This window comes from Tepidanaerobacter syntrophicus (assembly GCF_001485475.2).
Lineage (GTDB): Bacteria > Bacillota > Thermosediminibacteria > Thermosediminibacterales > Tepidanaerobacteraceae > Tepidanaerobacter > Tepidanaerobacter syntrophicus.
Genome location: NZ_DF976995.1, coordinates 57,672 through 115,342 on the forward strand (window position 1 = coordinate 57,672; position 57,671 = coordinate 115,342).

The window sequence follows — 57,671 nt, forward strand, 5'->3', positions numbered from 1 at the left end:
GGTGAAGGGTTCTTTAGTGTCCAGACTCCTGAAGGTATAAGATATACCAGAGACGGCAGCTTTACTACAGATACGAACAATTTTCTTATAACAAAAGAAGGCTATTATGTTTTAGGCCAAAACGGGCTCATTGAGCTAAATGGCGAAAGCGATATTATCATAAACCGCCAGGGAGAAATATTTGCAGATGGTGAGATAGTAGACAGACTTCAAATAGTAGATTTTGAAGATAAGGGAAACCTTGAAAAACAGGGAGACAATTTGTATATGGCAAACGCTCAAGACATAGCATCTGTTGCTGAAGTAATTCAAGGAGCCCTGGAAAGCTCAAATGTTAATACTATTTCAGAGATGGTTGACTTAATTACTACTTCAAGGGCCTATGAAGCCAGTCAAAAGGTAATAACTACACATGATGAACTTTTAGGAAAGGCAGTAAATGATATAGCTGCAATATAATCTTTATCTTTTAGGGCCGGACTGAATATTCAGAGGCCCTCCACTGCCGACCGACTGAAGCAGTGAGATTTATTAAGGAGGGACAGCCTATGATGCGCGCACTTTGGAGCGCAAGTTCTGGAATGCAGGCACAACAGCTCAATATGGATGTTACATCAAATAATCTGGCTAATGTAAATACCGCCGGATTTAAAAAAAGCCGTGCCGAGTTTAAAGACTTAATGTATGAGACATTAAAACAGCCGGATGTATACCAGCAAGGTTTAGGGACGCCGGTGGGACTTCAGGTAGGCCTTGGAGTAAAACCGTCGGCGACGGGAAGGGACTTTAGTGAAGGCAATATTCAACCTACAGGCAATACCTTTGATGTGGCGATAGAAGGTCAAGGGTTTTTTATGGTGGAAAAGCCTGATGAGAAGTTGGCTTTTACTAGAGATGGCTCCTTTAAGCTTTCATTAGACGGCACTGATCGAAATCTGGTAACATCAGAAGGCTATTATGTTTTAGGCCCTGATGAGGACTACATAACAATTCCGGAAGAATACACTGACGTTACTATCTCGTCAGATGGTCTTATAACAGGCCAAAACGAAGATGGGACAATAGAAGAGCTGGGCCAGATAGGCATTGTAAAATTCTTAAACCCTGAAGGCCTTCTGGCTATTGGAGATAATCTTTATGAGGCAACAGCGGCTTCAGGTGATTATATACCTAAAGAAGATCCGACAGATGCAGGTTATGGTACCCTTGCTCAAGGCTTTTTAGAAATGTCGAATGTTCAAGTAGTAGAAGAAATGGTAAATCTCATCATTGCCCAGAGAGCCTATGAAGTAAATACAAAAGCTGTTCAAGCATCTGACGAGATGCTCAGCCAAGCAAATAATCTAAAGAGATAGAGGAGTAGTACAAAGTGGACATATTACCGATTAACACACTGAATCCTGAAGCTGAATCCTTTGTTTCAAACATTGATAAGTTAAAAGATAAAAAAAGTGATGATGAGGACCTTAAAGAAGTTTGCCAACAGTTTGAGTCTATATTTTTAAACTACCTGCTAAAATCAATGCGAGATACAGTGCCTGATGGGGGCATGTTCAAGAAGGGAATAGCTTTTGATATTGTCCAATCTATGCACGATAGCGCTTTAAGCGAAGAAATCGCTAAAAGCGGAGGAATAGGTCTTGCAGAACAATTATATGCTCAGCTTTCAAAATACGAATAATTGATATAACATTTTTAAACAAAAGGACGAACTTTAGGGTTCGTCCTTGATAGTATTGTGTAATTTGTTTGAAAGGATGATAGAGATGCTGGATATTGATGAAGTAAAAAAGATTATACCCCACAGATATCCATTCTTGCTGATAGACGGGATATTAGAGTTAGAAGCAGGAAAAAGAGCTGTGGGAATTAAAAATGTATCGGCAAATGAAGAATTTTTTCAAGGCCATTTTCCGCAAAAAGCTGTAATGCCGGGAGTTCTCATTGTGGAAGCCCTTGCTCAGGTAGGAGCATGTGCCATTTTAAGCCTTGAGGAAAACAAGGGGAAAGTAGCGCTTTTTGCAGGAATCGACAAAATGAGATTCAAACGCCAAGTAAAGCCTGGCGATCAGTTAAGATTAGAGGTGGAACTTACAAAAATAAAAGGTTCCGTTGGAAAAGGTTCAGCAAAAGCAACAGTAGATGGTGAAATAGCAGCTTGTGGAGAACTTATGTTTGCAATAAGCAAATAAAATCTTATAGGAGGCGAATAAATTGCAGTTTTACTTGATAAGCGGTTTAATTTTTGCGTTTCTTGTAGCAATTTTTGCTCTCTGGAATTCTGCCCAGGTAGTTATTCGGTTTCCGCTTCTTGGAGAATTTGCCACATCTCAGGCTTTGGTTATAATAGGTTCCGCAATGCTGGGAGCGCTTATTATAATGGTAGTAGGCCTTGTAAGAAGCTTTAAAATGGGTCAGAAGATAAAGAAACAGGATAGATTAATAAGGGATTACGAAGAAATTATAGACAACTTGAAGAGACAACTTGAAGAAAAACAATCTCAAAAAGATCAGGGCAATAAATAGATATAATCAGGTATTGGCTAGATTCGAAGGTGCTTAAAAATGAAAAAACTTCTAGTGTATATAAAGCCTTACTGGAAATTAGCGATTCTAGGACCGTTTGCGATGTTTGTTGAGGTTGCATGTGATTTAATGCAGCCAAACCTTATGTCTCAAATAGTGGACGAAGGCATAAAAACAGGAAATTTGGATTTTGTCATTAAAACCGGTTTACATATGGTGTTAATAGCGATTATTGGCATAGCCGGCGGCATAGGTTGTTCTTTTTTTGCAGGCATAGTATCTCAAAGCTTTGGAGCGGATTTGAGAGAAGATCTATATCGAAGAGTGGAGAATTTTTCGTTTAAAAATATTGACGAATTTACTACAGGTTCACTTATAACCAGACTTACAAACGATGTGGTTCAGCTTCAGACTGCAGTTCTTGTAATGATGCGAATGATGGTGAGAACTCCACTGCTGCTGGTAGGCAGTTTTATTATGGCAGTTAGAATAAATGCAAGACTTGCTCTAATACTTATAGTTTGCCTGCCGATATTGCTGATTCTAGGGTACCTGCTGATAAAAAAAGCTATGCCGTTTTTTACTAAAGTACAGCAAGCCCTTGACAAGGTAAATACGATTTTGCAGGAAAATCTAGCCGGAATCAGAGTTGTCAAAGCCTTTGTAAGGGGAGAATATGAAAAGCAAAAATTTAATAAAGCAAATGATAATTTGACAAGACTAAATATAATGGCATCTAGGATGGTTGGCCTTACAATGCCGCTGATGTTTCTCGTGATGAATATGTGTATTGCGGCTGCTTTGTGGTTTGGCGGAATGAATGTAAATATTGGAACAATGCAGACAGGGGAAGTTATAGCTTTTATAAACTACCTGACACAAATACTTTTTTCGCTGCTTAGAGTGGGCTTTATGCTGATTTTCTTCTCAAGAGCGAAAGTATCGGCAGACCGTGTCATAGAAATACTTTCTACAACTCCAGAAATTGTAAGCGGTTCCTGCGATTCCCCTGTAGAAAAAGGAAAAGTTGAATTTAAAGATGTTTATTTTTCATACAGCGAAAAACAAGAGCCGGTTCTTAAAGATATAAATTTTACAGCTCTTCCCGGCCAAACGATTGCAATAATTGGCACTACCGGCTCAGGCAAAACAACTCTTGTAAATCTTATTCCACGCTTTTACGATGTTACAAGCGGCAGCGTATTGGTAGATGATATAGATGTTAGAGAGAGAAATCTTAAAGTATTGCGCAGCGCTATAGGCATCGTTCCTCAAAACCCCCTGCTTTTTTCAGGAACAATAATAGAGAATATTAAATGGGGAAAAGAAGATGCTACGGAAGAAGAAGTAATAGCGGCAGCAAAAGCTGCCCAGGCCCATGATTTTATAATGAGTTTTCCCGAAAATTACAATACCGTTTTAGGACAAAGAGGAGTAAATCTGTCCGGTGGCCAAAAACAGCGTCTTACAATTGCTCGAGCCCTGCTTAGAAAACCTGCCATCCTTATACTGGACGACAGCACAAGCGCCGTCGATGTTACAACAGAGACTCGAATACAAAAAGCTTTAAAAGAATGGATGAAAGACAAAACATGTTTTATCATAACCTCCAGGATAAGTTCGGCCATATCAGCTGATGACATATTAGTCATGGAAGAGGGCCAGATTATTGGAAGAGGGACGCATTCTGAGTTAATAGAGTCATGCGCCATTTATCAAGAAATTTATCATTCTCAAATGGACAAGCTTATAGAGGGTACAGCCGAGGGGGCGATATAAATGGTGCGACAAGGCGGTTTCGGCAGCCCCGGACGCCGCCATCGGCGGTACACGTCAACTGGCGATTCTACAATTAAAGATTCTAGAAAAACATTACAAAGGCTATGGTCCTACCTTGGCCGCCAAAAACTAGGGCTAATTACAGTTTTTTTGATGGTGCTTGCAAGCTCGGCGTTAAACCTTGCATCGCCGTATCTTTTAGGTCGAGGCATTGATGCAATGAACTTAGGAAAAGAAAAAGTGGATTTTGCAAGTCTTAAAGTCACAGTGTTTTTGCTAATTGGTGCATATTTATTAGGGACCCTGACAACTGCCGTGCAAACATATATAATGGCGTCAGTTGCCCAAAACACTGTAAGGGATTTAAGAAGAGATCTATTTGCTAAAATACAGACACTTCCTATACGCTTTTTTGACACCAGATCCCGCGGCGAAATAATGAGCAGGTCTACTAATGATATAGATAATATAAACCAAATTTTAAACCAAAGCATTATTCAGATATTCTCAAGCATACTTATGGTTGCAGGCTCTCTTTTTATGATGTTTTGGATAAGCCCGCTTCTTACATTTCTAAATTTGATAATTGCACCTGTTGGATTTTTACTAACAAGAAAAATAGCCGCTTTTACCCATCAACAATTTGAATTGCAGCAGGAAGCCTTAGGTGACTTAAATGGTTACATCGAAGAGACAGTAACCGGCCAAAAGGTTATAAAGGCCTTTGGCCGTGAACAAAATGTGATTGAAAGCTTTAGAGAAATTAATAAACGCTACAGATCAGCCGCTGTACGAGCCCAAATTTTGTCAGGAATAGTTCCGCCTTTAATGAATACCATGGGAAACTTAAGTTTTGCAACAGTGGCAGGCGTCGGCGGCTGGCTGGCTTTAAGGGGTATAGTAAGTGTTGGGAATATCGCAAGTCTTTTAAACTACTCAAAACAGCTTAATCGCCCCCTAAACGAGATAGCAGATCAATTTAATATGATACAATCTGCTGTGGCCGGCGCAGAACGAGTTTTTGAAATAATGGATGAATCATCAGAGACAGACGATCCCCTAGAAATATACGCCCCTGAAAACTGGGAAGGAAATGTAGTTTTCGATGATATAACATTTGGATATGAAAAAGATAAACCTGTCCTAAAAAATATAACAATACAAGCTCTGCCGGGACAAACTGTTGCACTTGTTGGCCCTACCGGAGCAGGCAAAACTACTGTGGTTAACTTGCTGATGAGATTTTATGATCCGGATTCTGGAAAAATTTGCGTAGACAACTACAACATTAGGCAAGTAAAAAAGGACAATATCCGAAAGGCTTCCAGCATGGTATTACAAGATACGCATTTATTTTCAGATACAGTAATGGAAAATATTCGTTATGGCCGCTTAGATGCCACAGATGAAGAAGTAATAAAGGCTGCCCAGATTGCAGGCGCACATTCCTTTATATCTCATTTACCTCAAGGATATAATACTCTCTTATCAAGGGATGGTGGAAATCTAAGCCAAGGACAAAGACAAATGTTAGCTATTGCGCGGGCCGCTCTTGCTAATCCCACAATTTTAATATTAGATGAAGCCACAAGTAACGTAGATACAAGAACTGAAATCAAAATTCAAAAAGCTATGAAAATTCTTATGGAAGGACGCACGAGTTTTGTAATCGCTCATAGACTCAGCACTATTCGCGATGCTGATGAAATAGTTGTAATTAATGAGGGAAGAATAGTGGAAAGGGGCACTCATGAGCAGCTAATAGAAAAGAAAGGCTTCTATTACGGCCTGTGTAAAAGCCAGCAGCACGGATACCAAATTTAAAGTTATTGTGAAATCCGGTGCTTGCAAATACATAGACAAGTGTGTTAATATGATGATACAAATTAATATTTTAGCGATGAATGAGCAAAGTAGCAGTTTTAGGTCACAGTTTCAAGAGAGCAATCCGGACGGTGGAAGGGTGCGTGCCAAAACAAGCAAATTACACTCAGGAGTTTTTTTAGCTACGCTGCAGATAATGAGGCATTTACAGTTACGGCTGAATGCGAATTAAGGTGGTACCGCGAGCTTCCTCGTCCTTAAAAGACTTGGAAGCTTTTTAATTAGACAAAATTAGGAGGAAAATTGCAACATGGAAAATGCATACGATATTTTAAAAGAGAGAGGATTTATTGAGCAAGCGACACATGAAGAAGAAATTCGCGAACTTTTGGAGCGTGAGAAAGTAGTTTTTTATGTAGGTTTTGATCCTACTGCCGACAGCTTACATGTAGGTCACCTGCTCCCGATGATGGCAATGGCTCATATGCAAAGGGCCGGACATACCCCTATAGCTTTGCTGGGAGGGGGCACTGCTATGGTGGGAGATCCATCAGGGAGAACCGATATGAGGAAAATGCTTACAAGAGAGCAAATAGATTATAATGCAAGCAGATTTAAAGAGCAGTTTAAAAGACTTTTGGATTTTTCTGATAACAAGGCTTATATGCTGAACAATGCAGATTGGCTGCTTGAGCTTAAATATATAGATTTTTTACGGGAAATCGGCAGCCACTTTTCGGTGAACAGAATGCTTGCAGCTGAGTGTTACAAGCAGAGACTGGAGAGCGGACTGACGTTTTTGGAATTTAATTATATGGTTATGCAGTCCTATGATTTTCTCTATTTATATAGAAATTATGGGTGCAAGCTGCAAATGGGCGGAAATGATCAGTGGTCTAATATTATCAGCGGAGCAGATCTTATTCGTAGGGTGGAGGGTGGTTCTGCTTATGGGATGACCTTTACACTTCTTACAACAAGCGAAGGCATAAAAATGGGCAAAACTCAGGCAGGCGCCCTATGGCTTGACCCTGAAAAGGTTTCGCCTTATGATTTCTACCAGTATTGGCGAAATGTAGATGATAGGGATGTGGAGAAATGCCTTAAACTTTTGACATTCCTCCCAATGGAAGAAATTAAGCGCCTAAGCTCCTTAGAGGGCGCAGAAATAAATAAAGCAAAGGAAGTTTTGGCTTTTGAGATAACGAGCATGATCCATGGGAAAGAAGAAGCAGAAAAAGCACAAGAAGCGGCTAGGGCTCTTTTTAAAGACGGGACCGATACATCAGCAGTTCCTTATACAGAAATAGATTCTCAAAAATTTGCAGAAGGCATGGATATAACAGAGCTTTTACTACTTACCGGCCTTGTTTCGTCAAAAAGCGAAGGGAGAAGGTTGATTCAGCAGGGAGGTATTTATATAGGAGAGAGCAGGGTTGATGATATAGGTTTAAAAATTACCATGAAAGATTTCGATTCAGATAAAACTTTATTGCTTCGAAAAGGTAAAAAAGTCTATCATATTGTAAAACTGATTTAAGGGAATTAGATTTTACAGAGGGAGGAATTTAGAATAGAACCGGTCGTATACTGGGGATTTTTCCTTTGGGATGATGTTAAGATGCATTTAGCAGTCAGCGAAAAAGGTCTGTGCTATATATTGTGGCCTAATAAGCAGTTTAAAATATTAGAAGAATGGACCACAAAATATTTTTCCAAAAGCACATTAATTTATAACCAGAGAAAAATAGAACCTTACAAAGCCCAAATTGAAGAATATTTTAAAGGCCAGCGGCGCGTTTTCGATATTCCACTGGATCTTAAAGGTACAGATTTTCAAATTTCGGTATGGGAGGCTTTGCTTAATATACCTTACGGAACAACTAAGACCTATTCTCAAGTAGCAGCGGAAATAGGCCGTCCTAAAGCAACTAGAGCAGTAGGAGGCGCTATTGGCGCAAATCCTGTGTCGATAGTTGTTCCCTGCCACCGGGTTATTGGCAAAGATGGGTCACTTACCGGTTTTGGAGGTGGATTGGAGATAAAGAAAAAGCTTTTAAAACTTGAAGGAATAAGTAGTAATAAGCATTAATTTAAATTGGCTGTAATAAATTAAAACAATACTTTACAGAAAGACGTGTGACTATGACTATTACTTTAGGAGAATTTTTATCAGAGCTAACCTCGAATTTTCCATTAGCCATTACTGTGTTGTTAACGTTGGGAACCATCTTAGTTAATGGATGGACAGATGCTCCGAATGCTATAGCTACTTGCATATCAACCAGATCCATGAAACCTCAGTCTGCTATTATCATGGCTGCAATTTTTAATTTTTTTGGGGCATTATTTATGACAATGGTAAATGCAAAAGTTGCTGAAACGATATACAATATGGTAGATTTTAGAGGAGATGCTCATGAAGCTTTAATCGCTTTGTGTGCGGCCCTGTTTGCAATTGTTATATGGGCTACAACAGCATCCTGGTTTGGTATACCGACTAGTGAAAGCCATGCATTGATAGCAGGAATCAGCGGTGCAGCAATAGCTTTACAAGGAGGAATAAGCGGTATCAATCCTCATGAATGGGTCAAAGTTATATACGGTTTAGCTCTTTCGATGTTTTTGGGTTTTTTTTCCGGGTGGGTAACTGTCAAATTAATAGAAGTTATTTTTAGAAGAGTTGACCGCAGGAAAACTTATAATTTGTTTAGATATGCTCAAATTGTAAGTGCTGCCGGTATGGCATTTATGCATGGCGCTCAAGATGGCCAAAAATTTATGAGTGTATTCATGCTAGGTGTATTTCTTGCGCGCGGCCAGGCTTATACTACCGAATTTGTTATTCCTATATGGCTTATAGCCCTGTGTTCCATTGTAATGGCTTTAGGCACATCTATCGGAGGCATGCGTATAATCAAGTCCGTAGGAATGGAAATGGTAAAATTCGAACTATATCAAGGATTTTCCGCAGATCTTGCAGGAGTGTTTTGCCTTTTAGTAGCTTCCGTATTTGGACTTCCCGTAAGTACAACACATACAAAAACTACTGCCATAATAGGCGTAGGAGCCGAAGAAAGAATGTCGTCGGTTAACTGGGGAGTTGTCAAAGAAATGGTGCGCGCCTGGGTACTAACTTTTCCGGGATGCGGTCTTATTAGCTATATACTAGCCTTGATATTCATAAATATTTTCTAAAATAAAAGATAAGGAAGGCAATAGTATGAGAAAAGATAATTATTATTATGAGACCTTTCAAAAGCTTGTTGACTACTCGTGCCAAGCTGCTGAATTACTACATAAAATTGTGACGGACTATAATACAAAAGAACTGGACAATAAAATTAAGGAGATGCATGCCATAGAACATACGGCAGATGGCGCAAGACATGAAATGATGCAGAACTTATTAAAGGAATTCATAACCCCAATTGAAAGGGAAGATATTGTAACACTTGCAGACTATATTGATACAGTTACAGATACTATAGAAGATGTGTTGTTGAGACTTTATATGTATAATATCCAAGAAATTACAGAATATGCTCAAGACATGACACAGATTATCATAAAGTGCTGCGATTTACTAAGATCTGCTTTTGAAGAGTTTCCGAATTTTAGAAAATCTAAGAAACTGCATGAGCTAATCGTAAGAATAAATGAACTGGAAGAAGAAGGAGACGCCCTCTATACTAAAGCGATAAGAGCTCTGTACCTCAGCGATGTAAGTTGCAAAGAAATAGTAGGATGGGATAATACATATCATTATCTTGAAAAATGCTGTGATGCATGTGAAAACGTGGCAGAGGTAATAGAAGATGTTATTATGAAAAATACTTAAACTATTTTGCAAGGAATCTTCCAAGCAAAGTCAAATATTTGTGATATCAATGTTATTGGAGGACTGGCCCAAAGCGATGTTATACTGCACTTACTGGCAGATATATATGGCGTAAAAGTGCGTAAACTTAATTATCTTGAAGAAGCTACATCCATAGGCGCGGCAGTTGCGGCCGGTGTTGGAAGCGGCCTATTAGAAGATTTTAGTGAAGTTAATAAATTCATCAGGATAAAAGAAGAAATAATGCCTAATATGGCAAACCATGGCGAATATGAAAAAGTTAAAAAAGTATTCGATAAAAGCTATTATGCTTTATTGGATATATATGAGGAATTAAGCAAAATATAGAAAGGGACATTAATATGAACTTAACAGTAAATGAATTGGCAAGCATGATCGATCATACATTGCTAAAACCTAATATTTCAAACAAGGATTTGTTTCAGCTTTGCCAAGATGCTATGAAATACAGCTTCAAAACAGTTGCTATAAACAATGCGGCAATTCCGTTTTGCAAAAAGACATTAGAAGGAAGCGGCGTTTTGTGCGATGCTGCCGTTGGATTTCCCCTGGGACAGTCTACTATCGAAACGAAGGTCTTTGAAACTATAGATGCTATCGAAAAAGGCGCAGGCGAAGTTGATTATGTAGTCAACATTTTAGAGATAAAAAACGACAATTGGAAGTATGTCGAAGAAGAAATGCAAAGAATCGTAGAAGCCTGCAATGAGAAAAAAATAGTTTCAAAGGTAATCTTTGAAAACTGCTATCTGACTGATGATGAAAAGAAAAAACTTTGTGAAGTTGCTTTAAAAGTAAAGCCGACATTTATAAAGACTTCTACAGGCTTTGGCACCGGCGGCGCTACTCTTGAAGACGTTAAGTTGATGAAAGCCTGCGTTAAAGACGAAATCAAGATTAAGGCAGCCGGAGGAATAAGAGATATACAGTCGGTATTGGCCTTTATAGAGGCTGGAGCCAATAGAATCGGTACTAGCAGTGGCGTAAAGATTGTAGAAGAATACAAGAAAATGGTTTCAAATCAGTAAAAATGGATGAAAAAATGATTTTCAGTCATATCACAGGCCTTCAGCATATAGGAATACCCACAAAGTCAATTGACTCCTCGGTCGGCTTTTATAAAAAACTCGGCTTTAAAGTATGCTTTAAATCTGATATCGCAGTGTTTATGGAGTTAAACAGCCTCCTTATAGAGCTGTATAGCAGCGAAAATGCCACAGAAAAAACAGGAGCAATAGACCATATCGCTCTAAATTCAGACAACATACAATTATCCTTTGAATACTGCAAATCTATAGGTTTTAAAATGCTCGACAAAGAAATCAATTATCTTCCGTTTTTTGAAAACGGGGTTAAGTTTTTTGCTATTGAAGGAGTAAACGGAGAAAAGATTGAATTTAATCAAATTTTATGAAGAAAACTAAAAACCGGTCTAAGGAAAGCAAATATCTGCCTTAGGCCGATTTTTCATTATACCTTGTGAGCGCAGGCTAATTGCTGTATTATGTTACTATATACTAAAATTATGTTGTAAAATAGAACTAAACAAGAGGGTGCGGTACATGAAATATAAAGCAATTATTTTTGATTTAGATGGTACTCTACTTTATACTTTGGAAGACTTGGCAAATTCCATGAATAATGTGCTGAAAAGCCAAGGACTGCCTGTCCATGAAATTGAAGAATATAAATATCTTGTAGGTAAGGGGATGTACAACTTAGCCCAGAAAGCTCTTCCACCGGAAAAAAGAGAAGAGTCTTTTATAAAATACTGTCAGCAGCTAATGCAGGAGGAATACGGTAAAAGGTGGGCAGATACCACACAACCTTATGATGGCATTCCTGAACTATTGGATAAACTTACAGCCTTAAGATATAAATTGGCAGTTCTTTCCAATAAGCCCCATGAGTTTACTATACAAATAGTGGAAAAATTGTTGGGACGATGGAAATTTGATGCAGTGTTTGGAGAAAGAGAAGGAATACCAAGAAAGCCTGATCCAACTGCAGCCCTTGAAATAGCAAAACTTTTAAATATTGCTCCTGAAAAATTCGTATATGTAGGCGACAGCGGAGTTGATATGAAAACCGCAAAATCTGCCGGCATGTATGCAGTTGGAGCTCTTTGGGGCTTTAGGGAAGCTGATGAACTTTTGGAAAACGGTGCTGATGTGTTGATAGAAAAGCCTCTTGAGCTTCTTGAAATTCTAAAAGACACTTCATGTGGTGAGTAACTTATTTTCGAGCTCCTATACATTTATAAATTATCTTGGGCAGCAGGCTGTTTCTTGATTTCTCAAGAGTAAAAATACGCTTACATAGAAATCTATACAATAACAGTATTATCATAGAATAAGTACAATTATGTAAAGATTAAATTGACTTTTAATTTCAACTGTGATAGACTGAAAAAAATAGTTAGCAAAGGACGAAGCTGTCCTAATATGGCAAAGAGGCCACCTATTCTTGCATTTTTATATGCAAAAAGGTGGTCTCTTGTGATTTTAGATCATGTTAAACTTATCACCGTTATTAAACTTTTATTAAACTTTGTAGAACGAGAAAATATAAAAATTAATTTGCGAAGGGAGACTTGTATTTATGGAGTTGAATAAAGAACTTATAGAGGAAATTGTAAGGAAAGTGGCAAGTGAATTACAGTTAGGCTGCTTTAATTTCAAGGAAACAGACATTAGCGGGATTACAGTGGTACATAAAGACAGATTGGGTGAATTTGACAAATTCGACACAGGAAAACCGAATGATGAAGTGTACATTAAAGACTTGTTTGACACTAAAGAAAGTCCAAGACTTGCAGCGGGATACATGAAGATGTGTCACTCGCGCTTTCAATGGACATTAAATTACGATGAAATGGACTATGTAATTGAAGGAACGTTAGAGATAATAGTTAATGGTAAAAAGCTAGCCGGCTCCAAGGGGGATTGCATTTTTATCCCAATGGGAAGCACAATAGAATTTTCTGCACCGGAATATGCTGAATTCTTCTATGTGACCTATCCTGCTAATTGGTCGGAACTGTAAACAGTAAGCAGCACAAGGCAGGAGCACACAGAGGGACAGTTCTTTTGTGTTGTTCGAACAACACAAAAGAACCGTCCCTCTGTGTGCTCCAGTGCTGACTTAAAAAAAGTAAGATGCTAAAAATCAGTAATATATTGAAAAATTAAATGCATTGTTGTATAATAGAAGAAACTTAGCATAAAACGCAGAGATGCAGAAAGACAATGGCGTCTTTCTAACAAATGGCAGTGTAGCCACGTCACAACGCAAGAAGAAAAATTTGCGCAAAGAGGACGTGGTTTGTTTTACCTTACGTTAAATAATTATCAGCTTTTACACTTCATATTAATGATGTTCAGTTTAGATTTAATCTCACATCAAAATTAAGGCGGTGAAGATGTGGACAGTCACGAAACAAAGCAGCGAATCATACAGGAATATGTCCCCGGAAAGCAGATTACATTAGCACATCTTATCGCCAGCCCAGATAGTTCGCTTTATCAAAAATTAGGCATAGAGAAATCAGGAGCAATAGGGATTATGACCATTACTCCAAGCGAGGGAGCCATTATAGCGGCTGATATAGCCACAAAGGCCGCAGGCGTGAACATAGGGTTTCTTGACAGATTCAGCGGTTCTTTAGTAATCACAGGGGATGTATCATCTGTAGAGACCTCCCTTAAACAGGTTACATATGTACTAAAAGAAGTTCTTGATTTTTCTCCGGCTCCAATAACCCGTTCCTGAGGTGAACTACATGTCAATCACAACAAAGGATGTTAGTGAAATTTGCTGGCAATATGCAGATCTGCAAGCCGACGATATAAAAATAATACAAGAAATTTCCGATATGTTACAAATTATGGCAGACCTTACTCAAGCAGATATTTTTGTAGATTGTGTAACAAAAGATCCTGACGCTGCAATTGTGGTAGCAGAAGCCAAACCAAGAACTGCCCGTTCCTTGTATAGGTTTCCAGTTGCCGGCCAGCTGGCTCTTAGAAAAAACGAGCCTGCAGTTTTAAGAACAATGCAGACGGGCTTACCCACCATAGGTATGAGGGGTATCAGCCAAGAGGGGGTGCCAATAAAGCAAAGCGTAGTTCCCATCAAAAATAAAAATTCCAGGACAATTGGCGTTCTAATTATGGAACAGGACATCACTGAGCAAGTCACACAAGAGAAAAAAGTAAAAGACTTAATGGAAACAGCAGAACATCTTTCAGAGACACTTTTTAAAGTAGCTTTTGCGGAAGGCAAGGTATCGAACATTCTTCCTGATGGATTGTTGATACTTGACAAAAATGGCGAAATTACTTATCACAATATTGCCGCACGAGATATATTCGATAGAATAGGATTCAGAGGCAAGGAGATTAAAGGTAAAAAAATAGTCGATATACTACCTGAGCTGGATTTCAGATATGATGTGCTGGCAGAGCAAATGTACATAGAATCTCAACTTGCCGGATTAAACCTTGTTTTTACGTCTGTTCCGCTAAAAAGCTCAGATGAAATGGCAGCAGGGGCTTTAATGCTAATTAGGGATATTACGGAGATACGCATTAAAGAAAAAGAGTTAATGCTTCAAACAGTTGTTATAAAGGAAATTCATCATCGGATAAAAAATAATTTGCAAACCGTTGCAAGCCTTTTACGCCTTCAAGCCCGGAGAGCGGACTCTGATCAGACAAAAAAAGCTCTGCAAGACAGCATAAACCGAATTATGAGCATAGCAGTAGTTCATGAAGTCCTTTCTAAAGAAGGAATGGATATTGTCGATGTAAAGAGTGCTGTAACACAGATGCTTGATATGATAACCCACAGCATGTTAGATCATGAAAAAGATATAAAAGTTAATCTGACATGTGATTCTTTTACCCTTATTTCTCGGCAGGCAACGTCGCTTATATTAATTATTAACGAGCTTTTGCATAATGCATTGGAACATGCCTTTGTCGGCAGAGATTCTGGCACTGTGAGTATTAGCGTGAGCCGACAAAACAATGATGTACTTCTTGTTGTAGAAGATGATGGTATAGGCTGCAGCAAGGAAGATCTTAATAAAACAAACAGTCTGGGCCTAAATATTATAAAAACATTAGTTGAAGAGGACCTTAAAGGAATAATAAATTTTACTGAAAGCGACGGTACCAGGGTGGAAGTCAAATTTCCTTTTTCATTTACAGAGGAGGTATGGCATGCGAGTTTTGGTGGTGGACGATGAACCGATAATTAGGATGGATTTGGTGGAAATTCTCCTTGATAAGAATTGCACTGTTGTTGCCGAAGCTTCAGATGGTAAAACAGCGGTAAATTTAGCGCGTTCAATCATACCGGATGTAGTGCTTATGGATATAAAGATGCCGGGAGACATAGACGGCATGCAGGCGGCAAAAATCCTTATTGAAGAGGAAATTTGCCCGGTAGTTCTCCTTACCGCATATCATCATGCAGAGCTTATTGAGGCTTCAACTGCTATAGGTGTTTTTGGATATCTGGTTAAACCTATAAAAGAAGACGAACTTTATCCTGCTTTAAGAGTGGCTGTGTCTAAATGGGAAGGAATGCAAAAACTCAAAGAAGAAAATGTTGACCTTAAGAATAAACTTGAAAAGCGAAAGATAATCGAAAAAGCCAAGGGCGTTCTTATGGATAAATATGATATGAAAGAAAAAGACGCTTATAGAAAAATTCAAAAGATGAGCATGGAAAAGCGCACAGATATGATTGAAATAGCAAAAAGTATAATTTTAAGTAGTGAACTTATAAGCTTATAACTGAAATATATATAACTATATTAAAAAGTTAAAAAATATCGAAAGACAAAGGAGTCTTTCTTCGGGCAAAGGAGCCCTGTCTCATATATGGTTTATTCATGTATGGGACAGGGCTTTTATTATCCGCATAATATTTCCTCCACGAAGAAAGCGAAGGTGAAATGCATGAGCAAAGTCGAAGAAATATTCAGCGCCGGCATTGATATCGGAACATCAACCACCACCGTTGTTATAAGCAAGTTAAAAATTAAAAATGTGGCATCAGGTTTTGTGGTGCCAAAAATAGAGATTATAGATAAAGCGGTTATCTATAGGAGCGATGTATATTTTACACCGCTGCTGGATGAAACTACTATCGACTTTAAAGGTATAGAGGAGATAGTAAAGAAGGAATATGAGAGAGCAAAAGTAAGTCCCGATGAAATTAAAACAGGCGCAGTTATAATAACGGGCGATACGGCTAGAAAAGAAAATGCCCAAAATGTCCTAGAAGCCATATCAAAAATGGCAGGTTCCTTTGTTGTAGCGACGGCAGGACCACACCTGGAAGCATATATTGCAGGTTTGGGTTCAGGAGCTGCAACTTACTCCAATGAAAAACATGTTTCAGTGTCCAATGCTGATGTGGGAGGCGGAACGAGCAATATCGCTGTTTTCGATGATGGAAAGCTAAAAGCTACTTTATGCGCTGATATAGGCGGAAGACTAATACGTTTTGAACCATGGACTTACAAAGTGCAAAGTTTTATCCGAGGTGGTGAAGTTACAGCAAATTATTTAGGCATTAAATTGGAAAAAGGCAAAAACCTCTTAAAGACGGAAATTTTTGCCATTGCCGAAGCGCTATCACAGGCTCTAATCTCAATAATTTTAGGAAATCCAAACGAACTTGCCCAAAAACTTGCAATCGGAGACCTAAGTCAGTGCATTGTGCCCAAATGTATTATGTTTTCCGGAGGAGTGGGGCGGCTTATATATGAAGAAGAACCGGATACTGAGGAAGGAAGTATAACAAGATTTGGGGATTTAGGGCCGGCGCTTGCCGAAGAAATAAAAAATGCTGTTAAAGATACTTCGATGAAGCTGGTAAAACCGGCGGAGACAATTTATGCAACGGTAATTGGAGCCGGTATACATACTACGGAGCTCAGTGGTTCCACTATATACGTTTCTGATCCTGAAGTTCTTCCCTTTAGAGACTTGCCGGCGATATATCTTACAGCAAGCGATGACTTGGATAAAATCTCGACGGAAATAGTATCAAAGGCGGAAAAGTTCTCGGTTCAAGATTCAAAAATCCTTCCCGCTATAGTTATTCCGAAAGCTTTTGGCAATTCTTTTGCAAAGATAAAAGAGCTGACACAAGCTATCGAAAATGCCGCGAGAAGGGTTGCCCCCAAAAGCCCTATAGTTGTTATATGTGAAGATGACATAGGTAAAGCGGTAGGTAATCTTCTAAGAAACAACTTGAGCAAGCCGAGACCCGTTATTTCTATAGATCAGCTTACTATGAAGGAGGGGGATTATATCGATATAGGCAAACCGCTCTATGACGGCGGCGTAGTTCCTGTAGTTATCAAAACACTAGTATTTTCTAACAGCTAAGGAGGAGGTATAATTGATTCTCAAAACCAGTATTAGAGGAAGAGTATACAAATTCAAGGATGTAAAAGAGGTCCTCGCAAAGGCTAATGATGAAAGATCAGGCGATATCTTGGCCGGAGTTGCTGCTGAATCTGATGAAGAAAGAGTTGCAGCAAAACAGGTTCTGGCAAATATGTGTCTGGAAGACTTGCGAAACAATCCAGTGGTTCCTTATGAAGAAGATGAAGTTACAAGAGTCATACAAGATCAAGTAAATGAGAATGCTTACAGGAAAATTAAGAGCTGGACAGTAGGCCAGCTAAAGGAATTTATTCATGATGATAAAACGACTTTCGACGACATAGATTGGGTAAGCAAGGGGCTTACAAGCGAAATGGTTGCAGGTGTAGCAAAACTGAGCTCTACCATGGATCTGGTATCAGGTGCAGCAAAAATCAGAAGAGTTACACACGCCAATACAACAGTAGGATTACCCGGCACTCTCGCTTCAAGACTTCAGCCAAATCATCCCACAGATGATGTGGAAGCAATAATAGCTCAAACTTATGAAGGTCTAAGCTATGGAATAGGAGACGCTGTGCTGGGTATTAACCCCGTAATTGACGATCCAGAAAATGTCTCTCGGCTTTTAAATACTCTTTACGACATAATAGTAAAATGGAATATACCAACTCAGCATGCGGTTTTGGCCCATGTTACTACTCAAATGGAGTGCATAAGACGGGGAGCACCCATAGGCCTTGTTTTTCAGAGCGTTGCAGGAAGCCAGAAAGGCAATGAGGCATTCGGAATTTCCGTAGAAATGTTAGACGAAGCTTATGAATTGGTGAAGAAATATAGCATTAACCGCGGCCCGAACTTTTTCTACTTTGAAACCGGTCAAGGCTCAGAACTTTCGTCTAATTCACACCATGGAGCAGATCAGGTTACAATGGAGGCGCGCTGCTACGGGCTTGCAAAAAGATACAGCCCTCTTATAGTCAACACAGTTGTCGGTTTTATAGGCCCGGAATATCTTTACAACAGTAAACAAGTAATAAGAGCCGGCCTAGAAGACCACTTCATGGGCAAGCTTACCGGAATCTCCATGGGAGTCGATGTGTGTTATACGAACCACATGAAAGCTGATCAAGATGATATTGAAAATCTAGCTGTGCTTTTAGCTGCTGCAGGTACTAACTATTTTATCGGCGTTCCTATGGGTGATGATATAATGCTTAACTATCAATGCGGAAGTTTCCATGATATAGCTACAATAAGGCAGACTTTTGGATTCAGACCAAGCCCTGAATTTGAGCCCTGGCTTGAAAAAATGGGGATTATGAAAGACGGCAAATTGACTGAAATAGCCGGCGATCCTACTATTTTCTTGACGTAAGGAGGTAGAAAGAATGATATCTGAAAAAGATATTCGTGAATTGGTTGAAAGTGTAATCAAAGAACTTAGCGCAAGTGAAAAAAAGGAGAGCGCTTCTGCCCCAACAACTTGCAAACCCTGCGTAGAAGCTGAAAAAGCCCAGGAGGACGCCGGTGAAGAAATGCTCCCTGATTTAGGACTTAGGGATCTTACTACATGGACCGAAATACCCAATCCCAAAGATCCGGAAGGACTTGCAAGACTGAAACGTACTTCTCCTGCCCGCATAGGCATCTGGAGAGCTGGCACCAGGTTTAAGGTTGACCCATGGTTAAGGTTTAGAATGGATGTTGCGGCAGCGAAAGATGCTGTTACTAAAGAAGTAGATCCGGAATTTATAGAAAAACTCGGACTTTTTACAGTACAGACCGTTGTAAAAGACAAAGATGAATATCTTACACGGCCGGATTTGGGCAGAAAACTGTCTGATGAGGCAAAAGAGAAAATCTTGAAAGAATGCCCCAAAGCCCCTGATGTGCAATTAGTTGTCTGTGACGGCTTAAGCTCTACTGCTATCGAGGCAAATGCCGCAGATTTTATTCCCGCATTTGAAGCCGCGATCAAGAATTATGGACTAAAGATGGGTAAGCCTTTCTTTGTAAAATACGCAAGGGTGGCTGTAATGGACGAAATCGGTGAAATTTTACAGCCAGAAGTTATAGTTGAACTTATCGGCGAAAGACCGGGCCTTGTAACAGCTAAAAGCATGAGCGCCTATATGTGCTATAAGCCGAATAAAAATACCATCGAATCTGATCGCACCCTTGTTTCGAACATTCATGACGGAGGCCTTCCACCAATAGAAGCCGGAGCCCATGTCGCAAGCATAGCTAAAAAGATATATGATGCAAAAGCCAGCGGCTTAAAATTAAATAAGTAAAAGGAGGTAAAAGGAATGTATGGATTCAAACCTATAAAGGCTGATGTACTTGCTATAAAGCTCATTCCTAATGTTAATGATTATTTAAAGAAAGAGCTAAACCTCAAACCAGAGCACAGAAGTATTGGCATGCTTACTATGAACATTGATGATGTAGGTTATACAGTCATCGATGAAGCTACGAAAAAAGCTGATGTTGAAGTTGTGTATGCAAGATCATTTTATGCAGGCGCAGCTCATGCTTCAGGCCCGCTATCCGGTGAGTTTATCGGAATTCTTGCCGGCCCAAATCCTGCCGAGGTAAAAAGCGGCATTAATGCAGCAGTGGATTTTGCCGAAAACGAAGCTTGTTTCTGGGCAGCAGATCCGGAAGGCCAAATTGCCTTTTATGCCCAGTGCATATCTAGAACAGGAAGTTATCTCTCGCAGATAAATAATATAAAAGAAGGGGAACCTCTGGCATATTTAATCGCTCCTCCTATTGAAGCTGTATATGCATTAGATGCTGCCATAAAAGCAGCAGAAGTGAGAATGACGTCATTTTTTGCACCGCCTTCTGAAACCAACTTTTCCGGAGGCCATTTGACAGGTTCTCAGTCGGCGTGTAAAGCCGCATGCGATGCTTTTGCCGCTGCAGTTATGGAAGTTGCTGCATATCCTAAGAGATATTAAGTGAGTGATACTTATGAGCAAAGATGCCTTGGGCCTCATTGAAACTCGAGGCTTGGTAGCTGCGATAGAGGCATTGGATGCAAGCCTCAAAGCGGCAAATGTAGAGTTTGCATCATACCGCTTTACAACCGGTGGCCTTATCTGCGTAATTGTAACAGGAGAAGTAGGAGCTGTCAGAGCTGCGGTGGACGCAGGGTCAGCTGCCGCTGCCAGAGTCGGCGAGCTTATAGCAACCCACGTTATACCACGCCCGGCCGATGATACTATAGCTATTATCGATGAAATAAGAGGTAAAAAACCAGTTTCTAAGAAAAAACCTGATACAGCCGAGCCTGATGAAAATGTAATTAACATAGAAAACGAAACGCCAAATGAAATTACACCTTACACAGAAGAGGAATTAAAGAAAGCTGTAGAAATTTTAAGAGAATTTCTAAAAAATACTGAGGGAGAATCACTTCTTCCCGAGGACAAACGGCTGGACGAGTATGGTGTGAGAACTTTGCGAAAAGTTATGAAAGCTTTACCGCTTGCAGAAACCATAAAATCTCAGATCTATACCATGAGAAAACAAGAAATCATAGAAACCCTGATGGAATTTGCAAAGAAGGAGGGGAGGGATGAGTTAGATGATGAATATTGATAAAGACTTATTAGCAATACAAGAAGTTAGGAACCTTGTAAAAAAAGCTAAAGAAGCCCAGAGAATCTTGGCGACTTTTAGCCAAGAAGAAATCGACAGGATTGTGCAAGCAATGGCTGAAGAAGGAATAAAGGCATCTCGATGGCTGGCAAAGGTAGCTGTTGAAGAAACTGAAATAGGAAAATATGAGGATAAAATAATAAAAAATCTTTTTTCCACAAAAAAGGTCTACGACAGCATAAAAAACCTTAAAACCGTTGGCATTATCTATGAAGAAAAAGAAAAGCGCGTATATCATATAGCGGAGCCGGTTGGAGTAATAGCGGCGCTTACACCTACTACAAATCCAACATCTACTGCATTTTTCAAATCACTTATATCTATAAAGTCGCGCAATGCCGTGATTTTCAGCCCACATCCGAGAGCTGTAGACTGCACATGCCAAGCTGCCGAAATTATGCATAAAGCTGCAGTTCACGCAGGAGCTCCAGAAGGTATAATCGGATGCATTCACTATCCGACTTTAGACGCCACAAACCAACTTATGACACATCCTGACATAAGTGTAATACTTGCAACCGGCGGCAGTGGCATGGTAAAGGCGGCATATAGTTCCGGTAAACCTGCTTTTGGAGTAGGTCCCGGCAATGTGCCGGCATATATTGAAAGAAGCGCCAATGCTAAAAAAGCAGTAAAAGCAATTTTTGACAGCAAAACCTTCGACTATGGCACGATTTGCTCTTCAGAGCAATCTCTAATATGTGAAAAGCTAAATGCCAACGAAGTACGGGAGGCTATTAAAGAACAAGGCGGCGTGTTTTTAAATGAAGAAGAAATTCATAAACTGGAACGCTTTGCTTTCCGCTGCGATGGCAGTCTGAGCCCTGCTATTGTAGGAAAATCAGCTGCAGCTATTGCTCAAAGTGCCGGATTTAAAGTAGATCCTAACACAAGAGTGCTGCTTGCAGAACTTAGCGGTGTGGGAATGGAATATCCGCTTTCTCGTGAGAAACTAAGCCCCGTTCTTGCCTACTATGAAGTTGAGAATTGGCAGGAAGCTTGTGAACTTTCAAAGAGATTGTTGGCACTTGGAGGCATGGGACACACCCTTTCTATCCACTCAGAGGATAAAGAGGTAATTACTCGCTTTGCCCTTGAAAAACCCGCATCAAGAATTGTAGTAAATACACCTTCGTGTTTAGGCGCTATAGGCGGAACAACCGGGCTTACCCCGTCGCTGACACTGGGCTGTGGCTCATTTGGAGGCAACTCGACTTCAGATAACATAGGCCCAATGAATCTTCTAAATATAAAAAGGCTCGCATATGAAATAAAGAGTCCTGAAGAGCTTACAACAGAACTTCTTGCTGCAGAAGCAGATGGTGATTCCGAAGAAGAGCTTGTTAAAAAGATTGTAAAAGAAGTACTGAAAAAGATTTCTTGACAAATTTTGAGGAGGTTAGATAAAAATGGCAGATGGTCAAATTGCATTAGGAATGATAGAAACAAGAGGATTAGTAGCATCAATTGAAGCAGCAGATGCTATGGTAAAGGCTGCAAATGTTTATCTTATTGGTAAGGAGCATGTAGGTGGAGGACTTGTTACAGTTATGGTAAGAGGCGATGTAGGAGCCGTTAAGGCGGCTACCGATGCCGGTGCTGCAGCGGCCGCAAGAGTAGGAGAACTTATTTCTGTTCACGTAATACCAAGACCCCATGGAGATGTAGAATATATTCTACCCCACATAGACAGGAACGAATAAAGAAGCAGAGCATCTATGAATTAAAAAAGTAGAATGTATTTTATACATCAAGAAAAAGTTGTAAGAACATACTTTACAAGAGGCCGTCAGGTAATGCCAAAAGGTTTCTTGCCTGATGCAGTCTGTTTATATTATCTGGCGGTCGCTTACTAATTAAGGAAGTAATACCTCTTACAATATTTCAAGCCGTGGGGAGGGTGAACTATGTGAAAGTCTTAACAGAAATTGATCTACGTTCGAACCTTAAAAATTTAGATTCTATTAAAACGTACAAAGTACCGTCAGGCACTATTCTTACACCCGCCGCCCGCAGTTTTCTTACAGAAAACAAGATAGACATAGTCTTTGCCGATGACGAAAAAGAAGAGATAAAAGAAAATCCCAAAGAGTCCAAATCTAATATTGAAGCAGAAAAAAGAGAAGAAGGTTCAAAAAAACCTCGGTATTTTCTTATAGGAGCCGGAATAAGAACAGATGAAAAACCTGAGGCCTACACTCATTTATATGCTAATAATCTTGTTCCAAAATGCCATCCCAGAATAAAATTTCGAGGGAAAATAGATTCGCTGGAAGCCTGCATAATCTGTACCCAAGTCAAAGCTAAAACATTAAAAATGGATAATGTAGCAGAGGATTTAAACGATATCTTGACACTTGCAAGAAACATACTAAGAGCCGAGGTGCTTTCGGAGCCTCTTGAGGATTTCCTCTTATTAGGTCTGTCGGAACAGGATATTAGAGAAATTTCCCATAATCCCCAAAAAACCCTTGGCATATCCCACTTTATTCCCTCCTATGAAATGGGAGAAATGATGGCAGAATTAAATTATGTAAGGACCCAAATAAGAGAAACTGAGATTGCAGGAGTAGAAGCTTTTCTTGATGTGGCAGAAGGCTTAAAAAGAGAGGACATCATAAAGGCTTTAAATCGCATGAGCAGTGCCGTTTATGTAATGATGTGCCGCCTAAAGGCCGGAAAATATTAAAGAATATTAAAGTTAGGAGTCCAGCCATGGAAAAGGATGAAATAGTAAAATTAGTTGCTCAAGAAATTATTGCAAGAGAAATGAGAGTTCCTATTCCGGTAACCGTTTCCAACAGGCATGTCCATGTCGATGAAAGTGCCAGGAAGATTCTTTTTGGCGATGCTCCTTTAAGAGTCAAAAAATTTTTAGGCCAGCCGGGAGAATTTGCCGCTGAAGAAACGGTTATGGTGATAGGGCCAAAAGGCCATTTTGATTCTGTAAGAATAGTAGGACCCGAGCGCAAAGCGTGTCAGATGGAGATATCTGTAGGAGATTGCTATCATCTTGGCGTAAGGCCTGTTGTCAGGGATTCTGGAGATATTGACGGAACACCGGGTGTATACCTTGTAGGACCCTGTGGGATGGTGCAAATGCAGCAGGGCGTAATAGTTGCAAAAAGACATATTCATATGGTGCCTCAAGATGCCGAAAAATACGGTGTTAAAAATAAGCAATTGGTTCGGATAAGATATGATACAGGGATGCGCAAAGGCATACTTGGAGATGTATTGGTAAGAGTAAATGAAAACTATGCCCTTGAATGCCATCTTGATATCGAAGAAGCCAATGCATTGTGCATAAAAAACAATGACACGGTATATATGGAGATTGGGGAAATATAATCATGTTTACAATGGAGAAAGTCAATAAAGCTATTGCACGCCTCGAAAAATGTATGATAAATCCTGAAAATGCAATCGGTGACTTATATACCGGCATTGATTTGGGAACAGCGTATACTGTACTTACTGTAATAGACTCTGAAGGAAACCCTGTGGCCGTAACCTATCGCTTTGCACAAGTGGTACGCGACGGTGTGGTAGTAGACTTTACTGGTGCCACGCGTATACTGAGAGAGCTGAAGGCGGAGCTAGAGGAAAAATTAAATAGGGAACTTGAAAAAGCTGCCGGTGCGTTTCCGCCTGATACGGGCAACAGCACTGTAAAAGCGCATTTTTATGTGTGCGAAGGCGCTGGATTTGAAGTCATAAACATGGTGGATGAACCAACTGCCGCAAACAATGTGCTCAACATTGAAAACGGTGCTGTTGTAGATATCGGCGGAGGAACTACAGGAATTGCAATTATCCAGGACGGCAAGGTGGTCTACACTGCTGATGAGCCAACTGGCGGCACACATTTTTCGCTGGTTATAGCAGGTGCAAGGCATATTAGCTTTGAAGAGGCGGAAGATTTTAAGAAGCGACCTGAGAATCAAAAAGAAGTCATGCTCATGGTAAAGCCTGTAGTTCAAAAAGTTGCAAGCATAATTAAAAGTAAAATTCGTGGGTATGATGTGAAAAGCATTTACTTGGTTGGTGGAACATGTTGCCTTGAAGGCATAGAAAAGGTTATAGAAAACGAACTGCACATTCCCACATTTAAACCGACAGATCCCCTGCTGGTAACGCCTTTGGGTATTGCATTGAGCTGTTTGGAGGTGAATGGGATTGAATCAAGAGATGTTGAAGCCTATCATTGAAGCTGTTGTCCGAGAAGTAATGAAAAAAATGGAAGGCGCAGCAGGCACAGCAGAAATTAAGAAAGAAGAAAGTCAAAAAGAAAAAATATTGTTGGTTTTTACCGGCGGAACCGGAAACCTGGATATGGTTTTAGAACAGCTAAAGCTGCTTTCTGAGAAATTTGACTTTATTGCACTTTTTAGCAAATCTGCGGAAAAAGCCGTAGGTAAACAAAGAATACGAGAAGCTATAGAATTTGAGGATGCAATAGAAGAAAATCTTTATGATGCTCTTTCTGCTGTAGATAAGATAATATTTCCAACCCTTACCCAAAATACAGCTGCAAAAGCTGCTGTAGGAATAAGAGATTCTGTTGCAAGTGAAGCACTGGCCTGCGGCCTTTTGCTAAAGAAAAAAGTTATTGCCATAACAGACTCGATTCCGTTAAAATCAATGCCGGCAGCATATGCTCGTATGGTTGGCGAAGTGCTAAAAAGGGTGGAGCAACTAGGTGTTGACATGTGTAAAGCTGAAGAGCTGGCAAATAAAGTCCTTTACATTAAAAAAGACACAGGAATAAAGACTGTGCCTGCCGGCACGGAATGCAAAATTGAAACTGCTCCAGAACCGTTAAAACCTAAGCCGCCGGAAAATGCCCAGGAAAAGCAAAATGTTTTAACACTGGAAAGCAAGGCCCCGGTTACTGCGGAAGTAGTTAATAATGCCATACTCAAAGGCTTTAACAAGATAATCTTGCCACCGCGCACTATACTGACGCCCCTTGCAAAAGATGCGGCCAAGGATAATAAAGTAGATGTTGAATGGGCGGTGGAATAGGTGCATATATGCAAAGTCAAAGGCAATGTCTGGGCAACCCGCAAGGAAGAGAGCCTGAAGGGTCAGAAATTTTTAATAGTTGTAAATGTGGATGAGCGTCAAAGAGAAATTGGGACACCTTATGTGGCGATTGATAATATAGGGGCCGGCGTAGGTGAACTGGTAATAGTCGCTTCCGGCAGTTCTGCCAGAAAAGTATCCGACGAATCAATGCCGGTAGATGCAGCAATTGTAGGAATTATTGATTCGATGGAAATAGATTCAGGCAGCTAGGAGATGGTGTAATTGCAAGTAAATGAAAAATTAAAAGAAATGGGTGTAGTAGGTGCCGGTGGTGCAGGATTTCCAACATACGCAAAGCTCAAGCAAGGCGGTATAGACTACTACATAGCAAACGGAGCTGAATGTGAGCCGCTGCTTGATGTAAGCAAAGAAATAATGGCAAGGTTTCCCGGCAAAGTCATAAAAGGACTAAATCATCTTGCAAAATACACCGGAGCGGCGAAAACGGTTATAGCTTTAAAAGGAAAGTATAAGCAAGCTATAAAAGCGTTACGAGAAGAGCTTACAACTGAAGCCGAAAACAATATTGAAATTTTTGAAATGGGAGATTTTTTCCCGGCAGGCGACGAACAAGTGCTTGTTTATGAAATAACAGGCCGAGTTGTGCCGGAAGGCGGTATACCGCTTTTGGTAGGAGCGGTAGTAAACAATATTGAAACTTTATACAACGTGTACAATGCCATTGAAGAAGATACGCCGGTGATTGATAAGTATATTACCATCGGAGGAGATGTAAAAGATCCTATAACATTAAAAGTTCCGGTAGGAACTAATATAGGATGGTTGTTGGATTTTCTCGGAATAGAATACAAAGATAAAGTTATAATCGACGGTGGACCCATGATGGGAAATATTACAAACCCTGATATGCCTATCGTAAAAACAACAGGAGGCCTCCTGCTTTTCCCCAACGACCATCCTGCTGTGACTGTAAAAACATCCAGCATGGATTATATATTAAAAATGGCCAAGATTTCCTGTATACAGTGCCGCTATTGCACCGAGCAGTGCCCTCGCTATCTTTTAGGACACGACTTACAACCATCGAAAATTATGTTGACCGTTGGATTTAGACTTACAAGCGATTATATTAAGCAAGCACTTTTGTGCTGCGAATGTGGTCTTTGCGAAGCATACTCATGCCCCCAGCAGCTTTCACCACGTCGAGTCAACCAAGCCTTAAAAAAGGAACTTGCAGCTGCCGGAGTAAAGTATACCTCCCACAAAACCACCTTCAAACCTCGGGAAGCCAGAGAATGGCGAAAGGTGCCTACAAGCCGCCTAAAAGCACGATTAAATCTTACAGAGTTTGAGCGGCATGCTTCTTTAGTAGATGGAAATTTTGTAAAGCCGCCCAAAGTTTTTATTCCGACTAAACAGCATACGGGCGTTCCTGCAACTCCAATAGTAAATGTAGGCGATAGAGTAGCAAGGGGTCAAGTGATAGGTACTGTGCCTGAAGATAAACTAGGCTGTTACATTCATGCCAGTATAGACGGAATCGTCGAGCAAAGCGATAAGGATAAAATTGTTATCCGGGGGGAGGAATCATAATGGAAAAAGCCATAGGTATCATCGAAACAATAAGCATTGCAGGAGGAATTAAAGCAGCTGATGCTATGGTTAAAATGGCTCCGGTTAAGCTGTTTTTAGCACGGCCAATATGCCCCGGGAAATTTTTAGTTCTTATTGGCGGTGATGTGGCAGCCGTGAAGAGTTCTTTAGATGCAGGCAAGAGCACAGTAGAACATTATTTAGCAGATTCGATATTGATTTCAAGTGTTCACGATGATGTTTTTCCTGCTCTTGAAGCTGCTGTTGCAATAGAGGAAAGTGATGAATCACTAAGGGCTTTAGGAGTTATAGAGACTTTTTCCGTAGCGTCATGTGTTATTGCGGCGGATGCGGCGGCAAAAAGCGGTGGTGTAAAGCTAATTGAAATACGTCCGGCTATGGGCCTTGGAGGTAAGGCTTTTGTGACTATGATAGGAGATGTGAGCGCCGTAGAATCGGCAGTTAGCGCAGGTCGGCAACAGGCAGAACCGGAAGGAATGTTAGTAAACAGCATTATTATACCTTCTGTGGCGAAGGATGTTTTGAAAGCACTGCTTTAAGGGGGTGAGTGTTATAAACAAAAAACTTATTACAAAGCAGGATGTGGACAAATGGTATTTTGAAGGCATAAAAGAAATCTATGTAGATGACAATACTATGATTTTACCCGGAGCAAAGGATGCACTCATGGCTGCAGGAATAACAGTAAAAACTAAAAAAGATTGTTCTGAGTTAGAACAAATTAGAAAAGTAGTAGATGAATACTGTAAAGAAAAAAACATAGACGGTGAGGAGAAAGAAAAGATTATAAAGAGCGTTATAGCCAAGTGCAGCATAAATCTTGGGGGTGAATAAATTATGCCTTGGTCAACTAGATTGTTTGGAAAAAATTACACATTCTTTAGCATAAAAGAAATTCTTGCTAAAGCAAGCGAGGAAAAATCAGGAGATATTTTTGCCGGAATTGCTGCTGAAAATAATGCCGAGCGCGTGGCGGCAAAAAGAGTTCTTGCAGAACTTACCTTAAAAGATCTTAGAGAAAATCCAGTTATTCCTTATGAGGAAGATGAGGTTACGAGAGTAATTGACGACGGTCTTTCTCAGGGAATTTATAAGAGCATATGCTCAATGACAGTTGCTGAACTTCGTGAATGGATTTTAAGCCATGACACAACATGTGAAGATATTCACCGTGTGTCTGCCGGTTTAACTGCAGAAATGGTTTCAGCAGTTGCAAAACTGATGTCAAACATGGATTTGGTGTATGCAGCGTCAAAAATCCATGTGGTTACTAAAAACAGAACAGAAATCGGTCTTCCTGGGACACTTTCATATCGTATTCAGCCCAATCACCCTAACGACAGTGTTGAAGGAATACTGGCATCTGTAATGGAAGGCCTTACTTATGGTTCCGGTGATGCAGTTATCGGCATCAACCCCAATGAAGATACAGTAGAAAATACTGTAAAGTTAATGAACGCATCTTTTGACTTTATGATGGACTGGGCTATACCTACACAAAACTGTGTTCTATCCCACATAACCACTCAGATGAAAGCGGTAGAAGCAGGTGCCAGGGTATGCGCCTTCTTCCAGAGCATATCAGGCAGCGAAACCTGCAATAAGGTTTTTGGTATAAGCGCTAAAATGTTGGATGAAGCATTTGACATGATTAAGAAAAAGGGTTTTGCACCAGGACCGAATTTTATGTATTTTGAGACAGGTCAAGGTTCAGAACTTTCCCTCGATGCCCACCACGGAGCCGATATGCAGACCCTTGAAGCTAGAACATATGGGTTTGGTAGAAGATATATGCCATTTATGGTGAACAACGTATCAGGCTTTATCGGACCTGAAACATTATATGATGGAAAACAAATAACAAGAGCGAGCTTGGAAGATCACTTTATGGGCAAACTTTTAGGTCTACCAATGGGAATGGCACCATGCTATACAAACCATGTAAAAGTTGATCAAAACGACCAAGAAGGCGCAATTATGCTGCTAGCTATGGCAGGAGCCAACTATTATATGGGAGTTCCGGGAAGCGATGATTGCATGCTTAGCTACCAAGATACCAGCTATCATGATGATGCAACCCTTCGAGAACTGCTGGGACGCCGTCCTGCTCCGGAATTTGAAAAGTGGCTTGAAAAAATGGGAATTATGAAAGACGGCAGGCTGACGCCAATAGCTGGCGATCCATCAATTTTTGCTACTATGACTCCGTTAGGAAGAAGGTGAAGAAATGACACTTTTTAAAGACGATGAAATTAATACTATAGTACAAAAAGTGTTAGAAGAATTGAAGGATAAGGCAGATCCTGACAAGGCCTGCAAAACAGGGGAAAACGTCCAACCCAATGGCGAAAAAGTCATAGAATTTTCAGATATAACTGAATACAGTTTACTCGAGAAAGTTTTTGTAAAAAATCCTATGGACGAAGAATTTCTTTTAAGGATTAAAAAAACAACACCTGCTCGAATCTGTATAGGTAGAACCGGTCCGCGCTACCTTACGATACCATGGCTTCGATTTAGAGCTGATCACGCCTCAGCTATGGACGCAGTTTTTAGCGATGTATCAGAAGAATTTTTAAACAAGATGGGATTATTCAGTGTGCAGACGGTAGTTAAAGATAAAGATGAATATCTTACACGCCCGGATCTTGGGAAAATTCTTTCCGAAGAAGCTAAAGAAGAGATAAAAAAACGGTGCAAAATGCAGCCGCAGATTCAGGTTATTGTAGTCGACGGTTTAAGCTCTAAAGCTATCGAAGCTAATGTGCCTGATTTTCTGCCCGCACTTTTAGAGGGACTTAAAACCAATGGTCTTGATGTAGGAACCCCGTTTTTCATAAAATATGGCAGAGTGCCGGTAATGGATGACGTAAATGAAGTAATAAAGGCTGATGTTGTAGTTGAGCTTATAGGCGAAAGACCCGGACTTGGGACAGCTACAAGTATGAGCGCATATCTTTGCTGGAGACCTAAACGAGGCACTGTTGAATCTGATAGAAACGTGGTCTCCAATATTCATGCAGGCGGAATGCCGCCAGTAGAAGCAGGGGCACATGTAGCCTCTCTTGCTAAGAAAATTTTTGACAAACAAGGCAGCGGCGTAAATGTAGGTATTTAATTTATATTGCACAAATTTATAACGAAGAGGGGTGTATAGAGTTGAGCATTAATCAAATTATCGTTGATATTATGGTTGTATTTATGGTTTTAGGCGCTATTGATAGGATTTTAGGCAATAAATACGGATTAGGCGAGCAGTTTGAAGCAGGATTTAATGCCATGGGTTCTTTAGCACTTGCAATGCTCGGAGTTGTATCCCTGGCACCGGTTTTGGCTAAAGTATTAGAACCTGTAGTGGTACCTATTTATTCAGCCCTAGGTGCAGACCCTGCTATGTTTGCAACAACCCTTCTTGCATGCGATATGGGCGGATTTCCTTTAGCTATGGCAATGGCTAAAACTAAAGAAGCAGGTCTTTTTGCCGGCATAATTTTAGGTTCTATGATGGGACCGACAATTGTGTTCTCCATTCCTGTGGCATTGGGAATAATCCAAAAAGAAGATCATAAAGCATTAGCTACCGGTATCTTAGCAGGTATGATAACCATACCTATCGGATGCTTCTTCGGTGGTTTAGTAGCCGGCTATGAGCTGGGGATGATAGTCAGCAATCTTGTTCCTATAATTATTGTGGCAGCACTAATTGCAATCGGACTTTGGAGAATACCTGATAAGATGATAAACGGATTTAATGTATTTGGAAAAATAGTTGTAATAGTTATAACGATTGGTCTTGCTGCAATTATAGTCGAAACCTTGACAGGAATTGTTGTAATTCCCGGAATGGCACCTATCAGTGATGGCATACAAATAATCGGAAGTATTGCAATTGTCTTGGCAGGGGCATTTCCAATGGTGACAGTTATTACAAAAGTATTTAAGAAACCGTTGATGTCTATGGGCAAGGCCCTAGGCATGAACGACATAGCAGCTGCCGGTTTGGTTGCCACGCTTGCAAACAATATTCCGATGTTTCAAATGATGCACGACATGGATTATCGCGGAAAAGTTCTTAATGTGGCATTTGCAGTCAGCGCTGCGTTTACCTTTGGCGATCACTTAGGATTTACAGCAGGCGTTGCAAAGGAAATGATATTCCCGATGATAGTCGGAAAACTTATCGCAGGCGTCACAGCTATAATGGTGGCAAGCTTTTTTGCCCCGAAAAGCGCAAGCTAGTTTTTATCTGCCAGCCTAAATAAGAATTGAATAATCCAGGTTTACATATATCCCCTCGGCACTTTTAAGGATTCTGCTTTGAGGGGATATATTAGTTTTACTGCAATTAAAATAGTATATAATAAATATATAGTGTATAACAGATACATAAATAGCAACTGAGGTGAAAAAAATTGCAGAAAAAAATCATGTTTATTGGCGCTTCCGGATCAGGTAAATCTACTCTCATAAAAACACTGAGGGGATGTGGAGAAGCAGTAAAAACCCAGGCAGTGACTTTTGAAGACGGATATATAGATATTCCAGGTGAATATATGGACATAAGACGGCTAAATTATGCAGTTATAACAACGGCTATGGATGCTGATGCTATATTTGTGGTTCAAGACTCTACTTCATCAAAACCCACCACACCGCCGGGCTTTGCAGGAATGTTTAATATTCCCGTCTATGGAGTCGTAAGCAAAATAGACCTGCCAACAGCTGATATAAAAAGAGCGAGTAAGTATCTTGAAATGTGCGGCGTAAAAGGAAAATACTATCCCGTCTCAGCGGTAACAGGAGAGGGAATAGAAGAATTAAGAGAATTAATTGAAAATTTGTGAAGCTGGACATGCTAAAATGTTTTGCTTTATCTAATTTTACAATTTTTCATTGACAAAGCCATATTTATCCGCATATACTTAAAGAAAGAATGTACTTAGAAAATTTTAAGGAGATGTAATATGCAGATAAAACCTGAAGATATCATGAAACAGGCTTTAGAATTGGGAGTGACAAATGCTGTTGTAGTTGATGTAAATAATATAGAGTTTTCGCAAGAATTTCGAGAACTGTGCGAGAAAAATACCTGCCGACAGTACAATATGAACTGGATGTGTCCGCCGGCAGTTGGTCCTTTAGAAGTCTTAGAAAAGAGGGTGCGCCAGTATAAGCAAGGAGTGCTGCTGCAGACAGTTCAAAAACTGCGCAGTTGTTTTGACTATCCGGGGATGGTTGAAGGGGAAGAAAGGCATACGAAGATAATACGAAAGCTGGTAGATAAACTTAAAGAGGAGTATAAAGGTATTGATTTTCTTCCGCTTAATGTGGGACCCTGCACCTACTGCCCCCGCTGCACATATCCCGAAGGAAAGCCCTGCAGGTTTCCGGAGAAAGCAATGGCGTCAGTTGAGGCATACGGTATAAATGTAATGTCGCTTACAAGAAAATGCGATATCCCTTACTATAACGGTGAAAATACGGTATCTTATGTAGCGCTGATTTTATTTAATTAAAATAAATATAGAATAACAGTTCGCAAGACCTGATAAATTTCCTTATCAGGTCTTTACTTTGTACTCGGCTTCAATATAGGAATTTACTACTTGACACGTAATACGTTATGCGATATAGTGTCCATATACTACGTAAAACGTAATAATCGGAGGTGTGTTATTTTGCCAAAAGTGCAAGAATCTCCTTTGACAGAAACTGCATTTCTTATCCTTCTTGCCATGTATAAACCGAATCATGGTTATGGGGTTATGCAATTTGTGATGGAAAAAACTAAGGGAAGGGTCGTATTTGGTCCCGGAACTCTTTACGGCGCAATAAATAATCTTGCCAAAAAAGGCTGGATTAAGGCTCTGCCGGCCGAAAGCGGTGAGAGGAAAAAAGAATATATCATTACAGATTTGGGCAGACTGCAAGTTGAAGCAGAAATGAAAAGGCTCAGAGAAGTATATAGAATAGGCGAGGAGATCCTTAAAAATAAAGGAGTTGAAATCGATGAGAAAATTTAAGCTCTTTCTTGACCCTATTGAAGAACAGACGGTTTGGCTAAATAAACAAGCCGAAAAAGGCCGTAAGCTTGCAAAAGTCGGGAAACTTTTCTACGAATTCGAACCTTGCAAGCAAGGGGAATATCAGTATGCGGTTATTTATATCGGTAATAAGTCTAATCAGGAAAGGCTCGAGTATGAAAGATTTTTGAAAGAAATGAATATAACATTCTATGAAAAGGCTGTAGACTTAGGACACTTTTCAATAGGCAAAATAAAATATAGGCCCTTTGCTGACAAAGGTGGAAAATTTGCAACATCAGGCGGCATGATAAACCGGGAGCTTTTGATTCTTGAAAAAAAGAACGATGGAAAACCCTTCACAATTTATAACAGCATCTTGGACAAGGCAGAAGCATTAAAAGAATATAGAAAACCTTATAGCTACTATCTGGTTTTCCTATTAGTTTTTAATATATATTTTTATCTTACGTCGAAATCAGGTTTTTCGTTTGCAAGCTTTACCAGCCTCAGCGGTGATTGGGGGAAGATTTTGTCTGCGTTAATACTTTTTATTGCCTTAGGCACTATACCGCTTATACGGTGGATAGCGCTTACATCAAAGATTGCAAGACTTGAAAAAGAGGCAGAAGTCCATGAATAGTTGATTGACAATTACCTACTAAAGTTTTATAATGTACTCACATACACCCCCGAGGGGGTATTAGAAAGTGAGGCTCGGTAATGTACGTAGAAAAGGATTTTAACGTAACTGGCATGACTTGTGCTGCTTGTTCAGCTGCGGTAGAACGTAGTGTAAAGAAATTACCCGGTGTCAAATCTGTCACAGTAAATCTTTTAACAAACAGCATGCGTGTCGAATATAATGATGAAACAATTTTTCCCGAGGAGATAATAAAAGCAGTAGAAGATGCAGGATATGGCGCATCTTTGAAAGAAAAAAGCAGAGCAAAGCAGGAGACACAAAAAGCTCAAGGAAAAACTTCAGCAGACAGAGAAATTGAGGATATGAAACTCCGTCTTAAGGTTTCTATTCTGTTTATCATACCATTAATGTATATATCGATGGGACATATGTTGGGCTTGCCTCTTCCGCCTTTCTTATCCGGCGTGGAAAATGCCGTCTCTTTTGCTTTTGCCCAATTTTTATTAGTGCTACCGATTGCGTTCATTAATCGTAAATTTTATACAGTAGGTTTTAAAACTTTATTTAAGGGCCATCCTAACATGGATTCCCTTATAGCCATTGGTTCAGGCTCGGCTCTTATATACGGCGTTTTTGCTATTTTTAGAATGAGTTATGGTTTAGGCGCCGGTAACTTTGAATTAGTTCACAGATACTATCATGATCTTTATTTTGAATCGGCGGCCATGATTTTAACCCTTATTACAGTGGGGAAATTCTTAGAGGCCAGAGCAAAAGGGAAAACTACGGATGCAATTAAAAAATTAATGGACCTTGCTCCTAAAACCGCTAGAGTAGAAAAGAACGGCATAGAAGAAGAGGTTCCCGTAGAATCAGTCAAAGTAGGAGACATAATAGTAATTCGACCCGGTGAATCAATTCCGGTAGATGGTGTGGTAATCGAGGGACAATCTGCTGTAGATGAGTCTGCGCTGACCGGCGAAAGTATGCCTGTAGAAAAACGACCAACAGATAAAGTAAGCGCAGGCACCATAAATAAGACAGGAGCTTTTAAATTTAGAGCAACTCAAGTAGGAGAAGATACGACACTGGCAAAAATAATAGCACTGGTAGAAGACGCAAATGCTACAAAAGCGCCAATAGCAAAACTTGCAGACAAGATAAGCGCTGTCTTTGTTCCTACGGTAATAGGTATCGCGCTCGTCACAACTGTAGGATGGCTTTTAGCAGGTTACAGCTTCGAATTTGCCTTATCGATGGGAATATCAGTTTTGGTTATATCCTGCCCTTGCGCATTAGGACTTGCAACACCTGTTGCAATAATGGTTGGAACAGGAAAGGGCGCAGAGCATGGCATATTGATAAAATCAGCGGAGGCTTTAGAGGCGCTTTGCAGTATAGATACTGTTGTAATGGATAAAACCGGCACTCTCACTCAGGGCAAGCCTCAGGTAACGGATATTGCCCTTTATAAAGCAAAGTCGGAGGAAGAACTTTTGAAAATTGCTCAGGCATTAGAAAAGAACTCAGAACATCCTCTGGCAGACGCTATTTTAAAATATTGCAGAGAAAAAGAAACTCCACTGATTGAAATTAATGAATTCAAATCTATTCCCGGCAAAGGCGTGGAAGGATATATTGATGGGATACCATATTTTGCAGGAAACGAGCAGTTTATGAAAGAAAAGAAAATTGACACAGCGATTGCTGAGCAGCTTTCGGCTCGCCTTTCAAAAGAAGGCAAAACTCCCCTTTATTTTGGAGAAAATAATGCCTTGTTGGGGATTATTGCCGTAGCTGATGTGATAAAACCTACCAGCCGCCAAGCGGTTCAGCGTTTTAAACAGATGGGTATTAAGGTAGTTATGCTTACAGGAGATAACCCAAACACAGCAGAAGCCATAAGACGCCAACTAGATATTGATGAAGCAATAGCAGGGGTACTGCCTCATGAAAAGGATAAAAAAATCCAAGAGCTTAAAAACAAAGGACAAAAAGTTGCTATGATAGGCGACGGAATAAATGATGCGCCCGCTTTGGCAAGAGCTGATGTAGGTATAGCCATAGGCGCCGGAACGGATGTAGCCATCGAATCTGCAGATATTGTGCTAATAAGAAGCGATTTAATGGATGCTGTTACAGCAGTAGAGCTTTCAAAAGCTACAATCAGGAATATAAAGCAGAATCTTTTCTGGGCATTTTTCTATAATATCTTAGGCATTCCAATTGCTGCCGGGGTTTTATATCCTGCTTACCATATAAAACTTACTCCAATGATTGGCGCAGCTGCCATGAGTATGAGCTCAGTTTTTGTCGTGACAAATGCATTAAGGCTTCGCAAATTTAAACCTTCTGCCTTGCCTATATCGCAGTGTGATAATCTGTGTGATGTCAGAGGGCAGGTATCAGTAATTAGAATTTCGGAAAACAATTTGCTACAAAATAAAAGTGAAGAAAAGGAGATTGAAAAAATGAAAAAGGTTTTAGAAATTAAAGGTATGATGTGTGAGCACTGCAAGATGCGAGTAGAAAAGGCTTTAAACGCAATAGACGGAGTTAAAGCGACAGTGAATTTGGATGGCGGACTTGCTGAGGTTGAATCCTCGAATCCGGTGGCTGACGAGGCTCTAAAACATGCAGTAGAAGAAGCCGGATATGAAGTAGTATCCATAAAAGAGGCGGTATGAAATTTGAGAGCTGACAGGGAAAGAGTTTTAAAAAAGTTAAAAACCGTAAGAGGGCAGATAGACGGTATTATAAAGATGGTAGAAGATGATCGCTACTGTATTGATATTTCAAATCAACTTATGGCGTCTATAGCAATTTTAAAGAATATAAATCAAGAGGTGCTTGATGCCCATCTGAAACATTGTGTAACCGAGGTTTTTGATTCAGATGAAACATCAGATAAAAAGCAAAAGATTGATGAGATAATCAAGATAATAGACAAACTTTCTAAATAAAAGTTGTTCATTATTATTTTAGAGGAATTGTTCACATTATGCCGAATAACTATATATAGACTTTGCAGCATATCCAGAAATTTAGGAGGCACACAGTATAAATGAGAGAACCGGTCAATACATGGACGCATTTTATTACATTTTTAGCAGGAATCGCAGGACTTGTCTATTTAATTATATTTTCCTATGGCGATCTTGCAAAGCTTGCGACAATGGGAATTTACGGAGCAAGCATTGTAATTCTTTACGGAGCCAGCACAGCCTACCATTGGGCAAACACTACACCTGAAAAGCAGCTTATACTGAGAAAATTCGATCATATATCGATTTTTATCTTAATTGCAGGCACATATACGCCTGTCCTCTATTATGGTCTCGAAGGAACATGGAGATGGGCCATGCTTGCGGCTATTTGGGGACTTTCGCTAGTAGGCATAATAATAAAGATATTTTTTTTGGGGATTCAACGTTGGGTTTCAACAATGTTTTATATCATCCTCGGTTGGATGGCTATCATTCCAATGTCCCGCTTAATCCAGGCTTATCCAAAAGAAGCCATGCTGCTTCTGTTTTTAGGAGGCCTATCTTACACCATCGGGGGAATAATATATGCTACGAAGATTTTCAACTTTATTCCCAATAAATTTGGTTTTCACGAGGTTTTTCATATATTTATTTCTATAGGCTCACTGCTGCACTTTGTAATGATCGCAAAATTCATATTACCTATGTAAAAGATTATATACTTTGAAATCGGAGGTCTGCCCATGCAAAAGGAATTAGAGGAGCATATAAAGAGCATCCATGAAAATTTTACTATAGTAGATGCACATTTGGATTTGCTTTGGGATGTTGAAAAAAGGAGAAGAAAAGGCGAAAAACAGATAATAGAGACATATCATCTGCCGGATTTTAAGGAAGGCGGAGCAAATATCATAGTTTCATCAATATATATCACCGAAGATTATCTTCCGGAACTTGGGCTTAGAAAGGCATTAGATCAAATTAGCGCTTTTTACTCAGAGCTTGATGAATCAGGGGATAAGATCAAATTTATAAAAAGCTATGCTGATGTAAAAGATGCATTAGATAACAAAATGATAGGGATCCTTTTATTTTTTGAAGGAGTAGATCCCTTGATGAATGATATAGGCCTTCTAAGACTTTTTTATGAACTTGGAGTAAGAGGCGTTGGAATTACTTGGTCAAGGCGAAACTTCGCAGGGGACGGATGTAGTTTTTCTAAAATAGAAGATAAAAAAAACGGCCTTTCAAAATTTGGCGAAGAAGTTGTAACAGAAGCGGAAAAACTTGGTATGATAATAGATGTAAGCCATTTAAACGAGGCGGGATTTTGGGATGTTATGAAAATCACAACAAAACCTGTGATAGCATCTCATTCCAATTGCCGAGCCCTCCACAAAATAATGAGAAACTTAAGCGATGAACAAATAAAAGCCATTGCTAAAACAGATGGTGTAATAGGTATCAACAGTGTAAGCTCAATAGTTGCAGAAGGCCATGCGGATATAAAAGCCTTGGCAGACCATATAGATCATTTGAAAAACATAGCCGGAATAAACCACATTGGCCTTGGATTCGACTTTTGCGATAAAATATTTGGACATAATACGGGTCCAAAGAGCAAAAAAGAAGACGAGGATTATGATGTAGTAAATGGATATCCTGATATTTACAGGCTTACAGAAGAACTTATAGCAAGAGGATATTCCGATAATGAAATCAAGCTTATTTATGGAGGAAATTTTTTAAGAGTTTATGAAAATATCTTAAAGTAGAGGAGGATTAATTATGCAGTACAAAAAGGCGGACCTGTTTAAAAGATTTATTGCCTTGCTAATTGACGATATCGTTGCAAGCCTTCTCGTCTATATTCCTATACTGGGAGCCTTGGTAAGCGCAGTTTATCTCTTAACTAAGGATGCAATAGCTTTTGAAATAACGAAGAATCCGGACTTCAAAAACCGCAGTTTGGGCAAAAAAGTTATGGGACTTGAAGTGGTTTCCTTTGACGGTAGTGATATTGATTGGACAATATCACTAAAAAGAAATCTGCCCCTTGCTATAGGCAGTGCTTTTGGCATAGTTCCTATTATAGGCTGGGTTGTAGGAGGAATTATCGGATTTGTAATGGTAATAGTTGAAGCCTTACTTGTTATAAGCGATGACAAGGGCAGAAGGCTTGGGGACAGATGGGCAAACACCCAAGTAGTAGAAAGCCGGGATATTATAAATCAAGACGATGTAATAGATATATAAAACACTTGCAAATTTTACTTAAAAGGATTGAGCGTAATAAATGTCGATAAAATATAAACTTGTTGTATGTGATTTAGATGGAACACTTTTAAACTCGGCTGAAGAGATAAGCCAAGAAAATAAAAAAGCCGTTAATATGCTAAAAGATGCAGGTATAGAGTTTGCAATAGCTACAGGAAGACATGATCTTATTGCGGCAAAATATATTTATGATCTTGACATTAAGACACCTTTGATAGCTTGTAATGGTGCCCTTATAAAAGATGTCCGCCAAAAAAGAGTCCTCTACGAAAAATTAATACCATCGGATATAACTGCAAGAGTTATAAATTACTGTAAGACCAACTATTTCGACTATCTGGTATATACCCCCGATGCAATATATTATAGCGAAGATTCACAGCGGGTAAACGTAGTGATGAACTACAATAAAAGTGTAAAAGAAGAATTGCGTGCCAAAACACTTAATGTAAAAGAGCTGGATGTTGTTAGAGATAAAATAATAAAAATATTAATTGCAAGCCAAGAAGATAAAATTATAGAAAAATTAGATAATGACATAAATCAAGATAACAGCTTAACTATAGTAAGTTCCGGCAAAGGACTGATTGATATTATGCGAAGCGGTGCATCAAAAGGAAACGCCCTTTTGATTTTATGCGATAAGCTCGGTATTTTGCCTAAAGAAACTGTTGTTTTTGGAGACAGCCATAACGATATTAGCATGTTTGAAGTTGCCGGCCTTGCCATTGCGCCGGAAAATGCAGAAGAGGAAGTTAAAAAAGCAGCGGATTATGTGACACTTTCAAATGACATGTCGGGAGTCGCCCACGCAATAATGAGTATTATTGAAAAGGCAATTTAAGAATAACTTGCTAAAAGGGGTATTTTTGCATGAATAAAAAAGATTGTATCGAAATTGTAAAAGAATATTTTATAAATCGAGAAGATATTTCTACTGTTTATTTATTTGGTTCTGTTGCAAAAAACAGGGCAACGAAAGGCAGTGATGTAGATATTGCTATATTGTTTACCGAAGGCTTACCCCTATTAGACCGCTTTGAGCGAAAACTAGAAATTGCCAATGATTTAGAAGATCTATTAAAATTAAAAATTGATGTCGTAGATTTAGAAACTGCTGATCCATATTTTATACATCAAGTAATGCTTGGCAAGGAAATAATTTTAGATAAGAATACAGAAAGGCGCGTATCTTTTGAAGTTAAAAAACGGGAAGAGTATTTTGACAGAAAATATTTCTATGATCTGTATTACAATCAGGCGCTAAAAAGATTAGAAGAGAAAGGGAGAAAATATCACAATGGTTGAGAAAGAAACGATAGTGAGGCGACTAGCGTTTCTCGAAGAATATTGTAGAGATTTAGACGAAGCCAGGCAAACTATAACCTTTGATACCTTTACAAGAGACAAGATAGTCCGCAGATATATTGAACGAACGTTGCATATGGCAGTTGAAGCATGTTTAGATATTGCAAACCACATTATTTCTTATGAAGGTTATAGAGAGCCTCTTGATAATAAAGATATTTTTCAAGTCCTCTTCGAACAAGAAATAATAGACGAAAAATTAAAGGAAAGCCTTAAAAAAATGGCCCAATTTCGCAATGTAATTGTTCATGATTATGTCCGGATTCAACCTGAAATTGTTTATAATATTCTTCAAAAAAATCTAGGCGATATTTATGATTTTGCAAATATTGTAAAAAACAAGTTTTTATAATTGTTTAAAGTTTAAGCAAAAACATCTAAGCTTGCAAAATCCATAAAAGAAGGAGGGTCACTATGAGGATTGTAGATCTTTCCCAGGGCTATAAAGTTGGTATGCCGCTTTTCCCCGGAACTGCGCCTATTGCAATTAAGCAAATCGCACAGATAGACAATGGAGGCTTTAGGATTACAGAATTTCATGCAGGCGTTCATGTTGGCACGCACTGTGATGCCCCGGCCCACTGCATAAAGGGGGCGAAAACCTTAGATGAAATTCCGTTGGATACTTTTGTAGGTGATGCAGTTATTGTAAATGCTCCGGTAGAAAGAAAAGAGCCGATTGGAAAAGAGGTGCTAAAAAATTGTGAAATAAAAAGAGGAGATATAGTCCTCTTAAAAACCGGGTATTCCAAATACTGGGGCAACCCAAAGTATATCGATGATTCGCCTTATCTTTCACAGGAACTGGCGCAAGCCTTAGTAAAACTTGGCATTAAAGCGCTAGGTATTGATTTTATTTCTCCGGATCCCGTTGAAAGCACAGAGGCACCTGTTCATAAAATATTGATGGGAAACGGAATACCTATAATAGAAAATCTTAATAATCTTGATAAAATAGATAGGCCGCGGGTATTTTTCTCTGCAGCCCCTCTTCTCATAGATAAATCTGACGGCGGCTTTACCCGCGCATATGCTGTATTGGAGAGATAATATATTATACCAAAGGAGAATTTATAAATGGATTATCTAAAAAGAGCAATGGAAATAAAAGAAGAAATAATTGCAAATCGCAGGTATTTACATCAAATTCCTGAACTTGGAATGGAACTTCCGAAAACCAGTGCTTTTGTGGTTGAAAAACTTAAGGAAATGGGCTATGAACCCAAATTGATAAGCGGTTACGGGGTAACGGCTACTGTAGGCAAGAAAACAGATGGCAAAGTAATACTGCTTCGAGCCGATATGGATGCCCTTCCCATGGAGGAAGAAAGCGGCCTACCATTTGCGGCTCGCGGCAAATGCGCCCATACCTGCGGCCATGATTTACATACGGCCATACTTCTCGGTGCGGCTAAGATGCTGAAAGAATCTGAAGAAGAATTAGAGGGCATCGTTAAGCTGGTTTTCCAGCCCGGTGAAGAGCCACCAACATAGGTTTTGCTAACAATAAATTTAAGAAGTACTTAAGGGCAATATTGCTTGTAAACGTCGTTAAGGGTTAAGAACATAAATAGTAAATTGAAGAGGCCTTTGGTAATTTCCAAAGGTCTTTTTTATTTTTGGTGAATACTTAAGTACATCCATATAATGCATTGTACATATGATAACGACATACCCGTTAAGTTATCTTCGTTACCCGTTAGGTTCACCTACATACCCGTTAAATTATCTTCGTAGGTACGATGTTTTCGTACATATAAGTATGCCTATTAGAAATATTAAAAGGAGGTAGGCATACTTATGAAAAATTTGTTTGACAAGATGAATAAGATAATAGAGACAGAAAATGGGACCGAAGTAAGAGGGGCATTGTTTATTCGTGATGATTCAGGAAAAATGGAAATAGGTCTTATGGTTCGATCAATTTTGCATTTAGAGAATGGTAAAAGACGCAAAAAATACTCCGAGATTTTACGTTTAGATTTTGAAAATTGTTTTGAAGAGAGCATTGAAGAAAAATTAAAACCTCTTAAAAGTTACGGATTTATCAATGAAAATGACATAAGAAAAATTGCAAGTTACATAATGATTAATTGGAAAAACTTAAATAAAATAATTGACGATTATAAGATGGATTTCGTGAAAGTGTGCAAAGTTTTACTTGACAATAAGGATAAAGAGATAAGTTTTAATAACAGAACGTATATAACTATATTGACAGGCAAATTTGATGAAATAGCACTGGAGTGTGGTTGGATTCCTTTACATTTGAAAAAGCAATTAAATTTGAACGGTGTGCTTTATAGGAATAGCGGTAGATATGATTATCATCGGCGTAAGGATGAACCAAGGGTCATTTGTATTGATAAAGAGCTTTTAGAAGGAGAGATAAACGATGCTGAAATATAATTACTTTACATATTATGGCGGACAGTTTCAAAGTTTGTATGAGATAAATCTGCTAATTTTATCGGCATGTGAGGAAATTGTAAAAACAGAGAAAACAAATAATAATCGGGGGATTATAGATATAAAGGCATTTGAAGATATCGTTCTTATAGATTGTTTTGCGGGGGCTGGCAATATAATTATAAATAGACCTCCTCTTTTTAAAAAAGCAATACTTAATGAATTGAACGAAGACATTTACTTATTGCACAAACTCATGAGCGATTCAACTAAAAATGAAGAACTAATAAGACGCTTATCAGTTATAGAATACAGTAAGGAGGTTTTTGAGGAGGCCAAGAGATTGAGAGAGACAGAATTCGATAGTTTGGACGAATTCCAAAAAGCAGAGGTCATGTTTACATTATTAAATCAGTCATTTAACGGGGCTATGGGCAGTTGGTCTAATACGGAAGTCCCTAAAAATTATAATGAAAGGCTATATAGAACTTTACAAAAAATTAAACTAAGATATGAAGGCGTAGAAGTAAGGAATGATGACGGTTTGAGTTTGATTGAAGAATATAAAAATGAAAAACATGTGATTTTGTTTTTAGACCCGCCATATTTAGCAGAGACACGCTCGGCAAAAAATGTCTACGAGTTGGAATTTACTAAAGAACAGCACGAGAGGCTTTTATATTTGGTAAAAGACGCGTTATGTAAGGTTATCTTAATGGGTTATAAAAACGACCTTTACGATGGTATTTTATTAAAAGGTGATAAAGGCTGGAGGTCATTTGCTTTACAGGAGACGTTTTTATCGTGTCAGTATGTAACTATAGGAGAGCAAAAAAGAAAAGTTTGTAAACATGTCTGGATTAATTTTGAGCCTAATGATTTAGCGAAATATAAAATAGTAGGGCTTAGAGAAAGTGAGGTATAGCCTCACTTTTATTTTTGCGGTAAAATATACAAAAAATTTAGGAGGAAACTTTATGAAGGTAATGAATACCTTGAATGTCTTTTGGGATAGTCCATTAGAAAAAATGGTGAGTCCTGAAATAGCTGAAAACATAAGATTGGCAATAGACAAAGTTTGTAAAAAAGAAAATTTGAGGATATCCGACATAGCAATAGGACCTGTCAACGATGAATTGGTTGTTACGTGCATTTTACGGCATGTAAATGACCGGGAGGAAATTAGAGAAGGACTTTATTATGTTTATTCGTACTTCGTTGATAATCCTGATAAAAGTCATTTTGATTATGTTGCTACAAAAGAGATTGCAGAGGGGTTTGTATACAGGCCGTTTGAGGACCCGAATTTCATAGAAATTGGACGTGAGATATAAGTTAAATCCTTTAACCACACCGATTTGGTGTGGTTTTTCTACTTTGTATACTACTTAAAAAGTATAAAAAAGTAAAATTTAAGGGGAGGAATGTGCAATGTTAGCTTTATTCTTCGCATACTCAATTTTACTTTTGGTGCTTTGGTTAATGAGGTTAGATTTTGAAATCAGAGAATGGACGAAATCAGAGGAATTCGAAAACAGGATAAAATATATAGTTTACAGGGTCGAATAGACATAGGGAGTAGGAAATGGCATATAAAAAATTTTTATGACATATTATGACATGTTGATATAAATATTGGCCGATAACTTATTTGCGACTACCTTAAAATTTAAAATTTTTCGACATTAGTCTTGACAAAAATTGTCTATTTTTGTATAATTTAAGGGGGCGGGGAGATAAGAAGTCAGAGGACAAAAGCACAAAGGGCATAGAGACACGGCATAAACAACATGAAAGGAAGAGGAGTGTTTAGAGGCTCCTCTTCGATGTTTTTATAAGGCCTTTGGGGCAGAGTAAACAGGGGGTTTGTTCACATGAAAGATTTGAATGAAATGCTGTATGCGGTTAAGTGGATTACGTGTGGTCTTTTATATGACGGTGGGGAAGACAGAGAGCGGCTTCTAAGTCTCCTCAATTACTATAGGGTCATCAACAACATACTTATTGATTTATTAAAACTCGCAGGAGATATAATTAAAGATAAAAAAGTTGATAACCATTTGGTAATGACATTGTTTGATGGGTATTACACATACATAAAAGCGTTTAATACGCTTCTCTGTATGAGTAGTAAGCTTCCTGACCTAGATAAAGACCTAAAAAAGGAGTTGTTGACCATTATTTCAAGGATGGAAGACGTAAGCGAATTTGATGAGGCTACAGATAGATTAAAGGGTTTAGGTTATAATTAAATATTAAAGCTGCCCCATGGCCCTTTTATTAGCAAAGACCATTATTGAGTGGTCTTTTTTGTTTATACGTTTGCACCTTAAAACCTTTTGTTCTTCTTTAGAGTAAATGGTATAATTTATATAGAAAAAAATACTTTGAAAAGAAAGGATTAAGGGATTCCCATGTCAAGGATAAGCAAAGACATATTTATACTATTAGTAGCGTTTATTGTGCTCTTGTCAAATATCCAGATTACGTTAGCAACTGTAGAAACTGGTTTTAATGATATAAAACCCACCGATTGGTTTTATAATGACGTTATCGAAGCCCAAAGAGTAGGTCTTATTGCTGGCGTTGGCAATAACATGTTTGCTCCCAATAAAACAATCAGCTATGCTGAATACTTAACCATACTTACAAGGATTTTAGGTGCAGATACCAGCAACAAAGGCAACAGTAACCATTGGGCGGCCGGTAACATTGAGGCAGCAAAGAAGCTTGGAATCATTTCGGAAGGTGAAGTAACCAATTACGATGCAGGCATTCCACGTGAGGTAATGGCCGTGTTTACTTGCAAAACTCTCGGAGTAAAACCTGGAGACGGTTCGCAAATCATCTTCGAGGATACGAGAAATGCCAGCCCAGAAATTAGGGCTTACATCAACGCCGCTTATAACGAATACTTGACCGAAGGGGTAGGTCGGGATGATAGCGGTAAGCTTCAGTTTGGTTACGGTCAGACAGTTACACGAGCCCAGCTGGCTACAATGGCATTAAGGATTAAAGACTATAAAGAGGACAAAGAAGCATACAAGCAATCCCGTGCAATAGCCCGCAACGCGGCGGAGGAAGAGTGGAAGAAACAGCATAATAGCGGAGGTAGCGGAGGTAGCGGTTCGAGTGGAAGCACTCAACAGCAGTATATTACGTGGAATGGGTATAAGTTCCCTGTAGGGTCGGTGTTCTATAACATGAATAAAGACGGGCATGACTATGGGTTAGACTTTGCAGCAGAAGTTAGATTTATAGCGTACCCAGAACGTTACGATGAGTTATACAATATAATGGCGAGCAAGCTTGACCCTGCAACGGTTAAGGCAGCGATAGACTACGCAAAGACAAAGACGGATAAAAGTCAAGAGTTACCTTTGAAAACTTTCAAAACACCGAATGGGTATGAGATACAGGTGTGGAGCGTAAAATTTAGCTCAACGACTTCATTTAGTGTATTCAAGCCTTAAGATAGGGGTGATGAGTAGGTGATTAAAGCACGTTTTAAGAAGTTGGTAAGCATATTAGTCATGGCAACAATACTCCTTGGAGTTTTTCCAGCGAGTCCTTCTGCTTCAGGGCTAACATCAGGGGATGTAGCTAAAGGTACTAATATAAAAGTGGAACCTGTATCCAGCATAGATGTAAAGTCATTTATCGATACGATGAACAAAGAAATGGTCGAGATATACGGGATAAAGAATGGTGAGTTAGAGTTTCCAGAAGCAATAGCATCAGGAAAATTAAAAGTCAAAGTTTATACTGTTAGTGTGTATGTTGACGGCAAATGGGTGGAATTGGGGTATATATTCGCTTACGGGGACACATTCGGGTATACCAAAAACGACGTAGCGACTATAAACGGTAAGACAGTTTATAGGTATATAGGCAAGGCAGGGTACGATGCTAATGACCCTGGATACGATTTCACTAACATAGAGTTTCCCTACGATGCTTACGTCGGTTGGACTTTTCCAGATTTGCTTCCTGAAGCTAAATATGGTTCACCGATGATAAGTGAGCCTTGGCGTAACCCTGGCATTATTAAAAAGACTCTTAATCCGGATGCCAATAGAGTGCTCTACGAACAAGGTAACCAGGATGCCAAGCAAAAAATCATCGAACAAATCAAACTCGGCATCCAACTCATCCATCCAGAGCTTGTAGGTGATCCAGCAAAATTCAACCAAATTCCCTGGGAAAAATACGTTCACATTTATCAACCTCCAACCTACAGCTCCTGGGGAATGGGCTGCATCTGGCACAAGGATGCAGACGATGGGCAGTTATGGTATAAGACCATTCCTATTGCACCTTACCAGTTAGTTGAGTCCAAATACGGTATAATTACCTTAGGTTTCCTCGATGATGGTAAGGTAGGCACTATAGATATACTCGAGTCGGTAGATAGCAAGAACCAGGAAAGACTGTTAAAAACAATCAGTGAGGATGTAGTGGTACAGTTGTCAAGTTTCTGGGAGCAGTTTTTACAGGTACATGGTCTCCAATTATGGTAAGGACCCATACAATGTAAGCGACGAGGAATTTGATAATGCATTTGATGAGTTCTACAATTCATACTCCGAAAAAGAAGCATTAGCCACAGCATACTCAGACGTTTATTGGTATCAATCGACCCCTTCAAATAGACCTAAAGAGCGAGAATGAAGATAGGATTTGCCGTTGTTTAATTACCAAATTACCAAAAATTTTAGTCCTTACATAAGTAAGTAAAAAAGGCGGGTCATTATCAACTATGAATTAGCATTATCAAATATGGAGACAGCATTACAAATTCATCGTGATACAAAATTCCCACCAATTTTACCTATTTTAACGACCTGAAAATCGGCATGAATCGCATATATAAGTGCGTATATAAGTGGGGACGCACATAGATAGCCCCGCACAAGATAGACTAATGTGGAACTAACCAAGCAGGTAGGTGTCGATAAGGTCAACAGGCAAGTTTGGGAGCAAAGCATGGTACTTGGGCAAGGCTGACAGCTGTTAAAAGCAGTATGCCTTTATCAGGGCATTGAGAATACCTCGTGATGTTTAAAAACGACATGTGATTAAAATCGCCGCACCAGGAATCTGCTCCCAAATCAAAAAGTGGTTACAATTTGATTGTTTTCAATTATCTTGGATTTTTACCTTTGGAATTTATGGTTACATCAATTGTTAAATAAGCAATAAAGCCTGCAAACAGCCAGTCTCAATGACCAGGCAGTTTGCAGGCTTTTTTAGTTGTTTTTCATATTGACGTAAAAAGCTCACAAGCGCTGTCTCAAATGGGTATTTGAAACGCTTGGCATTTAATCATAATTGATGACTTACTTCAAGTGGTAAACCACCAATCATTAGCAGTTTAACAAGCATCTATAAAATTTCAGGAAATACAAGGCTTTTAGGTTTGTAGGCTTTTAATAATTTCCCACTTTTAGTTTAAATATGTATACTACAATTTTAAACTCAATACATGTGTGAAAAATTTAGAGTCTTGAGGTCAATTTTATAACATTTAGTCTTAAAAAAGGCACTACAAAATGAAACTCTGAATACCAAGTCTTTCCCACTTTTATATGAAAAATGGAGACTACAATTTTAAACTCGTAACGATTAAAAAATTTTCGAACTCATGAGGTCAATTTTAATAAGCTTTTTGAGTAGAGTGTTAGAACCATGACCAAAGCAGACCACCAGATACAAAAGCGGCAATAACCGATGAGAGATTATGTCCTATCGTATCGAATCTCATTCGAGTGCAAGGCGTTTGCATGACCTCACATTATACAAATTTTTACGTCTTTTAATTTCATCAAATAACAATAATTTTAAACCTGAAAATAGGCGTTATATGAATGTAAAGTAAGTAAAGAAAAAGGAGGTTTGACAAATGAATTTTAACACTAACATTAATGAAGTTTTAATAAATTATCTTGAGTCAAGTATAAACGAAAGCTACTTGACCAAATATATGGAATGTGTTGGAAGTACCATTTATAAACAGATAAAAGACCCAATGAAAGTTACAGGTTTTTTGTGGTATGTAACGAACGAGTTGATAAAGGAAAATGCAAGTTTAAGGGAGGAAAAACAACGTCTGGAGGCAGAAAAAAAGCATCTGGAAGAAGTAATAAGTCATTACAATAGGAATTATTTACAACGAGCAAGGCTCAAAGCGGGAATTAAAATTGCTTATAAAAAGAATGTAACAATAGAAAAAATACTGGAGTTAAAAAAGAAGGGGTTAACTTTAGACGAAATAGCAAATACATTAGGAGTTTGTAAAACGACCATCTGGAGGCGCCTTAAAGAATTTCAGAAAACACAAGTAACCTTTTAAGCCAATGGGAAGCTGGGCGTGGCAGGAAGGTTAGGCGTGGTTGAGCAGTATAGGGCACTTGGCAGGCATAGCAGGCGGGCATAGCAGGCATAGCAGGTGGGCATAGCGGGCAGGTTGTTTAGGTGTAGCCATTTAGGTGGACTTTGAAGTTTAGCAGTTTAGCCGAAGCTCTCTATTTGAATAAATTGGTAATATGGAAAATTTTGGCACAGCTCCACCGAGCCCTGCTTTCTCAGGCTCACCCAGTTTCGCAGCATGGGCGGCAGGGCAGTAGGGAGGCATCATCAGTCAAGTGCCATCTGACGATTTGGCGGTTTTGAGGGCTCTGCCAGTTTTGAGATTTATCAGTTCTGCCTGTTTTACCAGATTTAAAGACTTGGAATCACAGTTAGGTGGGATTTCACCTGCTTTTAGGCTGGCTTTGAGTCGTTTGGTTTGTGAGGACGACTATCTTTAGATTTACAAGGACGACTATCTTTAAATTTGCTGGTTTTGTGTTTTTATAGTATCGCTATATCACAGGCTTTTAAGTTTATGCAGAATAACCAAGCAAGTAGTATATCCAGCTTTACAAGATTTAAGTTTACAGAGGTTTAGAAGAATAGTGTGATAAATGAGATTTAATAAACTTTAGATTTAAGTGTGATTATCCATTATTTTTGTTGCAATGAACCAGCATAGCTACTTGTAATCAAAATAAATGTGAGTAAAGAGTTTAAATGGAAGGAGGATGGCTCATGCCAAGAAAGAAAGCAGGTGAAGCAGTCTTTATTGAAATTGGAAAGCCGCGTGAGCTGACAGATGAGGAAAGAGATAAAGCATACATTGAAGAGCTTAAAAGAAGTGATGATTTAGAAGCGAACATCGAATTAATCCTAAGGCATTTGGGGCTGTTTACAGGACTTGTAGCCAGGAGAGCATTGAGAGAAAGATGGCCTATAAGCCGCATAACAAAGTTTTATAACGTGACCGAGGAAGAGGTCCAAGATATGATAGATGCGATGGCTTATGAAAGCTATCGAAAATACAATTTACAAAAGGAACTAGGTCTTATCAATGCCGATGAAGACGTTTACGAGCGGATGGCAGACGAAATAGATTTCTTGAGGATTTCGAAAAAGGAATTGCGTCAAAGAGTTGAGAGATACCTGAAAAAGCATTCGGAAGAAGAGAGGTGAAGGTGTGATAAAACCTATTATATTTGAAGGAGATGACTCCTCTTATGGCTGGGATAAACTAACAATAAGCTTTGCATTCGAAAATAAGCCCAAGTTGTTAGCATTGATAAACAAAGAGCTTATGAAATACGGATTAGCTGGCAGAATAGAGGCTTTAGAGGTTTATCAGGAGCTTTTATTATATCTTGCAAGTACCAAAGATTTTGATGCCACTCGTGGAAGAGGGAATCTGGAAAGTTATGTTGTGGTTTGCCTTAAGAACATTGTGAAAAGGGCGGTATCATCTTATTATAAATACGTTAGCCAGTTGGTTTACGACACGGTGTGTGATGATGAGGAATTATCAGCTATCGATCTGATGCCAGATGATGGGAAAATGCCAGATTACATAGATATAGAGGACGAGGTTAGAAGTGCAGAATGTTTGAGGTATAAGTACGGTGTAGACATACCATTACTAGTTTACTTGAGGTTTTTATGCGATGACGATGAGACTTATAGGGGATTGGTTGAGCTGTTATTGGGGATTAAATACGTCTCGGAATTTAGGGCATTGGAGAAGAAGGTGAGGCAAGATGAGGTGTTTATAGCGTTTATAAGTGCATTAAGCAGTTTGGATAAACAAGACGCCTTGAAAGCACTGAAGAAGATAGTTTATGGTGCGGAGAGCATAGAAAGGGCATTGCAAGGTCATTAGGTTCACAGGTTTTCTGGAAACATCTGGGAGGTCAAATTTGGGTTTCAAGAGGGTTTTTATGGGGTTAAGGGTTATTCTATTAGGGTGGTTCGAAAAGAGGCTGTAAAAGGGATTTTTGCAAGTTTCAGAAGGTTTTATTAGGAGGCGGTAGTGGTTGTGGAAAGTAGTTTAAAGAGGGTTTATTTGATGATTGTTAGAGGTTTTGGCGGGTCTAAAATTTGCACGCTTCAAGCCAATAGGCTTTTGTCCATTTTACACCTTCCCTCATTGGGGACTGCAAATTAAATTTGCAGTCCTTTTCTTTTTGTTTGAAGGCGTGCCAAAGTATTTCGGAGACTTCAAATAAGCGTAAGGTTTAACAGGAAAGCTTTAAGGGATTTGCAGGTAAGCATAAAATTTTTGGTTTATCTACCGAGAAATCTACTTGTTAAAAAGTATAAAGTAGAAAATTTAAGGGGGAAGGAGGTGTTTTTATGGGTTATCTCAACCTTACAAATACTACAAGGAAAGGAGATATGTTTATGCGTAGGAGATTTTTATCCCTCATTTTGGTTTTGACCTTAGCCCTTGCAGGTTTGCCGTCTGTAGCAAGTGCAGAAAGTACCGATGGAGCAACTGTAACCATTGAAGGAACGATAAATCCTGCGACAGTTACCATTTCAGCTCCTTTAACGGTTAGTTTTAGCATTGACCCTAACGCAGAAGAGAGCCAAAGGTTCGTGTCAGCTCCTTTTACAGTCATTAATAACTCCAATGCTCCAGTAATTGTGAAGATGAATCGTATAAGAAAAACTCAAACAGGCACTATGACGGTAGTAGCTCCTGATGAATATCAAAACTGGTCAGACCTTAGCAGTGCAGAGTCCGAAACTAAAATAGCATTAGGTATAAACGATGGGACGAAGGACATCTGGTCACCTGCAGAAGAAAACTCTGTAGATAACGCTGAAGGGACTCAGTTTATCGGTAACGAAAGTAAGGAGTTTCACTTAATCGCCAAGCATGGTTTAGCGTTCTCTAAGGCTTTTGTAACAACATTTGAGTTGATACTGTCTTGTGAACTCTACTAATAGGGTGAGGCTTAGCATCCTTTAAGGGGTGCCAAGCCCCCTAACTTAAGAGAGGAGGGTAATCAATGAAAGACAAGAAAATTAGGTTTATTGTAGTTTTACTGTTGATTTTGGCCGTAGGCATAGCGGGCTATATGCTTTATAAGCATAAAAACGTTCAAGAGCAGGTGCCGCAAGCTCCGGTTTTTGGGGAAGGAGAGTTAAAAGATGGGTATATACCCCACATGCCTGTTGAGGACAGGGAGCGCTTAGCCAAGCAGAAGATGGATGCAACCATGTTTACCTCATCGGCAGATGCGGCAGGCTATGTAAAGAATGGTTTAGACGTAAGTTATAATATTTCGAACGTGCCACAAAACAAATTTCCGTTTTATTTCACGGTTAGCGTTGATGGAAAGGAATACTATAGGTCGCCGCTAATACCGCCTGGAAAGAGGATGGACAGCTTTAAGTTGGAGGAACCCTTAAAGCCTGGAGTTTACAGGGCTTCAGTTATGTTGAATGTCTTGGATGAAAACAATAATCCGGTTGGAGCACGTGAGTTAATCATCAAATTAGTTTCCGAGTAAAGGAGGAAAAGAGCATGAAAAGAAAGGCTTTATCGGTTTTGCTTGTTTTGGCGTTAGTAATTGGTTCAATGACAGTTAATGTAGACAGGGTTTATGCGGAGATTTCAGTTGATGGGAATTGGGAATACGAGGTTGTAAATGGTGAAGCATATATTACAGGATATATGGGTATGGCAGGTGAGACATTTATAGTACCTTCTGAAATCGACGGCATTCCAGTTAGAGGTATACTGTGGTTTAGGTGGTTTGACTCATGGAAGGAAAATGTAAAGACTGTAATTATTTCTGAAGGTATTAAGGAGATAGGACGACCAGGATCTAGTTCGACACCTTTTGGCGGTTGGACAAATTTGGAGAATGTAGTAATACCAAGTTCTGTTGAATATATTGGGGGCTGGGCATTTCAAGGTTGTGTTAGTCTAACTAATATAAACCTTCCAGGTGTAGTAGAGATATCAGGTGGTGCATTTGAAGATTGTACCTCGTTGCAAACAGTAAGCTTATCAAGCGCAATAAGAAGTATTGGGTCTTCGGCTTTTGAGGGTTGCAGTAATTTGCAAAATATAACGCTACCTGAAGGTTTAGAGGAGATAGGCGCTCGGGCATTTAAGGATTGTACTTCATTAGTGTCAGTAGTCATACCAAGTACAGTCAGTTATATAGGTTCTGGGGCTTTTGCAACATGTAACAATCTAACAGAAATTACCGTTTTAAATCCTAATACTACGATTTATAATGATTCATCTACATTCCCTTCGCAAGCAGTTATAGTCGGCTATGACCCATCAACAGCAAAGGAATATGCTGTGCAATTTGGTAGAACATTCAGAGTTTACGGGAGCAGTTCAGGTGGGGAAGAACCGCCAGGTGGGGAAGAACCGCCAAGCGGTGAAGAACCTCCAAGTGGTGAAGATTTGATTGAGGGTGATTGGCAATACCGAGTGGAGAATGGAGAAGCAATAATAACGATATATTTCGGACCTGGCGGTGAAGTAGTGATACCTTCAACGTTAGGTGGATACCCTGTAAAAGAAATTGCAATGATTGGACTAATGCATCAAGGAGAAATAAAGAGCATTGTTATTCCTGAAGGAGTAGAACGTATAGGGGATTTTGCTTTCAACATGCTTTATTATATGGAGAGTATTGTGATACCTAATACAGTCAGGGAGATTGGGTATAATGCCTTCGACGAGTGCTATAGTCTTAAAAGCGTAAGCCTCCCTGAGGGACTCACAGTTATTAGTTCGAGCTTGTTTGAAGGTTGTACATCTTTACAAAGCGTGTATATTCCGAGTTCAGTCACAACTATCCATGGCAGTGCTTTCCGTGGGTGTAGCAGTTTAACAGGTGTAAATATCCCGAATAACGTTACTTATATAGGCAGTAACGCATTCGAGGGGTGTACCAGCTTAACGGAAATAGTAATACCGAGCAGCGTTACAACTATCGGGTACGATGTATTTAAAGGATGCACAGGGTTGACAAGCATTACATTTGAAAATGCGTATACAAACATTGGTAATAGTCCAGATACCATTCCTGCAGGAGCAGTAATCAAGGGTTATACAGGGTCTACAGCGGAACAATATGCTAATACTTATGGAAGGACATTTATAGCTATAGACCAACCTCCAAGTCAACCACCTCTAAACTTCACTTACACGATTGAGAATGGTGAAGTTACCATTACAGGCTATATTGACTCTGACGATAGTGTGGTAAATATTCCTGAATCCATAGAAGGTTATCCCGTAACTAAGATAGATACCTATGCTTTTGTTGGGTGTAGAGCAACCACCATCAATTTACCGAGTACGTTGGAGATTATAGACTTTGGTGCATTTGATTATTGTCGAAATTTAACTAGCATAACGATACCGAGCAGCGTGGTCACGATTAAGGACTATGCATTTAACGCATGTGAAAGTTTAACCGAAGTCATCATACTAAATCCAAATGCTTACATTGGTGATTGTGCCGAGACTTTCCCAGAACAAGCAAAGATTGTGGGCTATGACCCCTCAACTGCTAAGGACTATGCCATTAAATATGGTAGGACATTCGAAGTTTACGGTGGAGGACAGTCCGGTGGGGAAGAAGACACAGGAGATGGGAGTAATATTCAAATAATAGGTGAGGTAGGAGCCAGTACGATAACAATTACCGCACCTTTGGTGGTATCGTTCAGCATAGACCCTAATAATAAAGAGCGTCCTCTTGTAACTGAGGACTTGGTCTTAACAAATAATGGTAATGCATCAGTTAATGTTTATGTGAAATCCGTTGAGAGTCAGGATATGCAAATAATTCCAAGTGATTCATACACGGTAGATGGTTGGAAGCGTTTAAGTAAGTTTGAAACCGAGCGGAAGCTAGCATTATTACTAGGCGGTAAAGACCTTGCAAATGCGGATAACTTATTTTTGGTAACTTTGAAAGGTAAAGAGACCAAGTCATTACCGGTTGACGTAAAACACGGTTTGGCATTTCCAATGGCTAAATCGTGTTCGATACAGGTAGTACTTAGTTATAGCTTAAATTAGTTTATAAGGTGCATATAAAAAGTATATGCCTCTCTCTAAGAAATTGAGGGAGGCATAAATTTTTTATTTTTTGTACCTGAAAAACTACTTGTTTGTAAATAAAGTATAGAAAAAGGAATTAAAGGGAGGATGATTTTCATGACCAGAACCGAAGTGTTAAGGAAAATTAAAGAAAAACAGCGTGAGGTGGCAATTCAAGTTGCCCAAGAAGCTTTAAAAGAGCTTGGAATTGAGCCAGGCAAGCTTAGTGTTGATGAGACGTCGTCAAATGTTAGGAGGGACGTAAGCGATTACGAAATAGGACTATTATATTTTCTTGGCTACAGTACTTATAGGATTGCATCAAGGTTGGGTTTATCCGCTGCTGGAGTTAAGTACCGCCTAGAGAAGATGGGAATATATGAGTATGCGAACGATTTGACAATGTATATCAATGGAAATACAGTGGAATAAGGAGAGTGACTATGAGTAGTATAAAAGAGGCATTCATAGAGAAGATAAAATACTTACGAAGTTTGGAACGGACGATAGTAGGAAATGGTGTCATCATTGGCAATGGAGACACCAGGATATATTACGATTTTATAACAGGTAGGGTTCCAACAGTTATCTATAATAGGACTTGGGGTTGGAAGATAAGGAATGATAATAGTGAGCATATTGAAAAAGGTTACTTTAGGAGAAGTGTTCCAGGCATAAATATGAAAGTTTTGAGTCATCATGTAGCTTGTGTAGCTCTAGGATTATTCGATGATGACAATAATTTGGGTCTTGTAGTAAATCATAAAAATTACAATAAGCTAGATAATCGACCTCATAATCTGGAATTATGCACACCAAGAGAAAACAGATACCATGAAGAACTGAGAAGAACTCTCATAAAACACGGCGTTTGGAGGGATGGATTGGCTTTCGAGGCGAAGTTTGCAAGGCAAGCAATACTTGAGTCAAAAGGAGATACCTTAACTTTGTTAAGGATGGTCGACAATTATTTGAGAAGTCACGGATATTTCTAAATATTAACGTAAAGGAGTGGATTTGTATGAGCAGGAAGGTAACTTTACTTGTAAGTTTATTGGTCGTTTTAGCATTTGTGTTTTCAACAGTTCCCACAAATGGAGTGGCTATGGGAAGTGGAGTTGTACCTGAAGGATTTACTCCAATATACACGGTAGAAGATTTGAACAGCATTAGGGATAATCCTGTCGTGCCTGAAGGATTTACTCCAATCTACAGTGTAGAAGATTTAAACAGCATCAGGAATAATCCTTATGGGCAGTACATCTTAATGAACGACATAGACTTATCAGGATATGACTGGGAGCCAATCGATTATTACAATGAAGAGACAGGTGAGCATGAGCCATTTTACGGTGTATTTGACGGTAATGGACATAAAATAAAGAACTTGAGAATTAACAAACCTGACGAAGATATGGTAGGTTTGTTTGCATGTATAGGAAATCGCAATGGGCCTGCAGTAATTAAAAATTTAATTTTAGAAAACGTTGATATAGTAGGAAGACATTCGGTAGGAGGGCTTGTTGGTAAAAACGCTTCAGGATATATAGAAAATGTAAAGGTCATTGGTAATATAAAAGGCGATACATGCGTAGGGGGAATTGTGGGGACGGATATAGGAATTATAAGAAATTGCCATACCGATGGAGTAATAACTGGTAACGATTATACTAGTGAGATAGTAGGACATGGTATTCCAGGACCAAGCATTGAAGGTTGCAGTTCCACAGCAATAGTAAACGGGAAAACAGGAACTTTAACAGGGGGTTATGAAAAATATGGTACAACTT

65 protein-coding genes and 1 pseudogene (2 of these 66 cut by a window edge) are annotated in these 57,671 nt (G+C 39.2%); all 66 read left to right on the plus strand.

The window, feature by feature from the left end; all coding sequences use genetic code 11:
• On the plus strand, positions 1 to 459 hold the 3' portion of the coding sequence (gene flgF, locus TSYNT_RS00295; protein ID WP_059031132.1) for a flagellar basal-body rod protein FlgF. The gene continues 309 nt to the left of window position 1, outside the view; the window shows 459 of its 768 coding nt (coding positions 310-768); its start codon lies beyond the left edge, outside the window; its stop codon occupies positions 457 to 459.
• 89 nt (positions 460 to 548) lie between these two features.
• Positions 549 to 1,355 (plus strand): flagellar basal-body rod protein FlgG, encoded by an 807-nt coding sequence (gene flgG, locus TSYNT_RS00300; protein ID WP_059031133.1) that lies wholly within the window; start codon positions 549 to 551, stop codon positions 1,353 to 1,355.
• A gap of 14 nt (positions 1,356 to 1,369) precedes the next feature.
• Positions 1,370 to 1,681, plus strand: coding sequence for a rod-binding protein (locus TSYNT_RS00305; RefSeq protein ID WP_238142601.1), 312 nt, complete (start codon positions 1,370 to 1,372; stop codon positions 1,679 to 1,681).
• A gap of 85 nt (positions 1,682 to 1,766) precedes the next feature.
• Entirely contained in the window at positions 1,767 to 2,192 is a 426-nt protein-coding gene (gene fabZ / locus TSYNT_RS00310) for a 3-hydroxyacyl-ACP dehydratase FabZ (protein ID WP_059031135.1), read from the plus strand.
• Positions 2,193 to 2,214: 22 nt separating this feature from the next.
• The gene (locus tag TSYNT_RS00315) at positions 2,215 to 2,526 is read left to right on the plus strand and encodes a LapA family protein (RefSeq protein WP_059031138.1); all 312 of its coding nucleotides are present in this window, start codon (positions 2,215 to 2,217) and stop codon (positions 2,524 to 2,526) included.
• A 39-nt stretch (positions 2,527 to 2,565) separates the two neighbouring features.
• Complete coding sequence (locus TSYNT_RS00320; protein ID WP_059031139.1) at positions 2,566 to 4,305, plus strand: ABC transporter ATP-binding protein; 1,740 nt, start codon at positions 2,566 to 2,568, stop codon at positions 4,303 to 4,305.
• Positions 4,306 to 6,129, plus strand: coding sequence for an ABC transporter ATP-binding protein (locus tag TSYNT_RS00325; RefSeq protein ID WP_083497574.1), 1,824 nt, complete (start codon positions 4,306 to 4,308; stop codon positions 6,127 to 6,129).
• 310 nt (positions 6,130 to 6,439) lie between these two features.
• Positions 6,440 to 7,669, plus strand: coding sequence for a tyrosine--tRNA ligase (tyrS, locus tag TSYNT_RS00330; RefSeq protein ID WP_059031141.1), 1,230 nt, complete (start codon positions 6,440 to 6,442; stop codon positions 7,667 to 7,669).
• Between the two features lie 33 nt (positions 7,670 to 7,702).
• Entirely contained in the window at positions 7,703 to 8,221 is a 519-nt protein-coding gene (locus tag TSYNT_RS00335) for a methylated-DNA--[protein]-cysteine S-methyltransferase (protein WP_272947394.1), read from the plus strand.
• A gap of 53 nt (positions 8,222 to 8,274) precedes the next feature.
• Positions 8,275 to 9,327, plus strand: a complete 1,053-nt coding sequence (locus TSYNT_RS00340; RefSeq protein ID WP_059031145.1) for an inorganic phosphate transporter — start codon at positions 8,275 to 8,277, stop codon at positions 9,325 to 9,327.
• Between the two features lie 25 nt (positions 9,328 to 9,352).
• Entirely contained in the window at positions 9,353 to 9,970 is a 618-nt protein-coding gene (locus TSYNT_RS00345; RefSeq protein WP_059031147.1) for a DUF47 domain-containing protein, read from the plus strand.
• Between the two features lie 6 nt (positions 9,971 to 9,976).
• Complete coding sequence (locus TSYNT_RS00350) at positions 9,977 to 10,318, plus strand: FGGY-family carbohydrate kinase (RefSeq protein ID WP_059031149.1); 342 nt, start codon at positions 9,977 to 9,979, stop codon at positions 10,316 to 10,318.
• 14 nt (positions 10,319 to 10,332) lie between these two features.
• Positions 10,333 to 11,019, plus strand: coding sequence for a deoxyribose-phosphate aldolase (deoC, locus tag TSYNT_RS00355; protein ID WP_059031151.1), 687 nt, complete (start codon positions 10,333 to 10,335; stop codon positions 11,017 to 11,019).
• Positions 11,020 to 11,033: 14 nt separating this feature from the next.
• Complete coding sequence (locus tag TSYNT_RS00360; protein WP_059031277.1) at positions 11,034 to 11,405, plus strand: VOC family protein; 372 nt, start codon at positions 11,034 to 11,036, stop codon at positions 11,403 to 11,405.
• Between the two features lie 148 nt (positions 11,406 to 11,553).
• Positions 11,554 to 12,225 (plus strand): HAD family hydrolase, encoded by a 672-nt coding sequence (locus tag TSYNT_RS00365; protein ID WP_059031153.1) that lies wholly within the window; start codon positions 11,554 to 11,556, stop codon positions 12,223 to 12,225.
• 367 nt (positions 12,226 to 12,592) lie between these two features.
• Positions 12,593 to 13,036, plus strand: coding sequence for a cupin domain-containing protein (locus TSYNT_RS00370; RefSeq protein WP_059031156.1), 444 nt, complete (start codon positions 12,593 to 12,595; stop codon positions 13,034 to 13,036).
• Positions 13,037 to 13,414: 378 nt separating this feature from the next.
• Positions 13,415 to 13,762, plus strand: coding sequence for an ethanolamine utilization microcompartment protein EutS (eutS, locus tag TSYNT_RS00375; RefSeq protein WP_059031158.1), 348 nt, complete (start codon positions 13,415 to 13,417; stop codon positions 13,760 to 13,762).
• Between the two features lie 10 nt (positions 13,763 to 13,772).
• On the plus strand, positions 13,773 to 15,242 hold the full coding sequence (locus TSYNT_RS00380) for a sensor histidine kinase (protein ID WP_059031160.1): 1,470 nt from the start codon (positions 13,773 to 13,775) through the stop codon (positions 15,240 to 15,242).
• A complete protein-coding gene (locus TSYNT_RS00385; RefSeq protein WP_059031162.1) occupies positions 15,217 to 15,795 on the plus strand; it encodes an ANTAR domain-containing response regulator in 579 nt (192 codons plus the stop codon). Before TSYNT_RS00380 ends, TSYNT_RS00385 begins: the two co-directional genes overlap by 26 nt.
• A gap of 165 nt (positions 15,796 to 15,960) precedes the next feature.
• Positions 15,961 to 17,400 carry an ethanolamine ammonia-lyase reactivating factor EutA gene (locus TSYNT_RS00390; protein ID WP_059031164.1) on the plus strand — a complete coding sequence of 480 codons (1,440 nt, stop codon included), beginning with the start codon at positions 15,961 to 15,963 and terminating at the stop codon, positions 17,398 to 17,400.
• A gap of 13 nt (positions 17,401 to 17,413) precedes the next feature.
• Positions 17,414 to 18,778 carry an ethanolamine ammonia-lyase subunit EutB gene (locus TSYNT_RS00395; protein ID WP_059031166.1) on the plus strand — a complete coding sequence of 455 codons (1,365 nt, stop codon included), beginning with the start codon at positions 17,414 to 17,416 and terminating at the stop codon, positions 18,776 to 18,778.
• A gap of 13 nt (positions 18,779 to 18,791) precedes the next feature.
• Entirely contained in the window at positions 18,792 to 19,697 is a 906-nt protein-coding gene (eutC, locus tag TSYNT_RS00400) for an ethanolamine ammonia-lyase subunit EutC (RefSeq protein WP_083497577.1), read from the plus strand.
• A gap of 15 nt (positions 19,698 to 19,712) precedes the next feature.
• On the plus strand, positions 19,713 to 20,369 hold the full coding sequence (gene eutL / locus TSYNT_RS00405) for an ethanolamine utilization microcompartment protein EutL (RefSeq protein ID WP_059031169.1): 657 nt from the start codon (positions 19,713 to 19,715) through the stop codon (positions 20,367 to 20,369).
• A gap of 13 nt (positions 20,370 to 20,382) precedes the next feature.
• On the plus strand, positions 20,383 to 21,012 hold the full coding sequence (locus TSYNT_RS12085) for a BMC domain-containing protein (RefSeq protein ID WP_083497584.1): 630 nt from the start codon (positions 20,383 to 20,385) through the stop codon (positions 21,010 to 21,012).
• Positions 20,999 to 22,456 carry an acetaldehyde dehydrogenase (acetylating) gene (locus TSYNT_RS00415; RefSeq protein WP_059031171.1) on the plus strand — a complete coding sequence of 486 codons (1,458 nt, stop codon included), beginning with the start codon at positions 20,999 to 21,001 and terminating at the stop codon, positions 22,454 to 22,456. The genes TSYNT_RS12085 and TSYNT_RS00415 overlap by 14 nt, the downstream gene beginning before the upstream one ends.
• A 25-nt stretch (positions 22,457 to 22,481) precedes the next feature.
• Positions 22,482 to 22,775: an ethanolamine utilization microcompartment protein EutM gene (gene eutM / locus TSYNT_RS00420; RefSeq protein ID WP_059031173.1), complete on the plus strand. Its 294-nt coding sequence runs from the start codon at positions 22,482 to 22,484 to the stop codon at positions 22,773 to 22,775.
• A gap of 206 nt (positions 22,776 to 22,981) precedes the next feature.
• A complete protein-coding gene (locus tag TSYNT_RS00425; protein WP_059031174.1) occupies positions 22,982 to 23,761 on the plus strand; it encodes a hypothetical protein in 780 nt (259 codons plus the stop codon).
• A 26-nt stretch (positions 23,762 to 23,787) separates the two neighbouring features.
• A complete protein-coding gene (gene pduL, locus TSYNT_RS00430) occupies positions 23,788 to 24,423 on the plus strand; it encodes a phosphate propanoyltransferase (RefSeq protein ID WP_238142602.1) in 636 nt (211 codons plus the stop codon).
• Positions 24,424 to 24,425: 2 nt separating this feature from the next.
• Entirely contained in the window at positions 24,426 to 25,283 is an 858-nt protein-coding gene (eutJ, locus tag TSYNT_RS00435; RefSeq protein ID WP_059031176.1) for an ethanolamine utilization protein EutJ, read from the plus strand.
• Positions 25,252 to 26,100, plus strand: a complete 849-nt coding sequence (locus TSYNT_RS00440; RefSeq protein ID WP_059031178.1) for a flavoprotein — start codon at positions 25,252 to 25,254, stop codon at positions 26,098 to 26,100. The genes eutJ and TSYNT_RS00440 overlap by 32 nt, the downstream gene beginning before the upstream one ends.
• A complete protein-coding gene (locus TSYNT_RS00445; RefSeq protein ID WP_059031180.1) occupies positions 26,101 to 26,373 on the plus strand; it encodes a EutN/CcmL family microcompartment protein in 273 nt (90 codons plus the stop codon). It abuts the gene before it with no gap.
• A 12-nt stretch (positions 26,374 to 26,385) separates the two neighbouring features.
• Complete coding sequence (locus TSYNT_RS00450; protein ID WP_059031182.1) at positions 26,386 to 27,717, plus strand: 4Fe-4S dicluster domain-containing protein; 1,332 nt, start codon at positions 26,386 to 26,388, stop codon at positions 27,715 to 27,717.
• Positions 27,717 to 28,277 carry a BMC domain-containing protein gene (locus TSYNT_RS00455; protein ID WP_059031184.1) on the plus strand — a complete coding sequence of 187 codons (561 nt, stop codon included), beginning with the start codon at positions 27,717 to 27,719 and terminating at the stop codon, positions 28,275 to 28,277. Before TSYNT_RS00450 ends, TSYNT_RS00455 begins: the two co-directional genes overlap by 1 nt.
• Positions 28,278 to 28,281: 4 nt before the next feature.
• The gene (locus TSYNT_RS00460; RefSeq protein ID WP_059031187.1) at positions 28,282 to 28,572 is read left to right on the plus strand and encodes a hypothetical protein; all 291 of its coding nucleotides are present in this window, start codon (positions 28,282 to 28,284) and stop codon (positions 28,570 to 28,572) included.
• 3 nt (positions 28,573 to 28,575) lie between these two features.
• Positions 28,576 to 29,961, plus strand: coding sequence for an ethanolamine ammonia-lyase subunit EutB (locus TSYNT_RS00465; RefSeq protein WP_059031189.1), 1,386 nt, complete (start codon positions 28,576 to 28,578; stop codon positions 29,959 to 29,961).
• Between the two features lie 4 nt (positions 29,962 to 29,965).
• Entirely contained in the window at positions 29,966 to 30,856 is an 891-nt protein-coding gene (eutC, locus tag TSYNT_RS00470; protein WP_083497580.1) for an ethanolamine ammonia-lyase subunit EutC, read from the plus strand.
• 41 nt (positions 30,857 to 30,897) lie between these two features.
• The gene (eutH, locus tag TSYNT_RS00475; protein ID WP_059031191.1) at positions 30,898 to 31,977 is read left to right on the plus strand and encodes an ethanolamine utilization protein EutH; all 1,080 of its coding nucleotides are present in this window, start codon (positions 30,898 to 30,900) and stop codon (positions 31,975 to 31,977) included.
• Between the two features lie 173 nt (positions 31,978 to 32,150).
• A complete protein-coding gene (locus tag TSYNT_RS00480; protein ID WP_202859692.1) occupies positions 32,151 to 32,582 on the plus strand; it encodes a EutP/PduV family microcompartment system protein in 432 nt (143 codons plus the stop codon).
• A 120-nt stretch (positions 32,583 to 32,702) separates the two neighbouring features.
• Complete coding sequence (locus tag TSYNT_RS00485) at positions 32,703 to 33,254, plus strand: DUF2284 domain-containing protein (protein ID WP_059031193.1); 552 nt, start codon at positions 32,703 to 32,705, stop codon at positions 33,252 to 33,254.
• 162 nt (positions 33,255 to 33,416) lie between these two features.
• Entirely contained in the window at positions 33,417 to 33,761 is a 345-nt protein-coding gene (locus tag TSYNT_RS00490) for a PadR family transcriptional regulator (RefSeq protein ID WP_059031195.1), read from the plus strand.
• On the plus strand, positions 33,748 to 34,404 hold the full coding sequence (locus TSYNT_RS00495) for a DUF2812 domain-containing protein (protein ID WP_059031197.1): 657 nt from the start codon (positions 33,748 to 33,750) through the stop codon (positions 34,402 to 34,404). Before TSYNT_RS00490 ends, TSYNT_RS00495 begins: the two co-directional genes overlap by 14 nt.
• 80 nt (positions 34,405 to 34,484) lie before the next feature.
• Entirely contained in the window at positions 34,485 to 37,094 is a 2,610-nt protein-coding gene (locus TSYNT_RS00500) for a heavy metal translocating P-type ATPase (RefSeq protein WP_059031199.1), read from the plus strand.
• Positions 37,095 to 37,097: 3 nt separating this feature from the next.
• The gene (locus tag TSYNT_RS00505) at positions 37,098 to 37,370 is read left to right on the plus strand and encodes a metal-sensing transcriptional repressor (protein ID WP_059031201.1); all 273 of its coding nucleotides are present in this window, start codon (positions 37,098 to 37,100) and stop codon (positions 37,368 to 37,370) included.
• 101 nt (positions 37,371 to 37,471) lie between these two features.
• Positions 37,472 to 38,104: a PAQR family membrane homeostasis protein TrhA gene (gene trhA, locus TSYNT_RS00510; RefSeq protein ID WP_059031203.1), complete on the plus strand. Its 633-nt coding sequence runs from the start codon at positions 37,472 to 37,474 to the stop codon at positions 38,102 to 38,104.
• Positions 38,105 to 38,137: 33 nt separating this feature from the next.
• Positions 38,138 to 39,169 carry a dipeptidase gene (locus TSYNT_RS00515; RefSeq protein WP_059031205.1) on the plus strand — a complete coding sequence of 344 codons (1,032 nt, stop codon included), beginning with the start codon at positions 38,138 to 38,140 and terminating at the stop codon, positions 39,167 to 39,169.
• Between the two features lie 13 nt (positions 39,170 to 39,182).
• Positions 39,183 to 39,650 (plus strand): RDD family protein, encoded by a 468-nt coding sequence (locus TSYNT_RS00520; protein ID WP_059031206.1) that lies wholly within the window; start codon positions 39,183 to 39,185, stop codon positions 39,648 to 39,650.
• A 40-nt stretch (positions 39,651 to 39,690) separates the two neighbouring features.
• Positions 39,691 to 40,515, plus strand: coding sequence for a Cof-type HAD-IIB family hydrolase (locus TSYNT_RS00525; protein WP_059031208.1), 825 nt, complete (start codon positions 39,691 to 39,693; stop codon positions 40,513 to 40,515).
• Between the two features lie 29 nt (positions 40,516 to 40,544).
• Positions 40,545 to 40,979 (plus strand): type VII toxin-antitoxin system MntA family adenylyltransferase antitoxin, encoded by a 435-nt coding sequence (mntA, locus tag TSYNT_RS00530; RefSeq protein WP_059031210.1) that lies wholly within the window; start codon positions 40,545 to 40,547, stop codon positions 40,977 to 40,979.
• Positions 40,972 to 41,391, plus strand: coding sequence for a type VII toxin-antitoxin system HepT family RNase toxin (gene hepT, locus TSYNT_RS00535; protein WP_059031212.1), 420 nt, complete (start codon positions 40,972 to 40,974; stop codon positions 41,389 to 41,391). The genes mntA and hepT overlap by 8 nt, the downstream gene beginning before the upstream one ends.
• 62 nt (positions 41,392 to 41,453) lie before the next feature.
• Positions 41,454 to 42,089, plus strand: a complete 636-nt coding sequence (locus TSYNT_RS00540; RefSeq protein WP_059031214.1) for a cyclase family protein — start codon at positions 41,454 to 41,456, stop codon at positions 42,087 to 42,089.
• A gap of 27 nt (positions 42,090 to 42,116) precedes the next feature.
• Positions 42,117 to 42,521 (plus strand): annotated as a pseudogene (locus TSYNT_RS00545) (M20 metallopeptidase family protein); the annotation flags it as partial.
• A 318-nt stretch (positions 42,522 to 42,839) separates the two neighbouring features.
• On the plus strand, positions 42,840 to 43,448 hold the full coding sequence (locus TSYNT_RS00550; RefSeq protein WP_059031217.1) for a hypothetical protein: 609 nt from the start codon (positions 42,840 to 42,842) through the stop codon (positions 43,446 to 43,448).
• Entirely contained in the window at positions 43,435 to 44,373 is a 939-nt protein-coding gene (locus tag TSYNT_RS00555) for a DNA adenine methylase (RefSeq protein WP_059031219.1), read from the plus strand. The genes TSYNT_RS00550 and TSYNT_RS00555 overlap by 14 nt, the downstream gene beginning before the upstream one ends.
• Positions 44,374 to 44,425: 52 nt before the next feature.
• Positions 44,426 to 44,782, plus strand: coding sequence for a hypothetical protein (locus TSYNT_RS00560; RefSeq protein WP_059031221.1), 357 nt, complete (start codon positions 44,426 to 44,428; stop codon positions 44,780 to 44,782).
• Between the two features lie 540 nt (positions 44,783 to 45,322).
• On the plus strand, positions 45,323 to 45,700 hold the full coding sequence (locus tag TSYNT_RS00565) for a hypothetical protein (protein ID WP_059031223.1): 378 nt from the start codon (positions 45,323 to 45,325) through the stop codon (positions 45,698 to 45,700).
• A gap of 162 nt (positions 45,701 to 45,862) precedes the next feature.
• A complete protein-coding gene (locus TSYNT_RS00570) occupies positions 45,863 to 46,921 on the plus strand; it encodes an S-layer homology domain-containing protein (protein WP_059031225.1) in 1,059 nt (352 codons plus the stop codon).
• 18 nt (positions 46,922 to 46,939) lie between these two features.
• Positions 46,940 to 47,968 carry an Athe_2463 domain-containing protein gene (locus tag TSYNT_RS00575; protein WP_059031227.1) on the plus strand — a complete coding sequence of 343 codons (1,029 nt, stop codon included), beginning with the start codon at positions 46,940 to 46,942 and terminating at the stop codon, positions 47,966 to 47,968.
• A 1,382-nt stretch (positions 47,969 to 49,350) separates the two neighbouring features.
• The gene (locus TSYNT_RS00580; protein WP_059031229.1) at positions 49,351 to 49,800 is read left to right on the plus strand and encodes a helix-turn-helix domain-containing protein; all 450 of its coding nucleotides are present in this window, start codon (positions 49,351 to 49,353) and stop codon (positions 49,798 to 49,800) included.
• 737 nt (positions 49,801 to 50,537) lie between these two features.
• Positions 50,538 to 50,978: a hypothetical protein gene (locus TSYNT_RS00585; protein WP_059031231.1), complete on the plus strand. Its 441-nt coding sequence runs from the start codon at positions 50,538 to 50,540 to the stop codon at positions 50,976 to 50,978.
• Between the two features lie 4 nt (positions 50,979 to 50,982).
• Positions 50,983 to 51,675 carry a hypothetical protein gene (locus tag TSYNT_RS00590; RefSeq protein ID WP_059031233.1) on the plus strand — a complete coding sequence of 231 codons (693 nt, stop codon included), beginning with the start codon at positions 50,983 to 50,985 and terminating at the stop codon, positions 51,673 to 51,675.
• A 473-nt stretch (positions 51,676 to 52,148) separates the two neighbouring features.
• Entirely contained in the window at positions 52,149 to 52,745 is a 597-nt protein-coding gene (locus TSYNT_RS00595) for a hypothetical protein (protein WP_059031235.1), read from the plus strand.
• A 65-nt stretch (positions 52,746 to 52,810) separates the two neighbouring features.
• On the plus strand, positions 52,811 to 53,314 hold the full coding sequence (locus TSYNT_RS00600; protein WP_059031237.1) for a hypothetical protein: 504 nt from the start codon (positions 52,811 to 52,813) through the stop codon (positions 53,312 to 53,314).
• A gap of 14 nt (positions 53,315 to 53,328) precedes the next feature.
• Positions 53,329 to 55,860 (plus strand): leucine-rich repeat domain-containing protein, encoded by a 2,532-nt coding sequence (locus tag TSYNT_RS00605; protein WP_059031239.1) that lies wholly within the window; start codon positions 53,329 to 53,331, stop codon positions 55,858 to 55,860.
• 138 nt (positions 55,861 to 55,998) lie between these two features.
• Entirely contained in the window at positions 55,999 to 56,313 is a 315-nt protein-coding gene (locus TSYNT_RS00610; RefSeq protein ID WP_059031241.1) for a hypothetical protein, read from the plus strand.
• Between the two features lie 11 nt (positions 56,314 to 56,324).
• Complete coding sequence (locus TSYNT_RS00615) at positions 56,325 to 56,876, plus strand: HNH endonuclease (protein ID WP_059031242.1); 552 nt, start codon at positions 56,325 to 56,327, stop codon at positions 56,874 to 56,876.
• 26 nt (positions 56,877 to 56,902) lie between these two features.
• Positions 56,903 to 57,671, plus strand: the 5' portion of a protein-coding gene (locus TSYNT_RS00620; RefSeq protein WP_059031243.1) for a M26 family metallopeptidase. Its footprint extends 446 nt past the window's final position; only the first 769 of its 1,215 coding nucleotides appear in the window; the start codon lies at positions 56,903 to 56,905; the stop codon falls past the right edge of the window.

Coding starts and splice junctions, on each gene's coding strand:
- flgG (WP_059031133.1), top strand. CDS start 549: ATGATGCGCGCACTTTGGAGCGCAAGTTCTGGAATGCAGGCACAACAG.
- fabZ (WP_059031135.1), top strand. CDS start 1,767: ATGCTGGATATTGATGAAGTAAAAAAGATTATACCCCACAGATATCCA.
- TSYNT_RS00320 (WP_059031139.1), top strand. CDS start 2,566: ATGAAAAAACTTCTAGTGTATATAAAGCCTTACTGGAAATTAGCGATT.
- TSYNT_RS00325 (WP_083497574.1), top strand. CDS start 4,306: ATGGTGCGACAAGGCGGTTTCGGCAGCCCCGGACGCCGCCATCGGCGG.
- tyrS (WP_059031141.1), top strand. CDS start 6,440: ATGGAAAATGCATACGATATTTTAAAAGAGAGAGGATTTATTGAGCAA.
- TSYNT_RS00340 (WP_059031145.1), top strand. CDS start 8,275: ATGACTATTACTTTAGGAGAATTTTTATCAGAGCTAACCTCGAATTTT.
- TSYNT_RS00345 (WP_059031147.1), top strand. CDS start 9,353: ATGAGAAAAGATAATTATTATTATGAGACCTTTCAAAAGCTTGTTGAC.
- deoC (WP_059031151.1), top strand. CDS start 10,333: ATGAACTTAACAGTAAATGAATTGGCAAGCATGATCGATCATACATTG.
- TSYNT_RS00360 (WP_059031277.1), top strand. CDS start 11,034: ATGATTTTCAGTCATATCACAGGCCTTCAGCATATAGGAATACCCACA.
- TSYNT_RS00365 (WP_059031153.1), top strand. CDS start 11,554: ATGAAATATAAAGCAATTATTTTTGATTTAGATGGTACTCTACTTTAT.
- TSYNT_RS00370 (WP_059031156.1), top strand. CDS start 12,593: ATGGAGTTGAATAAAGAACTTATAGAGGAAATTGTAAGGAAAGTGGCA.
- TSYNT_RS00380 (WP_059031160.1), top strand. CDS start 13,773: ATGTCAATCACAACAAAGGATGTTAGTGAAATTTGCTGGCAATATGCA.
- TSYNT_RS00385 (WP_059031162.1), top strand. CDS start 15,217: ATGCGAGTTTTGGTGGTGGACGATGAACCGATAATTAGGATGGATTTG.
- TSYNT_RS00390 (WP_059031164.1), top strand. CDS start 15,961: ATGAGCAAAGTCGAAGAAATATTCAGCGCCGGCATTGATATCGGAACA.
- eutC (WP_083497577.1), top strand. CDS start 18,792: ATGATATCTGAAAAAGATATTCGTGAATTGGTTGAAAGTGTAATCAAA.
- eutL (WP_059031169.1), top strand. CDS start 19,713: ATGTATGGATTCAAACCTATAAAGGCTGATGTACTTGCTATAAAGCTC.
- TSYNT_RS12085 (WP_083497584.1), top strand. CDS start 20,383: ATGAGCAAAGATGCCTTGGGCCTCATTGAAACTCGAGGCTTGGTAGCT.
- TSYNT_RS00415 (WP_059031171.1), top strand. CDS start 20,999: ATGATGAATATTGATAAAGACTTATTAGCAATACAAGAAGTTAGGAAC.
- eutM (WP_059031173.1), top strand. CDS start 22,482: ATGGCAGATGGTCAAATTGCATTAGGAATGATAGAAACAAGAGGATTA.
- pduL (WP_238142602.1), top strand. CDS start 23,788: ATGGAAAAGGATGAAATAGTAAAATTAGTTGCTCAAGAAATTATTGCA.
- eutJ (WP_059031176.1), top strand. CDS start 24,426: ATGTTTACAATGGAGAAAGTCAATAAAGCTATTGCACGCCTCGAAAAA.
- TSYNT_RS00455 (WP_059031184.1), top strand. CDS start 27,717: ATGGAAAAAGCCATAGGTATCATCGAAACAATAAGCATTGCAGGAGGA.
- TSYNT_RS00465 (WP_059031189.1), top strand. CDS start 28,576: ATGCCTTGGTCAACTAGATTGTTTGGAAAAAATTACACATTCTTTAGC.
- eutC (WP_083497580.1), top strand. CDS start 29,966: ATGACACTTTTTAAAGACGATGAAATTAATACTATAGTACAAAAAGTG.
- TSYNT_RS00485 (WP_059031193.1), top strand. CDS start 32,703: ATGCAGATAAAACCTGAAGATATCATGAAACAGGCTTTAGAATTGGGA.
- TSYNT_RS00495 (WP_059031197.1), top strand. CDS start 33,748: ATGAGAAAATTTAAGCTCTTTCTTGACCCTATTGAAGAACAGACGGTT.
- TSYNT_RS00500 (WP_059031199.1), top strand. CDS start 34,485: ATGTACGTAGAAAAGGATTTTAACGTAACTGGCATGACTTGTGCTGCT.
- trhA (WP_059031203.1), top strand. CDS start 37,472: ATGAGAGAACCGGTCAATACATGGACGCATTTTATTACATTTTTAGCA.
- TSYNT_RS00515 (WP_059031205.1), top strand. CDS start 38,138: ATGCAAAAGGAATTAGAGGAGCATATAAAGAGCATCCATGAAAATTTT.
- TSYNT_RS00520 (WP_059031206.1), top strand. CDS start 39,183: ATGCAGTACAAAAAGGCGGACCTGTTTAAAAGATTTATTGCCTTGCTA.
- TSYNT_RS00525 (WP_059031208.1), top strand. CDS start 39,691: ATGTCGATAAAATATAAACTTGTTGTATGTGATTTAGATGGAACACTT.
- mntA (WP_059031210.1), top strand. CDS start 40,545: ATGAATAAAAAAGATTGTATCGAAATTGTAAAAGAATATTTTATAAAT.
- hepT (WP_059031212.1), top strand. CDS start 40,972: ATGGTTGAGAAAGAAACGATAGTGAGGCGACTAGCGTTTCTCGAAGAA.
- TSYNT_RS00540 (WP_059031214.1), top strand. CDS start 41,454: ATGAGGATTGTAGATCTTTCCCAGGGCTATAAAGTTGGTATGCCGCTT.
- TSYNT_RS00550 (WP_059031217.1), top strand. CDS start 42,840: ATGAAAAATTTGTTTGACAAGATGAATAAGATAATAGAGACAGAAAAT.
- TSYNT_RS00555 (WP_059031219.1), top strand. CDS start 43,435: ATGCTGAAATATAATTACTTTACATATTATGGCGGACAGTTTCAAAGT.
- TSYNT_RS00560 (WP_059031221.1), top strand. CDS start 44,426: ATGAAGGTAATGAATACCTTGAATGTCTTTTGGGATAGTCCATTAGAA.
- TSYNT_RS00565 (WP_059031223.1), top strand. CDS start 45,323: ATGAAAGATTTGAATGAAATGCTGTATGCGGTTAAGTGGATTACGTGT.
- TSYNT_RS00570 (WP_059031225.1), top strand. CDS start 45,863: ATGTCAAGGATAAGCAAAGACATATTTATACTATTAGTAGCGTTTATT.
- TSYNT_RS00580 (WP_059031229.1), top strand. CDS start 49,351: ATGAATTTTAACACTAACATTAATGAAGTTTTAATAAATTATCTTGAG.
- TSYNT_RS00585 (WP_059031231.1), top strand. CDS start 50,538: ATGCCAAGAAAGAAAGCAGGTGAAGCAGTCTTTATTGAAATTGGAAAG.
- TSYNT_RS00595 (WP_059031235.1), top strand. CDS start 52,149: ATGGGTTATCTCAACCTTACAAATACTACAAGGAAAGGAGATATGTTT.
- TSYNT_RS00600 (WP_059031237.1), top strand. CDS start 52,811: ATGAAAGACAAGAAAATTAGGTTTATTGTAGTTTTACTGTTGATTTTG.
- TSYNT_RS00605 (WP_059031239.1), top strand. CDS start 53,329: ATGAAAAGAAAGGCTTTATCGGTTTTGCTTGTTTTGGCGTTAGTAATT.
- TSYNT_RS00610 (WP_059031241.1), top strand. CDS start 55,999: ATGACCAGAACCGAAGTGTTAAGGAAAATTAAAGAAAAACAGCGTGAG.
- TSYNT_RS00615 (WP_059031242.1), top strand. CDS start 56,325: ATGAGTAGTATAAAAGAGGCATTCATAGAGAAGATAAAATACTTACGA.